Genomic DNA, 55,724 nt, shown 5'->3' with positions numbered 1-55,724 from the left:
GGGCTCAGCCAGATCCGCCCCGTCCGCAGCCCGCACCTCTGCCTCACCGAGGGTCGCGACCGCACCGGCAGGTACACCAAGGAGATAGCGGTCCAGCGGCCCTGCTCGGAGGCCACCCCACCGGACACCTCGCTGGAACCGGTGGCCGACGGAATGTTCTTCATCCACTGGGTCCACCCGGTGCTCGGGAAGGGCTGCCTCACCATCCGCGAGGAGGATCCCGGCCGGGACCTGCTCGAACCCTGGAACGAGAAGGATTGCAGCGCGGACAGGCCGAAGCAGGTGTTCCACTTCGAACCGGCCGGGGCGACGCCCGGCGCGTACCGCATCCGGCCCGACCGTAGCGAGTTGTGCGTCGGCCTGCGCGACGACGACAGCGACGTGTCCGACGCGGCGCTGGTCGAGCCGTGCACCGGCGGCTCGGATCAGGTGTTCCTCGTCAACTCGCTGCCCGGGAACTGACGTCGGCGTCGCTCAGCGCGCGGGTGGCACCTGATCCCAGCCGGCGGGCAGTGGGGGCGCCGTCCAGGCGGGGTCGGGCTGCCAGGTGGCCCACGACGGGTCCCACCAGCGCTCACCCCCGTCGAGCAGGGCGGCGATCCGGTCACCCTCGGCCTGGATGGCGTCTCCCATGCCCGGGTAGCGCCCCTCGACGAGGCGCTGGGCGAACATCTCCACGTCCTTCCAGACGTAGCGGTCAGCGTCCGCGGCCCACCACAGGTCCAGTTCGTGGTCCAGGGTGTCCACCCCGATCGGGGTGCGCCGCACCGGGTCCTGGAGGTTGAAGTACCAGCCGGCGAAGTCGCGCCCCGGCCCGGTCCAGAACACGTCGATCGAGTGCGCCTCACCGGGGCGTTGCAGCATCAGCTTGCCGTGCCCGGACCAGGAGCGGTGCCCGGCGGCCTCCCACGGGTGCCGCCCGCACGGGAAGACGCCAGTGTCCGGAAAGCCGAACTCGGCCCCCGAGGGGAGGTAGAGGGCGAGCAGGTCAGGCGAGTCCTCGACGCAGATCGTCGGGCAGCCGAACCAGACCTCACCCCGCAGCACCTCGCGCCGTACCACTGTGTCGCCAACCGCGAACCGTTCCACCACCCCGCACCCCTCCCTCGCCGCGATCTTGCACTTCCTGTTGACGATATGCGCCACGTGACCCGGGCTGTCGGGTCAGAAAGTGCAAGATCGCGGCGGGGTGAGGCGGGGACGGGGTGAAGTCAGGCGTCGACCGCCGCCATCACGTCGTCACTGACGTCGAAGTTGGCGTAGACGTTCTGGACGTCGTCGCAGTCCTCCAGGACGTCGATCAGCTTGAAGATCTTGCGCGCGCCCTCTTCGTCCAGCGGCACGTTGACGCTGGGGATCAGGGAGGACTCGGCCGACTCGTACTCGATGCCGGCGTCCTGCAACGCCGTGCGCACCGGGACCAGGTCGGTCGGCTCGGAGACCACCTCGTACGCCTCGCCGATGTCGTTGACCTCTTCGGCGCCGGCGTCCAGGACGGCCAGCATCACGTCGTCCTCGCTGGTGCCCTCCTTGGGGACGATCACCACGCCCTTGCGGGAGAACATGTACGACACCGAGCCGGCATCGGCGAGCGAGCCGCCGTTGCGGGTCAGCGCGGTCCGAACCTCGGTCGCCGCCCGGTTGCGGTTGTCGGTGAGGCACTCGATGAGCATGGCCACGCCGCTCGGGCCGTACCCCTCATACATGATCGTCTGCCAGTCGGCGCCGCCGGCCTCCAGGCCGGAGCCACGCTTGACGGCGCGATCGATGTTGTCGTTCGGCACCGAACTCTTCTTCGCCTTCTGGATGGCGTCGAAGAGCGTCGGATTGCCGGTGGGGTCGCCGCCGCCGATCCGCGCGGCCACCTCGACGTTCTTGATCAGCTTGGCGAACATCTTGCCGCGCTTGGCGTCGATGACGGCCTTCTTGTGCTTGGTCGTCGCCCACTTTGAGTGGCCGGACATCTTCTACCTCCGTTGCTACCCGCCGTCTGCATCGACCGCACCGCACACGCCCCGCTCCCGCCGGCGCACGCGGAGGTGCCGGTCAGCTCTGGTGGAAGCCGTGGCGGGCAGATGGCCCTGCCGAATCTCCGCAATCCTACCGACGTCCCCCGGGTCCCTGTCATGCACCGCGCACGGCACTACCGCCCGGCCCCGGCGGACCAGGGCAGACGGGACAAAAAACCCGGATCCGGGAAACGACAGCGGCGAGCATCATGGACAGCCCGACGCGGTCGGCCGCCATTCAGCAGGCGGCGCGGACCAGGTCCACGAAGTACGCGTGCACCCGCAGGTCACCGGTGAGCTCCGGGTGGAACGAGGTGGCCACCAGGTTGCCCTGTCGCACCGCAACGATCCGGTCGGCGGCCGGGCCGTCGGACACCACCCCGATGACCTCGACGCCGGCACCGACGCGCTCGACCCACGGCGCGCGGATGAACACCGCGTGGAACGGCTCGCCCGGCACCCCGACGACGGTCACCGGCGCCTCGAACGAGTCGACCTGCCGGCCGAACGCGTTTCGCCGGACGGTCATGTCGATGCCGGCGAAACCGCGCTGATCGGGTCGGCCGTCGAGCACCTCGGTCGCCAACATGATCATCCCGGCGCAGGAGCCGTACACCGGCATGCCGTCGGCGATCCGCTTGTCGATCGGCTCGCGCATCTCGAAGATGTCGGCGAGCTTGCTCATGGTGGTGGACTCGCCGCCAGGGATGACCAGACCGCCGACAGCGGCCAGCTCCGCCGGACGGCGGACCGGGCGAGCGTCCGCGCCAGCCGCGGCCAGCGCCGCCACGTGCTCACGAACGTCGCCCTGGAGCGCGAGCACACCGATCACGGGTGCCGTCATGATCGCACTGTTCCTCTCCGTGTCACGCCGCCGCGGCGGGGCGCGTCGACCGTCCTCGGCCCTGACGGGCCGACAGTCACCAACCGCGCTCGGCCAGGCGGTGCGGCTGCGGGATCTCGTCGACGTTGATGCCGACCATCGCCTCGCCGAGGCCCCGGGAGACCTTGGCCAGCACGTCCGGGTCGTCGTGGAACGTGGTCGCCTTGACGATCGCGGCGGCCCGCTGAGCCGGGTTGCCCGCCTTGAAGATGCCGGAACCGACGAAGACACCCTCCGCGCCGAGCTGCATCATCATCGCCGCGTCGGCCGGCGTGGCGATCCCACCCGCGGTGAACAGCACCACCGGCAGCTTGCCGCTCTCGGCGACCTCCTTGACCAGCTCGTACGGGGCCTGCAACTCCTTGGCCGCGACGTACAGCTCGTCGGCCGGCAGCGAGGACAGCCGGGCGATCTCCTGGCGGATCTTCCGCATGTGGGTGGTGGCGTTGGAGACGTCACCGGTGCCTGCCTCACCCTTGGAACGGATCATGGCCGCCCCCTCAGTGATCCGGCGCAGCGCCTCGCCCAGGTTGGTCGCGCCGCAGACGAAGGGCACCGTGAACGCCCACTTGTCGATGTGGTTCGCGTAGTCGGCCGGGGTCAGCACCTCGGACTCGTCGACGTAGTCCACGCCGAGCGACTGGAGGATCCGCGCCTCCACGAAGTGACCGATGCGGGCCTTGGCCATCACCGGGATGGAGACCGCCTCGATGATCCCGTCGATCATGTCGGGGTCGCTCATCCGGGACACCCCACCCTGCGCGCGGATGTCGGCGGGCACCCGCTCCAGGGCCATCACCGCGACGGCGCCGGCGTCCTCAGCGATCTTGGCCTGCTCGGCGTTGACCACGTCCATGATCACGCCGCCCTTGAGCATCTCGGCCATGCCGCGCTTCACGCGGGCGGTGCCGACGACGGGGGCGGTACCGGTGTTCGAGGCGGTGTTTTCGGGCACGGGTCATCGCTCCTTGAAGGGGCTCCTGGGGGTGGCAGCGGAAATGCTACGCGTGGGTCAACGCCGCACCGACAGCCAATCAGACCCCCGGTGGCCTGCCCTGTGGCGCTGGTCACCGGCTCGCCCGCGCCCATCCGGGAGCAGGAAGTCAGGCGGCGGGGACGTCCGCCGGCACGACGAGGGTCGGGTCGTCGATGTCGAAGTAGCGCGGCCAATCCCGGCCCCGCCCCATCCGCAACAGGCGCACCAGCGGCCGGCTGCGCGCCGAGCGGGCGTCCCGGACCAGATCCGTGTGCACCTGCCGGGACAACGCGAGCCGACGACTCGCGGCGATGACCGCCACGCAGTCCGGGTCGCCCGGGTCCAACTGGACGCCGCGCAACTGGCGGGTGAGGTCGTTCTCGGCCGCCTCCCGCTCGTCCGGGCTGGCGTCCAGGGCGATCCGGGCCGCCGCGTACAGCTCGACGCCGAAACGCCGCTCAGCCAGGACCGCGGCTGCCGCCGCGCGGCGCAGCAGGTGGGCGTCGAGAGCCCGCGCCGCCAGCTCCGCGCGAGCCTGTAGTCGCTCCACCCGGCCGGCGGTCCAGATGAGGTACGCCGCGACCAGCCCCACGACCACGCTCGCGGCCACCACCCACCACATGTGCGGCATCGTAGTGCTGCTCCGTTTCGTCCGATTGGGCGCGGCCGGACCGGTCCCGCCGGTCACCGCCGCACCATCCGTCACACCGGCTCAGCTCAGCCCCACCCATTCCTGGTCGATGACCCGCCCGTCGGTTGCCTCGATCGCCGCTGCGTATACCTCCAGAACGCGGCGGGCAACCACCGGCCAGTCGAAATTCGCGACCACCTGATCGCCGCAGGCACTCAGCGTGGCCCGCGCGGCCGGGTCGTCCAGCAGCTCGGCCAGCACGTCACGCAGCCCCACCGGGTCGCCAGTGGGGAACAGCCGACCCGCCCGCCCACCGTCGAGGACCCGCCGGAACGCGTCCAGGTCACTGGCGATGACAGTCGTACCCGCGGCGAGGGCCTCGGTGAGGATCATGCCGAACGACTCACCGCCGGTGTTCGGCGCGACGTAGAGGTGCACACTGCGCAGCATGCGCGCCTTGTCCGCTTCGCTGACCAGGCCGAGGAACGTGATCTGCTCGTGCAGTTCGACGGGGAACTGGTCGAACAGGTCGTCGGGGTCACCCGGGCCGGCGACGAGCAACCGCAGACCAGGCCGGGTGGCGGCCAGCGCCACGAAAGCGTCGCGCAGCACCGGGAAGCCCTTGCGCGCCTCGGTGAACCGGCCCAGGAAGCCGAGCGTGCCGCCGGTGCCGACCGCGCACTCCCCCGGCCAGCCCGGCAACGGCTCGGCGTCGGCGAACTTGGCCACCGCCACCCCGTTGGGGATCTCCACCGCACCGCCGTCCATGTGCTCGACCTGCACCTTGCGGGCCAGCGCGCTCACCGCGATCCGGGCCGTGATCCGCTCCAACACGATCTGGAGCACACCCTGCGCGGCGGCGAGGACCCGTGACCGGGTCATCGCGGTGTGGAACGTGGCCACCACCGGGCCACGGGCGGAGAGCACGGCCAGCAGCGACAGACTCAGCGTGAGCGGCTCGTGCACGTGCAGCACGTCGAAGTCGCCGTTGGTGATCCACCGCCGCACCCGGGCGGTCGACACCGGGCCGAACGCGATCCGGGCCACCGAACCGTTGTACGGCAGCGGGACGGCCCGCCCGGCGGACACCACGTACTCCGGCAGCGGCGAGTCCTCGTCGGCCGGCGCGAGCACGCTGACCTCGTGGCCCAGCGCGATCAGCGCCTCGGCGAGGTCCATGACGTGGTTCTGCACCCCACCGGGCACGTCGAAGGAGTACGGGCACACGATGCCGATCCGCATCCGTCAGCCCACCTCCTCAGGCCGGGCCGGAGGCCGACGAGGGCAGCGCCGCGCCCTCCCCCGACCTCGCCTGGTCCAGCCACATCCGCTGCAACATGTGCCAGTCTTCCGGATGGCGGGCGATACCCGCCGCCAGACCGTCGGCGATCAGCTGGGTCAGCGACCGGACCCGCTGGTCCAGCGGTCCCGCCTCGGGGCCCGGCACCGGCAACGGACCAGCCAGCGAGGCGCGGGCGGCGTCCGGTTCGTACCACAGCGAGGCCACGTAGAGCGGCGCGCCGGTGTGCAGCGCGAGCAGCGCCGGCCCGGCGGGCATCCGGGTCTTCCCGCCGAAGAAGTCCACCTCCACCCCGCGGGCGGAGAGGTCCCGGTCAGCCAGCAGCGGCACCACAGCACCGGCCCGCACCCGGTCCAGCAGCACGTCGAACGCCGGACGCGGCCCCCCGTGGGTCGGCAGGATCTCCATCCCCAGACTCGCCCGGAAGGCCAGGAAACGCTTGTAGACGCCCTCCGGCTTGAGCCGCTCCATCACAGTGGTGATCGGCCAACCGGTGGCCGCCACCCAGGCGCCCGCGGCATCCCAGTTACCGGCGTGCGGCAGGGCCACCACCGCGCCCCGACCGGCGGCCACGTCGGCGGCGAGCAACTCGGCGCCGTCGAGCCGGAAACCGGACAGGATCTGCGACCGGCTCAGGGCGGGCAGCCGGAACGCCTCCATCCAGTACCGGGCGTACGAGCGCAACCCGCGCTTGACGAGATCGTCCAACTCGGCGTCGGGCAGCTCCGGGCCGACCACCCGACGCAGGTTCGCGCGCAGTCGGGCCGTACCCCCGCCGCCGGCGCGGTGGGCGCGGTCCGCGCCCGCCTGGAACGCCGCCGCCACCAACGGCCGGGGTAGCGCGCGGACCACCCGCCACCCGGCGATGTAGCCCAGCTCGGTGAGGTTCACGCGACTTGGCCGCCGGTCGTTCGACGCCGGGTCGCCGGCACGCCACTCACGCCTGGCCGTCCGGCTGGAGCTGCTGGGCCTGGCGGTAGACGTGCGTCATCCGCTGCCCCACCGTGAAGATCGACACGGCGGCGAGCAGCCAGAGCGCGATCTCCAGGGCCGGATCGACACCGACACCGGTGAGGATCCCGCCGACCCCGACGATGAGCAGTCGCTCGGTGCGTTCGGCGATGCCCACGTTGCAGGTCATCCCGAGCCCCTCGGCACGGGCCTTGACGTAGGACACCAGGCTGCCGGCAGCCAGGCACACCAACGCGGCGGCCACGCCGGAGTAGTTGCCCTGCGTGGCCAGCCAGTACGCGACCGCGCCGAAGACGGCGCTGTCGGCGACCCGGTCCATGCTTGAGTCGAGGAACGCGCCGAACTTGGTGGAGCCGCCGCTCATCCGGGCCATCGTCCCGTCGAGCAGGTCGGTGAGCGCGAACAGGGTGACGATCAACGCGCCCGCGACCAGGTGGCCGCGGGCACCGAAGCCGAGCGCGCCGACGAGCACACCAACGGTGCCCGCGACGGTGACGGCATTGGGGGTGACGCCCGCGCGCAGCAGGGCGCGGGCAATCGGCTCGACGACGCGGGTCATCCCCGCGCGGGCCGACACTTGGAAGATCTTCGCCATGGCGGTCCCCACGATAACGGTCCGCCCAGCTCCGGCGATACGGACGGTACCGCCGACCCGCCCGGGGGAGGCTTGTGCCTACCCGGCAACGGGTGTGAGATCGAGCCGGGAGGTGAGCCAGCTCACCCGTCCGCCCGTCCCGTTCCCGCTGTGCAGCAGACCACCGGAGGATATCGCCGCGCACTCGCCCCGGGCCGCTACCCGTCGCGCGGCGGTCGCCACCACCACCGGCTGAGGGAGGTGCGCCCCATGGCGCAGAAGAGTCACGAGAAGGGTTCCACCGGCGGCACGCCGGTGGTCACCGAGCCCGAGCGGGTTCGCAACGTGGTGCTCGTCGGGCACTCCGGGGCGGGCAAGACCACACTGGTCGAGGCCCTGCTCGCCGCGACCGGCACGATCGGCCGCGCCGGCACCGTCGTCGACGGCACCACAGTGGGCGACCACGACCCCGCCGCCGTACGTCAGCAGCGCTCGGTCAGCCTGTCCTGCGCGCCGCTGCTGCACAACGGCATCAAGGTCAACCTGCTGGACACCCCCGGGTACGCCGACTTCGTCGGCGAGCTGCGCGCCGGGCTGCGAGCCGCCGACGCCGCGCTCTTCGTGGTCTCCGCCGCGGGCGGCATGGACGCGGCCACCGTGGCGCTCTGGGAGGAGTGCGCCGCCGTCGACATGCCCCGCGCGGTCGCGGTGGCCCGACTGGACCAGCCCCGCGCCGACGTCGACGAGACGGTGGCGCTCTGCCAACGCCTCTTCGGCGACAACGTGATGCCGCTCTACCTGCCGATGCTCGGCGACGACGGGGTCTCCACCGAGGGGCTGCTCGGCCTGATCACCCGTCGGGTCTTCGACTACAGCGCCGGGCTGCCCGCCGACGTCCGCGACCCGGACCCGGAGCACCAGCGGGCCATCGACGAGTCCCGCGACGAGCTGATCGAGGGGATCATCGCCGAGAGCGAGGACGAGACCCTCATGGACCGCTACCTCGACGGCGAGGAGATCGGCGACGAGGTGCTCATCGACGACCTGGAGAAGGCCGTCGCCCGGGGCCACTTCTACCCGGTGGTGCCGGTCTGCGCCCAGACCGGTGTCGGGCTGGACGTGCTGCTGGAGGTGCTGACCGCCGCGTTCCCGTCGCCGCTGGAGCACGAGCTGCCGGCGGTGACCGGCGTGGACGGCTCGCCGCGTCCGCCGCTGAGCTGCGACCCGGCCGGGCCGCTGGTCGCCGAGGTCGTCAAGACCACCATCGACCGCCACGTCGGCCGGGTCTCGCTGGTCCGCGTCTTCTCCGGCACGCTGCGCCCCGACCAGAGGGTGCACGTCTCCGGGCACGGAATGGCCGAACGCGGGCACCCCGACCACGACGCCGACGAGCGGGTCGGGCACATCTTCACCCCGCTGGGCGCCACACTGCGGGAGGTGTCGCTCTGCGTGGCCGGTGACATCTGCGCGATCACCAAGTCGGGCAGCGCCGAGACCGGCGACACCGTCTCGACCACTGACGACCCGCTGCTGATCGCCCCCTGGGAGATGCCGGAGCCGCTGCTGCCGGTGGCGATCGCCGCCCGCAGCCGCGCCGACGAGGACGCCCTGGCCCGCAACCTCGCCCGCCTGGTCGCCGGCGACCCCACGCTGCGGCTGGAGCGCAACCCGGAGACCCATCAACTGGTGCTCTGGTGCATGGGCGAGGCACACGCGGACGTGGTGCTCGACCGGCTGCGCGCCGGCGGCGTCGAGCTGGACACCGAGCCGGTCAAGGTGTCGCTGCGCGAGACGCTGACGGTGCCCGCGAAGGGGCACGGTCGCCACGTCAAGCAGTCCGGCGGCCACGGCCAGTACGCGGTCTGCGACATCGAGGTCGAGCCGCTACCCCGCGGCAGTGGCTTCGAGTTCGTCGACCGGGTGGTCGGCGGCGCGGTGCCGCACACCTACATCCCATCCGTGGAGAAGGGCGTCCGTGCCCAACTGGAGCGCGGGCTGGTCGCCGGGCACCCAGTGGTGGACCTGCGGGTGACCCTGGTCGACGGTAAGTCGCACAGTGTCGACTCCTCCGACGCGGCCTTCCAGACCGCCGGCGCGCTGGCGCTGCGTGACGCCGCCGAGCGTGGCCAGCCGGCCCTGCTGGAGCCGATCGACGAGGTCACCATCCGGGTTCCGGACGGCTCGGTGGGCACGGTGATGGGCGACCTGTCCGGCCGACGCGGCCGGGTGCTCGGCACCGAACCGGACCCGGACACCGAGGGCCGCACCCTCGTCCGCGCCGAGGTGCCGGCCACCGAGCTGCTTCGGTACGCCGTCGAGCTGCGCTCCATGACGGCCGGCACCGGCACCTTCCGCCGTCACTTCGTCCGCCACGACCCCATGCCCGCCCACCTGGCCGACCAGACCCGCAAGGAACACACCGCCTGACCCCCACGCCGTGCCGCGAACAGCATTCGGCGGAGTGCGGGCCGGGTGGGAGACAGCTCGATCGGCCGTCGCCCACCCGGCCCGCCCGGAACCTCAGCTCGGCCCGCTCAGCCGAAGAACGACCTCAGGTGCTGGATGAGCACCTGGGGCTGCTCCTCCACGAAGTAGTGCCCGGTGTTGGCGATCTGTACCAGCTGCACGTTGGTGGCCTGCTGGCTGAGCGTCGCGGCAAAGCTCGGGTAGAAGATGTCGTGGGCGATACCTAGGACCGGGACGGTCACCGGCGCGTACGTCTCGTTGTCGACGATGTCCTGGCCCAGCGCCTTGTACCAGCCGTTGCCGCCCCGGATGGCGTCCGGAGTTGAATATGCCTGGGCGTAGACGGCCCTGTCGAAATCGCTTATGGCTTGCTTGTTGACCAGGAGGTTGTCGAACATCCAGTCGACGAGGAAGCGGGACCGGCCCGTGATGAGCTGCTCCGGCAGCTGTGACACCTGATTGAAGGCGAACCACCAGGGGTGGAACGGGGCACCCGGCGCCGGCAGCATCCGGAACTCGTAGTAGTTGCTGTTCGGGTGTTCCACGTCCAGCATGGCGATCTTGTTGACGACCGTGGGGTGGTTCGCCGCCATGCTGTAGGCGACCATCGACCCCATGTCGTGACCCACGACGTTCACCTTGGTGTAGCCCAGCGCCCTGGCCAGCGCCGCGATGTCCGCGGCCAAGGTCTTCTTGTCGTACCCGGACGCCGGCTTGCTGGAGCCGCCGGCACCGCGCAGGTCCACGGCGATCACGCGGTATCGGGTGGCCAGCGCCGGCATCACCTTGTGGTACTCCCACCAGGTCTGCGGCCAGCCGTGCAGCAGGATCAAGGGCGCCCCACGCCCACCGGCGACATAGTGCAGCCGGACTCCGTTGACCTCCGCGTACCTGCTCGTGAACCCCCCCGGAAGGGTGGCTGCGAGGTCGGCGGCGGCCGGGGCGGCGGCCTGCGCACCGTCGGTGGACGGTGCGGCCTGTGCCGCGGTGCCGGTCGCCACTGCGGCGACCGCGCCGGCGCCGAGCGCGATCAGCTTCCTTCTGTTCATCGAAGACACGCATGCTCCAGTTCTCTAGATGTGACATACATCCTTGCCGATTTCAGGTAGATGCAGGATTGCGCCAAGGTCATGGATGCCCGATGGTCGATCGGGAATGACCGATGGGATCTAATTTCCTGCGCTTGCGTCCGATGGCCGGGACGGCCATCGGACCGGGCAGGCGACGACCTCAACCCGGCTGCCATCCGGCCTTCGCGGCGCCCGCAAAGCTCCGGCCCGTACAGCTCTCAGGGGTGGACGGTGGGGTGGGTCGGGCGGGGCCAGTGGGGGCGGTCGGCGTCGCGCAGGGCCGCGGTGCGGACGGCGGCGAGCTGACGCTCCACCTCGACGAACTGGTCCGCCGGCAGCGGGCCCCGGTGCAGGGCTGCGGCGTTCTCCTCGACCTGGGCGACCGTACGGCAGCCCGGGATCGGGATGGTGCGGCCGCTGCGCGCCCAGATCCAGCCCAACGCGCCCTGGGCGAGGGTGCGCCCGTCGGCGGTGAGCGCGGCACGGACCGCGCCGACCCGGCGCAGCCACTCCGGTGCCGGCCGGCCGCCCCGGAACCACTCCAACCAGCCCGGGGCCAGCCCACGTACGTCGTCGCGGGGCAGCGTCGACGCGGCCGTGTACTTGCCGGTGAGCAGCCCCATCCCGAGTGGACCGGTGTTGACGCTGGCCAGGTCGTACTTGTCGCAGACGGCGAGCAGCTCGGGGGCGTCGCGCAGCACCGACAGGGCGTGTTGCACGGCGGTGGCGCCGGCGGCGGCGTGCCCGAACGCGGCGGCCCGGTCGGGGCGGTCGGTGCTCCACCCGTACGCGCGGATGAGGCCCTCGGCCACCAGGTCCTCGCAGGTCCCGATCAGCGCCTGCGCCCTCGGCACCGACAGGTCGGCCAGGTGCAGCTGATAGAGGTCGATCCGGTCGGTGTCCAACCGACGCAGTGAGGCGGTCACGGCACTGCGCAGGTACGCGGGCGAGGCGTCCTCGCCGGTGGCCTGCCGGCCGGCCTCGTCGAAGGTGTAACCCCACTTGGTCGCGATCACGGCGTCGTCGCGGCGACCGGCGAGCGCACGACCGAGCACCCGCTCACCGTGCCCTGCCCCGTACGTGTCGGCGGTGTCGAACAACGTGATGCCCAGGTCGAGTGCCCGGCGTACCGCCCGCACCGACTCGTCGTCGTCGACCGCACCCCAGCCCAGCGGCTGGGTGCCCTCCGCCCAGGGCCCGCCGATCGCCCAGCACCCCATGCCGAGGGCGCTGACCTCGATGCCGCTGCGCCCCAACACCCGTGTCGTGACTGCCATCGGCCGATCGTGCCACCTTCGGCGGGCCGGGGCGTAGCAGATCCGCGGGCGGACACGGGGGTGCACGGAGACGGTAACGGTGCGGCATGATCAACGCCATGCGACGGCTCGGGGTGGACATCGGTGGAGTGATCATCGAGCCGGCCGACGACGACGCGGACACGTCGTTCTTCGGCGCGCACTACCTGCGTACCCCGGCCGTCGTCGGGGCGTTCGACGCGCTCGCGGCGCTCGGCCCGGCGTTCGACGAGGTACACCTGGTGTCCAAGTGCGGGGAGGCCACCGAGCGGCGTACCCGGGAGTGGCTGGCCCACCACGACTTTCCGGCCCGCACCGGCATTCAGGTCGAGCGGGTGCACTTCTGCCGCACCCGACCGGACAAGGCGCCGATCGCCGGGCGCCTCGGCCTGACCCACTTCGTGGACGACAAGCTGGAGGTGCTCGGCTATCTCGACACGGTGCCGCACCGCTTCCTGTTCCGGCCCCGCAAGGCCGAGGTCGCGGCACACGCCGCGCTGCTGCCCCGCGTACGCCGGGTGGAGAGCTGGTCGGAGCTGACCCCGCTGTTGCGCGCCGACTAGCCGGACCGGTGTGGAGGCCGCGCGACCGGCGCGGCGCGGCCGGCGGCGGTCAGGACGGCCAGGCGCGGGCGAGCAGGTCGCGGGTGTCGCCGAGCAGCTGCGGCAGGACCTTGGTGCGGCCGATCACCGGCATGAAGTTCGCGTCGCCGCCCCAGCGTGGCACCACGTGCTGGTGCAGGTGCGCGGCGATGCCGGCGCCGGCCACCCCGCCCTGGTTCATGCCCAGGTTGAAGCCGTGGGCGTTGCTGACCTTGCGGATCACCCGCATGGCGGTCTGGGTGTACGACGCCAGCTCGGTGGTCTCCGGCACGTCCAGGTCGGTGTAGTCGGCGACGTGCCGGTAGGGGCACACCAACAGGTGCCCCGGGTTGTACGGGTAGAGGTTGAGCACCACGAAGACGTGCTCGCCCCGGGCCACCACCAGGCTCTCCTCCGGGGGCAGCTTCGGCCCCCGGCAGAAGGGGCACCCGGTCGGCTTCTCGTAGCCCTCGGCCGGGCGGTCCTCACCGGAGATGTAGGTCATCCGGTGCGGCGTCCAGAGCCGCTCCAGGCCGTCCGCCATGCCGTCACTGTCCGTGTGCCGTTCCGCCCCTGTCACGAGCCGATCCTACGGAGCCCCGCGGGCACGCCGCGACACCCGCCTTCGGGAAACCCGGGACTGCAAGTTCTTGACGGATCAAAACCGAAGCGTGAAACTTCCATGCATCCACGTACTTCCATGCATTGATGGAGGGCTCCATGTTCCGACGGCTCGGCAGGTTCCTCGCGGCACTGGCGTTGACCGCCGCCACCACAGTGGCCGGCGTCACCCTCACTGCCGGCGCGGCCCAGGCGGACGGCTGCTACACCTGGGGACGCACCCTGTCCCAGGGGGCGTCCGGCGAGGATGTCCGACAACTCCAGATCCGGGTCGCCGGCTACCCCGGCTACGGCGCGGTGCTCACCCTCGACGGCGCGTACGGCCCGGCCACCCGATCGGCGGTGATCCGCTTCCAGCAGGCGTACGGGCTGCCCGCCGACGGCATCGCCGGCCCCCAGACGTTCAACCGGCTCTACGCCCTCCAGGACGACGACTGCACCCCGGCCAACTTCAGCTACCCCGAACTGAACAAGTGCAACAGCGACTGGTCCGGCGGCGCGGTCTCGGCGAGCACCGCCCGGTTCAACGCGCTCGTCTCGATGTGGAAGCTCCAGGCCATGCGGCACGCCCTCGGCGACGTGTCCATCGCGATCAGCAGCAGCTTCCGCAGCTACGCCTGCAACAGCGCCGTGGGCGGCGCGTCGAACAGCAGACACCTGTACGGCGACGGGGTGGACCTGGTCGGCTCCCCGTCCTTCTGCCGGCTGGCGCAGCAGGCCCGCAACCACGGCTTCGGGCAGATCCTCGGCCCCGGCTACCCCGACCACAACGACCACACCCACGTGGCGGCGGTCGGAGGCTGGTCAGCGCCCAACTGCGGCATCTGACACCCCGCGCGCGGGCCTCGCGGCGCCGGTCCCTCCCGCGCGGGCCTCCTGGCGAAGATCGCGCTCGAACATGGAAGTAGTGGCCTCCAGCACCGGGGAGGCCACTACTTCCTGGATCGAGCACGATCATGCGGCGAGCAGGCCGCGGCACGCGGAGCGCGGGGGGACTCCGCTACTCGGCGGCGGCGGACGGACCGATGTTGGTCCGTGAGCTGACCACGTCCAGCACGTGGGTCACCGCCTCGGCGACCGGCACCCCGTTGCGCTGGGAGCCGTCGCGGTAGCGGAAGGAGACAGTGCCGGCGGCCACGTCGTCGTCGCCGGCGATCACCATGAACGGGATCTTCTGCTGCTGCGCCGTCCGGATCTTCTTCTGCATCCGGTCGTCACCCGCGTCCACCTGCGCCCGGATGCCCTCGGCGCGCAGCGCCGCGACGAACCCGTGCAGGTAGTCGGTGTGGTCCTCGCGAATCGGGATACCCACCACCTGCACCGGCGCCAGCCAGGCCGGGAAGGCACCCGCGTAGTGCTCGGTGAGCACCCCGAAGAACCGCTCGATCGACCCGAACAACGCACGGTGGATCATCACGGGCCGCTGCCGGCTGCCGTCGGCGGCCTGGTACTCCAACGCGAACCGCTCCGGCTGGTTGAAGTCGACCTGGATGGTGGACATCTGCCAGGTCCGGCCGATGGCGTCACGGGCCTGCACGGAGATCTTCGGCCCGTAGAACGCCGCGCCGCCCGGGTCGGGCACCAGGTCCAGACCGGAGGTCGCCGCGGCGGTCCGCAGCGCTTCGGTGGCCTCGGCCCAGTCCTCCTCGGCCCCGATGAACTTGGGCGAGTCGTCCCGGGTCGACAGCTCCAGGTAGAAGTCGTCCAGGCCGTAGTCGCGCAGCAGGTCGAGCACGAAGCTGAGCAGCGTGGACAGCTCGCCGGCCATCTGCTCACGGGTGCAGTAGATGTGCGAGTCGTCCTGGGTCAGGCCGCGGACCCGGGTGAGGCCGTGCACGACCCCGGACTTCTCGTACCGGTAGACAGTGCCGAACTCGAACATCCGCAGCGGCAGCTCCCGGTACGAACGCCCGCGCGACCTGAAGATCAGGTTGTGCATCGGGCAGTTCATCGCCTTGAGGTAGTAGTCCGCGCCCTCCAGCTGCATGGGCGGGAACATGGTGTCCGCGTAGTACGGCAGGTGACCGGAGGTCTGGAACAGCTGCGCCTTGGTGATGTGCGGGGTGTTGACGAACTCGTACCCCGCCGCCTCGTGCCGCTGGCGCGAGTAGTGCTCCATCTCGCGGCGGATGATGCCGCCCTTGGGGTGGAAGACCGCCAGGCCGGAGCCGATCTCGTCGGGGAAGCTGAACAGATCGAGGTCCGCGCCGAGCTTGCGGTGGTCGCGCCGGGCGGCCTCCTCCAACAGCTTCAGGTACGCCTTGAGCTCGTCGCGGGTCGGCCACGCGGTGCCGTACACCCGCTGCAGTTGGGGGTTCTTCTCCGACCCCCGCCAGTACGCGGCGGCGGAGCGCATGAGCTTGAACGCGCCGATCAGTCGGGTGGTCGGCAGGTGCGGACCCCGGCACAGGTCCGACCAGCAGACCTTGTCCTCCTTGGCGTCGAGGTTGTCGTAGATGGTCAGCTCGCCGCCGCCCACCTCCATTACCTCGTCGGTGTCCAGGCCCTCGCCCTTGACCTCGATCAACTCCAGCTTGAACGGCTCGTCGGCCAGCTCCGAGCGCGCCTCGTCCAGGCTGCCGAAGCGGCGGCGACGGAACCGCTGCCCGGACTTGATGATCTCCTGCATGCGCTTTTCGAGCTTGCTGAGGTCATCGGGCTGGAACGGCTTCTCGACGTCGAAGTCGTAGTAGAAGCCGTTCTCGATGGGCGGACCGATGCCCAGCTTGGCCTCGGGGAAGATGTCCTGCACGGCCTGGGCGAGGACGTGCGCGGTGGAGTGGCGCAGCACGTTGAGCCCGTCGGGCGAATCCAGGCTGACCGGCTCGACAACGGTCTCCTCGGCCGGCGCCCAGTCCAGGTCGCGCAGCTGACCCTCGGGGTCGCGGACCACGACGATCGCCTTGGGGCCGTTCGCGGGCAGTCCGGCCGCGGCCACCGCGTCGGCCGCCGTGGTCCCGGCGGCGACGACGACGGGGTCGGCCACGGCGGGGGTACGGGGTGCGGACACGGTGACTCCTCCAAGTGGTACGAAACGGTGCCGATCCTCGGCTCCTGCCGATGCTATCGGTCGCCCCGCCCGCGACCGGGAAGGGCACCTCCTTACCGCCGACGTTGAACCTTTCGCGCCTCGCAGCCGAACTAGAAGGTGTGGCCGGAAACCGGTGCCGGCCGCGTCGACACGGATGGGGGCACGAGATGGCGAGCACGTACGGCGGTGGCCGTCTGCGGCGGATCGTGGCGGCGACCGCGGTGACCGCCGCTGGGCTGCTGCTCTGGCCTGGCACGGCGTACGCGGCGGACGTGACGACCACCCCGACCGAGGCCCGGCAGGGCGAGGCGGTACGGCTGGAGCTCAGCGTTCCGGAGGAACGGGCGGGCACGAAGACCAACCAGATCGAGGTCCGGCTGCCGGCCGACGCGCCGATCGCCGAGGTCTACCCCATGTCGGTGAACGGCTGGGCACCCCGAATCAGCTCCCGCACCCTGGACAAGCCGGTGGCCGGTATCCACTCCTCCGGGGTGAGCACCGTGACGACAGCGGTGACCTGGGTCCGGGTCGGTGAGAGTGACCCCGGCCCGGCTCGGCTGGCGCTCTCCATGGGGCCGATGCCGCAGGCCGAGCGGCTCACCTTCGAGGTCGTCCAGACGTACGCCGATGGCACCGTGGTCCGGTGGGCGGACGCCACCGGCCCGCACCGGGCCCCGACGCTCGCCCTGCTGCCGGCGGCGCCCGGCGCGGCGGGTCCGGCCGCACACGGCGGGCATGCCGGCCCGGCGGCCGGCGCGCCGCCCGCCGCGCAGAACGGCGTGGACGCCGCGCCGCCGGCCCGATCGGGCAGTGCCGACGAGGGCAGCGCCGACGGGATGTTGGCCGCCGGCCTGCTGGCCGGGCTCGGTGGCGGCGCGGCGATCGGCTGGCTGGTCAGCCGTTGGCGCCGACGCGACCCGGACGAGGCCAGCGCGCTCGCCGAGGTGACCGGCGGCCCGGACGAGGCCGCGACGCTGGCCGAGATAACCGGCCGCGGGAACGACACCGCGACGCCAGACCCGACGCCCAGCGACCCGCAATCCGCCGACCCGCAGGCCAGCGACCCGCAGCCCAGCGACCCGCAGCCCGCTGTTCCCGCAGCATCGCGGTGATCCACTCGGCTTTCAGGGAACCGCGGCGTCCCCGTCGCCCGGATGACCCGATTTGCGGGAAGCCGAGTCGATCATGCCCAGCGCAGGTGCAAGGCAGCCCCGACGCAGGCAGGGCAGCCCGAGGCGTCAGGGGAGCCAGGCAGCCCGAGGCGTCAGGGGAGCCAGGTAGCCAGGGGCGTCAGGGGAGCCAGGTAGGTAGCGGCTCGCGGGCGGCCAGCCACTGTTCGGGCACCCCACCCGGGGTGCCGATGCCGGTGTGCGCCGCCACCACCGCTCCGGCGATGGCGGCGGTGGTGTCCACGTCCCCGCCGGCCCGTACGCACGTCTCGATGGCCGCCGGATAGTCGTCGAGGTGGGTGGCGGCCACCCAGAGGGTGAACGCGACGGTGTCCTGGGCGGTCACCCGGGAGCCGTTGCCGAGCGCCTCCACCACCCGGGGCAACGGCCGGCCGAGCAGCCCGGCAGCCCGGTGTACGCAGCGGTGCACCTCGGTGCCCGGGTCGAGTGCGGCGGCGATCCCGGCGAGCAGCCGCTCCGGGGCCGGCCGGTGCCCGTCGAGGCGGGCCCGGGAGGCCAGCGCGGCGGCGACGGCGACGGCGATCGCGCCGGCGATCCCCTCCGGGTGCGCGTGCGTCACCTCGGCGGACGCGCGGGCCTGTGCCGCGGCGCGCGCTGTCGAGTCGGCGAAGTACGCGCCCAGCGGGCCGACCCGCATCGCCGCGCCGTTGCCGCAGGAGCCCTGCCCGTCGAAGGCGGAGGCGGCGGCCAGCGGCCACGGGGTGCCGTCACGGATCAGCCCCAGGATGAGCATCGCGCCCGCGCCGTAGCCTCTGCGCTCAGTGCGTCGCTCGGCGAAGGAGAGGGCCAGCCGGTCCCGGTCGATGCCACCGGAGTCGGCCAACTGGGCGAGGACCGAGCAGGCCATCTCGGTGTCGTCGGTCCATTCCCAGGGCGCCGGCGGCAGCGCGTCGGCGGCGAGATCCACTGGCGCCGGCCCCGGCAGGAAGTACTGCGCGCCGAGCGCGTCGCCGGTGGAGAGACCGGCGAGGCTGTCCCGGGCGAGCGCCAGGCGGGCATCGGCGAACAGGGTGAACGACATCGTCGTACCAGCTTGCCCGGTCGCCAGGCACGCCGCAACGCGATCAACTTGCCAGGCCAAGTACGGTCTTGTCGTGGCCTCCGTGCTCCTGGTCGAAGACGATCACGTCGTACGCGGCGCGATGCTGCGGTCCCTCACCGACCGGGGGCATGCCGTGCACGCCGTGGGTACGGCGTTGGACGCCCTGCGTCGGGTCGCCGCGGAGACACCCGACCTGGTGGTGCTCGACCTCGGCCTACCCGACCTGGACGGCTCGGACGCGCTGCGGATGTTGCGCGGCATCACCGACGTTCCGATCATCATCGCCACCGCCCGCGACGACGAGCAGTCGGTGGTCAAACTGCTGCGCGCCGGCGCCGACGACTACATGGTCAAGCCGTTCACCGGGGCGCACCTGGACGCCCGGATCACCACAGTGCTGCGCCGGGCCGGCCGGGCCAGTCGGTCCGTGCAACCCGCGGTGCACAGCGTCGGCGGGCTGCGGGTGGACGTGGGCGAGCGCAGCGCCCAGCTCGACGGGGAGCCGCTGGCGCTGACCCGCAAGGAATTCGACCTGTTGGCGTATCTCGCCGCACGACCTGGGCGGGTAGTGTCCCGCCGGGAACTCTTGGAGGAGGTATGGCGGCAGCCATCGGTCGGCGAGGATCAGACCATCGACGTTCACCTGTACTGGCTCCGCAGAAAGATGGGCGAGTCCGCGGCGAAGCCGCGCTACCTGCGCACCGTGCGGGGGGTCGGATTCCGGCTGGTGGCACCGGACTGAGGACGGCGCTGGCCCTGCTCACGGCCGGCATGTGCAGTCTCGTGGCGCTCGCGTTCCTGATCCCGCTCGGGCTCAGCCTGCGGGAGCAGAGCCGGGACGAGGCGATCGCCGACGCGGCGCGGCGCAGCGCGCTGGTAACCGGCGCGCTGGCGGTGAGCACCGACCCGGCGGTCGTCGAGCGTGCCGTGGTGGCCAGCGCGGAGGGCGCCCCCACCCGGCCCGTGGTCCACGGGTTGGGGCTGGACGAGTCCGCTGGTCGGGCCAGCGGCAGCGACCTGGACCGGGCCCGCTCCGAGCGCCAGTCGTTGGTCGTCGACGTCGACGGGGGTGTGGCCCGGCTCGACCCGGTCGTCCTCGGTGACCGGACGGCAGTGGTCGAGGTTTTCCTTCCGGAGTCGACGCTGGGCGAGGGCGCCGGCGGCACCTGGTTGCTGCTGTTCGCTGTCGGTGCGGCGATGGCCGGCGCGGCGGTGCTGGTGGTCGACCGGGTCGCCGCTCGCGCGGTGGACTCCACCCGCGGTCTGGTCAAGGCCGCGCTCTCCATCGGCGACGGCGACCTCGGCGTACGCGTCGAGCCGACCGGTCCGCGCGAGCTGGCCGAGGCCGGGTACGCCTTCAACCGGATGGCCGACCGCCTGGACGCCGCCCGCACCGACGAGCGGGAGCTCGTGGCCGACCTGTCGCATCGTCTGCGTACCCCGTTGACGGTGCTGCGGTTGGACGCGGAGGCGTTGGAGTCCGACGACACCAGCGTGGGTTCGTTCAGCCCGGCGGAGTTGGACAGGCTGCGCGGGATCCGGCGGATCCGGCAGGCGATCGTCACCCTGGAGGGTGAGATCGACGTGCTGATCAAGACCACCCGTAAGACGGTGGCGCTCGAGGCCGGGCCGGCGATGTGCGACGTCAGCGAGGTGGTCCGGGACCGGATGGTGTTCTGGGCGGCGTTGGCCGGCGACCAGAACCGGCCGCACCGGGTCAACGGCGCCCAGCTGCGGATCCCGGCGCCGGTGCCGCGGGCCGAACTGGCCGCCGCGCTGGACGCGGTGATCGGCAACGTCTTCCGCTACACCCCGCAGGGCACCGCGTTCGAGGTGGCGGTGTCCCGGCGCGACGGTTACGTGGCGATCCGGATCGACGACGCCGGCCCCGGCATCGCCAACCCGGACCGGGCGCTGCGCCGGGGCACCAGTGACCAGGGCTCGACCGGGCTCGGGCTGGACATCGCCAAGCGGGTCGCGTTGCAGGCCAACGGCTCGGTGAGCATCGACCGTGCCCGGCTGGGCGGCGCCAGCGTGGTGATGCTGCTCGCCGACCCGGAGGCGACGCCCCGGCAGGTCAGCCGCTTCGGTCTGGTCGGTCGGATGGCCCGCGACGCCCGCGACACGAAGGCCACCGGACGTCGCTGGCCCCGCCAGCGCCCCACCGACGACTGACCCGGCCGAACCCGGGGCTGTGCGCCGGCGCAAGTCTTCCTTAGATCGCGGTTAACGACCGCGTTGGATCGGCTGCGGGCTGACAGGATCACAGCACGAACCCACCAGTTCCACCGGCCGAGCGCACCACGCACCCACGGCCGGTGGAGCCGCGCGCGCGGCGGGAGTCACAGGTCCCCCCACACCCACGCTCCCGCCGCGCGCCCTGCTCAACCAACCGGCCAACCGGTCGCCCGAGCGGCGACCAGCCCAGCCGGCCGATCAGGTCAGCCGGCGGTGGCGAGGTACGCGTCGATCTCGGCGAGGATCCGCTGCTGGCCGGCGGCGTCCAGGAAGGACGCGGTCACGGCGTTGCGGGCCAGCCCGGCCAGCCCCTCGGCACCGACGCCGAGCAGGCGGGCGGCCACCGCGTACTCGTCGTTGAGGGTGGTGCCGAACATCGGCGGGTCGTCGGAGTTGATGGTGACCAGCAGCCCGGCCTCGACCAGCCGGGGCAGCGGGTGCTCGTCGAGGGTGGCCACCGCCCGGGTACGGACGTTGGACGTCGGGCAGACCTCCATCCCGATCTGCCGCTCGGCCAGGTACGCGAGCAACTGGGGATCCTGCGCGGCGGAGATGCCGTGCCCGATCCGCTCGGCACCCAACTCGTTCAGCGCGTCCCAAACGGTCTGCGGCCCCGTGGTCTCCCCGGCGTGCGGCACCGAGCGCAGCCCGGCGGCGCGGGCCTGGTCGAAGTACTGCCGGAACTGCGGTCGGGGTACGCCGATCTCCGGACCGCCCAGACCGAAACTGACCAGCCCGTCCGGGCGCTCGTCCAGCGCGATGCGCAGCGTCTCCTCGGCCGCCGGCAGGCCGGCCTCGCCGGGGATGTCGAAGCACCAGCGCAGCTCGATGCCGAAGTCGGCCAGGGCGCGCTTGCGGGCGTCCTCGATGGCCTCGCAGAACGCCGGCGCGGGAATGCCCCGTCGGACGTGCGAGTACGGCGTGATGGTCAGCTCCGCGTACCGGACCTGTTGGCGGGCCAGTTCGCGGGCCACCTCGTGGGTGAGGATCCAGACGTCCTCCGGGTCGCGGATGAGATCCACGACGCTCAGGTAGACCTCGATGAAGTGCGCGAAGTCGCGGAACTCGAAGTAGTTGGCGAGCGCGTCCGGGTCGGCCGGCACGGGGGTGCGCCCCTCGTGGCGGGCCGCCAACTCGGCGACGATCCGGGGCAGGGCGGAGCCGACGTGGTGCACGTGCAGCTCCACCTTGGGCAGGCCGGCGATGAAGGTGGACAGGTCGGTCACTGGTTCTCCTGGGCATGGTCGCCGGTGCGGGCGACGACGAAGACGCGGCGGAACGGGAAGTACACCTGACCCTGCCGCACCGGGTACGCCACGGTGAGCCGTACTCCCAGCTCGGAGCGGAAGGCGGACCAGCCGGCGGCGTCCAGTGCGGCCCGGACCGGGCGCAGCGCGGTGCCCTCCATCCAGGCCAGCACCGGGTGCTCGGCGGCGGGTCGAGCCGGCAGCAGGTGCACGTAGGTAGTCTCCCAGGCGTCCACCGCGCAGCCGGCGGCGGTCAGCAGCTCCGCGTAGTCGGCCGGGTCGTCGACCGGGTCCGCACGCAGCAGCGGGGCGACCTCGGCCCGCCAGGCCGGCCGGTTGGCGACCTCCCACAGGGCACGGTGCGAGTCGGCGGCGAAGTTGCCGGGGACCTGCATGGCGAGCCAGGCGCCGGCGGGCAACTCGGTGGCCCAGCGGCGCAGCAGCTGCTGGTGGCCGGGAACCCACTGCAGGGCCGCGTTGCTGACCACCACGTCCTCGTCGCCGGCCGGGCACCAGTCGCGCAGGTCGGCGACCGCGAAGTCGACCGGCGCGCCGAGGGCCTCCGCCCGCTCGATCATCTCGGGCGAGGAGTCGAGGCCGCGCACCCGGCTGGTCGGCCAGCGTTCGGCGAGCACGGCGGTGAGCTGGCCGGGGCCGCAGCCGAGGTCGACCACCGCCCGGGGTCGCTCGGCCGGGATCCGGGCGAGGAGGTCGTGAAACGGCCGGGATCGCTCGTCGCCGAAGCGCAGGTAGGTCGTCGGGTCCCACATGGTCGCCTCCAAACCGTACGTCCGTACTGCTAACCGTACGGCTCGCGTGGCAGGGTGGCAACCCGATCACTAGGCTCGGGTCATGGAACAGCGCAGCTTCAACCGGCTCGGCCGGACCGTTGGCGCGGTCGGCCTGGGCGCGTGGCAACTCGGCGCCGACTGGGGCACCGTCAGCGAGGACGACGCGATGGCGGTGCTCGCCGCCGCCGTGAACGCCGGGGTCACCTTCCTCGACACCGCCGACGTGTACGGCGACGGCCGCAGCGAGCAGCTGATCGGCCGCTTCCTGCGCACCCGACCCGACGCCGGGCTGACCGTCGCCACCAAGATGGGCCGCCGCGTCGAGCAGCGCCCGGAGGCGTACACCCTGGCCAACTTCCGGCAGTGGACCGACCGCTCCCGGGCCAACCTGGGCATGGACACCCTGGACCTGGTCCAGTTGCACTGCCCGCCCACCGAGGTCTTCTCCTCCGACGAGGTCTTCGACGGTCTGGACACCCTCGTCGCCGAGAAGGCCATCGCCGGGTACGGAGTCAGCGTCGAGACCTGCGACCAGGCCCTCACCGCGATCGCCCGACCGGGGGTGGCGAGCGTCCAGATCATCCTCAACGCGGTCCGCCACAAGCCCCTGGAGCGGGTGCTCCCGGCCGCGGCCGCAGCCGGTGTCGGCATCATCGCCCGCGTGCCGCTCGCCAGTGGCCTGCTTTCCGGTCGCTACGACGAGCACACCGAGTTCCCCGCCGACGACCACCGCAACTACAACCGGCACGGCGCGGCCTTCGACGTCGGCGAGACGTTCTCCGGAGTCGACTTCGACCGAGGTCTGGCCGCCGTACGCCGGCTGGCCCCGCTCGTCGACGCGGACCGCACGATGGCGCAGTTCGCCCTGCGCTGGGTGTTGGACCAGGCGGGCGTCACAGTGGTCATCCCCGGCGCCCGCGACGCCGACCAGGCCCGGCGCAACGCCGCCGCGGCGGCCCTGTCCCCGCTCACCGACGAGCAGTTGGCAGCCGTCCGCGAGACCTATGACGAGCTGATCCGCCCGCAGGTGCACGACCGGTGGTGACCCGCGCGCCCGAGGTGCTCGCCTCACGCCGCCCGGCCGGCGATGCTGGACGGCGGCGCGCCGCCCCGGGCGGCGGAGAGGGGACGCGATGAGGGGTTGGCTTCCGCTCACCCTCGGCCTACTGGCCGTGGTGATCGGTGCGGTGTGGACGGTCCAGGGTCTCGGCTACGTCAGCGGCAGCGTGATGACCGACGAGAAGATCTGGGCGGTGATCGGCCCGCTCGTGACAGCGGCCGGGCTGGTGGTGCTCTGGCTCGGCCTGCGCTCGCGTCGACGCTGACCCGCCCGCTGCACCGGCGAGCCTGAGGCTGACCGCTCGCCGCACCGCGAACCCGAGCAGGCGAAAGCCCCGCATCCCAACCGGGATGCGGGGCTTTACCGTGACCCTTGAGCCGGATCGTCCCACTGGCCGGCGGGGGCCGGCCGTCCTACTCAGATGGGACGGACCTGCTCAGCCTGCGGGCCCTTCTGACCCTGAGCGATCTCGAACTCCACCCGCTGGTTCTCCTCCAGCGAGCGGTAGCCGCTGGTCTGGATGGCCGAGAAGTGGACGAACACGTCAGCACCCCCACCATCGACGGTGATGAAGCCGAAGCCCTTGTCAGCGTTGAACCACTTCACGGTTCCCTGAGCCATGTGTTTCTCCCTCTAAAAACTGGCGGCCGTGCACGCCGTCCGGCCGATTGGCCGTTTTTGAGCAGCGGCGCCTGAGGCAGCCCCACGAAGGAGACTTCTCTCAACCCACGCCATCTCGCAACAGCGGGGACCAGCAAATCACGGACGTAAAAAGTCTGTCACGACCTCTCCGACGAATTTCTCCGACATGTGACCTGACGGATGCCTCAGGCGCGCTGGCCGGCGTGCGATGCCATGCGAAAGCCCCCTTCCCATCGATGCGGGAAGGGGGCTGAAGTCGCTGCTGGTCAGTCCGGCCAGCTGCCGGTCATCCGGCGGACGCCGACCGCGCCGCCCCGGTCCACGGCGGCCCGGACGACCGCGAAGATGGCGCCCTGCAACGCCGCGGCGGCCAGGATCTCGCCCCAGCCTCGATCCTCGTCGGTCGCGTTGGGCGCCTCACCGTCGCCCGCGGTCACCTTCCAGACCTGCCGGAAGATCGCCCCGGCCACCGTGCCCGCGGCGATACCCAACAACACGCCGACCGGCCGGTACGCGACCCTGCCGATGCTCTTACTCACCTACGCCTCCCCCGCACGATCATCAGCACCACCACTGTGGCCACCGCGCCGGCCGCGATGGCCGCCCACGGCACCGGGTTGCGGCGCACCAACTCGCCCTTGTCGTACGCCTGCGCGCGTACCAGCTCGCCCTTTTCGTACGCCTGCGCCCGCGCCATCCCGGCGCCACGCGCGGCCTGCCCACGGACCCGGGCGACGGTCTGCGCCGCCTGCTCCCGCATCCGCTCCTTGGCCTGCTCGGCGGACTCCTTCAGACGCGCCTTGACGTCGGCCTTGGCGGCCAACGCCTCCATCGTCTCGCCCAACTCGACCCGGGTGCGACGGATCTCCTCGCGGAGGGCCTCCGTGTCGCCGGTCCCGTTACCGGTCATTGCCGCCCCCTGTCCTTCACCGCGGCGGTGACGGTGTCCATGTCTGCCCGGAGGCTACGGACCGTGGCCGCCGGCACCGGCGGGACGGCACGGCTGACCTGTTTCTTGCCCACCAGGGCGAGGATGCCGGCCACCAGGAAACAGGCGACCGCCACGATCAGCGCCGCGGCCCAGGCGGGCAACACCAGGTCGAGCAGCAGGATCGCCGTGGCGACCAGCGCACCCAGACCGAAGAACGCGAGCGCGCCACCGCCGCCGAACAGGCCGATCCCGATGCCCGCGTGCTTACCCTTCTGGGTCAACTCCGCTCGGGCCAGCGTCAGTTCGTCCCGTACGAGGCGGGAGATCTGCTCAGTGGCCCGCTGCACCAACTCGGCGGTGGAGGGCTCGCTCCCGTTCTGGGATGTGCGGGCTTTCGCCACGTCAGCCATGCTGTCCTCCTTTCCTCATCACCGCGCTGTATGCCCGAAGTCGCCGCTCGTCAATCCTAAAGCGCGCCAAGCAGCTCACCGTCCCCGTTGTCCGGACGCCGCGCCGCCGATACGCGGCCAGCCGCCGCGATCACGCCAGAGACGTCCGGCAGCACATCCCCCACCCAAGCCCGACCAAACCTCCGCACTCGCCCTCCCCCGCCCCGGCCCCCGCCCCCGGCTCCCGGCCCCCGGCCCCCGGACCTCGGCCCCGGCTCCCGGCCGTCGGCCCCCGGCCCGCCCGCGCTCCCCGCCACCGCAGCGGTGATCATGAGGTTGGCGGGGACAATCCGGGCGAAATCACCGGTCAAGTCAATGATCGTCGGGGTCCACCGCCCGAGATCGCGCTCGATCCTGGTTGTAGTGGCCTCGACGCGGACGGAAGCCACTACAACCAGGAAGTTGCACGATCTTGCGGGGCGAGGCGGGACGGGGCGGGACGGGGCGGGACGGGACGGGGCGGGGCGGGGCGGGACGGGACGGGGCGGGACGGGGCGGGACGGGGCGGGACGGGGCGGGACGGGGCGAGGCGAGGACGGGCGAGGGCGACGCGGGGGCGGGGCCGGGCCGGGCGAGGGCTATTGGGGGCGGGTTTCTTCGGGGCCTACGAAGGCTTCGCTGCGGGCGTCGCCGTCGTCGCTGCCGCCGAAGACACGGGCGTCGTCGGGCGCCTCGGTGTCGGACGGGCGGCGGCCCGGCCGCCTCGGCTGCACCCACTGCCAGGACAGGTTGCTGCTGGAGTCGCCCAACTCGGCGCGTAGCCGGGGCATCGCGGTGGGGCGGTTGTCCCGGATCCAGGCGACCAGGTGCTCCCGGACGAGGCAGCGCAGGTCCCACAGGCTGCCCGCGTCGGCGGCGCTGACCAGCGCGCGCAACCGGACCGTCCCGCCGGTGGCGTCGGTGACCTGCAGGACGCAGACCCGCCCGTCCCACAGCTCGGTGCCCTCGACGAGGCGGCGCAGCTCCTCGCGCATGGTCTGCACGGGCACCGCCCAGTCGACGTCGAACTCGGCGGTGCCGAGCACCGCCGCCTCCGTCCGGGTCCAGTTCTGGAACGGCTTGCTGGTGAAGTACGAGGTGGGCAGGATCAGCCGGCGGTCGTCCCAGATCTGCACCACGACGTAGCTGAGGGTCAGCTCCTCGATGCGACCCCACTCCCCCTCGACGACGACGACGTCGTCGAGCCGGACGGCGTCGCTGAAGGCGAGCTGGACGCCGGCGAAGACGTTGCCGAGCAGGCTCTGCGCGGCGAGCGCGGCCACCACACCGACCACACCGGCCGAGGTCAGCACACCGGCGCCGATGCCCCGCACGCTGGGGAACGTCATCAGCATCACGCCGACGGTCAGGATGACGATCACCGCGATGGTCAGTCGGCGCAGCATCACCACCTGGGTCCGGACCCGCCGGGCGTGCCGGTTGTCGGGTACGTCGACCCGGAACCGGGCCAGCGCGGTGTCCTCCACGACGACCAGGAGGCAGGCGACCAGCCAGGCGAGGGTGGCGATGACGCCGAGGATGAGCAGGTGCAGCAGCAGCCGCCGCCAGCTCTCGCCGACCGCGTACCCGGTGGTGAAGCGGACGGCGAACTGCACGGCGAGGACCGTTCCGGCGACCTGGAACGGGCGGTGCGCGTGGTCGGTCAACTCGGTCAACAGCAGTGACCGGCGGCCGAACCGCCGGGTCATCCGGTGGACGATCTCGACCAGGAACAGGGCGACCGCCGCCGCGACGAGCGCGGCGACGGCCGTTTCGAGATAGTTCTGCACGGCTTCGGTGCTCCCCTTCGACCAGGCGTCGGGCACTTCGGGCAAAAGCCCAAGAGTGCCCGACGGCCCGGGAATCGACCAGTTCAGACCTTGCGGTACCGGGACTGGAGGAAGCAGTAGACGCCGAAGGCGGCGATGCCGAGGGCGACAAGGGTCAGCAGGAACATGCCGTAGGACTGCTCACGCAGGGTGTGCAGCGCGGCGTCCAGACCACGGGCCTTCTCCGGGTCGTAGTTCACCGCCGCCACGATGACCAGCAGACCGGCGATGCCGTACGCGACGCCCTTGGCGATGTATCCGGCCATGCCCAGCCGGCGGGCGAGCTGGCGGGTCTTCGGGCTCATCTCGCCGGTCTTGAGGTGCTTCTCGAACTTCTTGCGGGCACCGTAGATCACCAGACCGATGCCGATCGCGGCGACGACCAGCCCGGCCAGGCCGACCAGCCAGCGGCCACCGCTGGAGGTCATCAGCTTGCCGGTCAACGCCTCCTGCTGGTCGGCGCTGTTCGACCCCGCGTCCTTGAAGACCTTGAAGGCGGTCCAGGCGAAGTAGAGGTAGACGATGGTCCGGCCGGCCGAGGCGAGCCGTTCCATGACCCGCTCCTTGCCGTGCTCGGCGCGGTGCCCGACCGCTGCCTCCAGCGCCTGCCAGATCGCCATCGCGAGCAGGCCGACAGCGACGGCGATGACCAGGAACTTGCCGAGGGGCTGTGCGGAGAGGGTACGCAGCGCGCCGGACTGGTCGCCGTCGTCGGACGACGTGCCGAACGCGATCTGCAACGCCAACCAGGCGAAGAGGAGGTGGACGATGCCGTAGCCGATGAAGCCGGCCCGGGCGAGGAGTTCCAGCCACCGGCTGTCCGCCGTACGGGAGGCGGTGGCTTCGGCGCTACGGGTGAGTGACATGGCGTCACAATCTCCGATTCTGAAGATTCCCAAACGTCGGCCACCGCCGCCCGCCCAGGTCAGCTGCCCGGGTTGCGCGATACGCGAATCTTGACCTGCTGGTCGGTCACGCTGTCCAGCGTGACAGCGAAGCCCCCAGCCTCGGCGGCCTGCTGCCCGGTGGTGAGGGTGAGCTGCTCACCGGCGACCTCGACGGTCACCTGGTCACCCTCGGCGCCGACCAACTTGGCCTCGACGCCCAGGATGGTGGTCCTCGCGTCGACACCCCGCTCGAAGGTGACGGTGCAGGCGTCCACCGAACAGTCGGTGGAGGCGCCCTGGGAGCTGCACCCGGCGAGCACGGCGAGGCCGAGCGCCAGACCGGCGAAGAGACCGGCGGCGCGGCGGACGGGGGGAATGGGCATGGTGGCGGGTCGGTTCGTCACCTCGCCAAGGGTACGAGACATCTGCGAGGTAGCCCGCGAACGGTGATCACCTGGCGGCCGGGAAGGGCACGAGGAGCACCGGCTAGGGTCCGGGACATGCCGTTCGACATCGCCCGCACCCGGGCCGCGTACCCCGCTCTGACCGAGGGCTTCGTCCACTTCGACGGTGCCGGCGGCACCCAGACCGCTGCCGGCGTGATCGACGCGGTCACCGATGCCATGCGGTCGGCGGTCGGCAACCGCAGCGCCGCCTTCCTCCCGGGCCGCCGGTCGTTGGAGCTGGTCGCCGAGGCCCGCTCGGCGGTGGCCGACCTGCTCGGCGCCGACCCGGCCGGGGTGGTGCTCGGGCCGAGCGCTACCGCGCTGACGTACACCCTGGCTCGCACGCTCGGCGCGGCCTGGCGCCCGGGTGACGAGGTGGTGGTCTCCCGGCTCGACCACGACGCGAACGTGCGGCCGTGGGTGCAGGCCGCCGAGGCGGCCGGCGCGACGGTGCGCTGGGCCGAGGTCGACCGGCAGACCGGTGAGCTGCCCGCGGCCCAGTACGCGGACCTGGTGGGTGAGCGGACCCGCCTGGTCGCGGTGACCGCCGGCAGCAACGCCATCGGCACCATGCCGGACGTGTCGGCGATCGCCAAGACAGCGCACGCGGTCGGCGCCCTGGTCCACGTCGACGGGGTGCACTCGGTGCCGCACGGGCCGACCGACCTGGCCTCGCTCGGCGCCGACGTGCTGGTCACCAGCGCGTACAAGTGGTCCGGCCCGCACCTGGCGGCGATGGTGGCGGACCCGGACCGGTGGGCGGCGTTGCGCCCGGCGAAGCTGGTGCCGTCCTCCGACGCGGTGCCGGACCGGTTCGAGTACGGCACGCCGAGCTTCCCGCTGCTGGCCGGGGTGGCCGCGGCGGTGGATCACCTGGCGGGGCTGGACCCGGACGCGGTCGGGGACCGGCGGGCCCGGGTGGGGGCCGGGCTGGCCGCCGCCCAGGCGCACGAGGAGGCACTGCTGGACCGGCTGCTCGCCGGGCTGGCCCAGCGGCCGTCGATCACCGTCTACGGCTCGCCGGCGCGGCGCTGCCCGACCGTCTCGTTCCGGGTCGCCGGGATGTCCCCGGCGGCCACCCAGGAGGCGTTGGGCGCCGCCGGGTTCTGCCTCTCGGTCGGCGACTACTACGCCTACGAGTACTTCCAGCTGATGGGTCTGCGCGACAGCGGCGGCGCGGTGCGGGCCAGCATCTACCACTACAACACGGCCGACGAGGTGGATCGGTTGCTCGGCGAACTCGACGCGCTGGCCGAGCGGGCGGGGAGAATGGCCGGATGAGCACCCTGGTCGAGGACAACCCGGCGAAGCACCGCTTCGAGATCCTTGTCGACGACGCGCTGGCCGGCTTCACCGCGTACCTGCCGCGCGGGGAGGTCCTGGTCTTCACCCACACCGAGGTGGACCGGGGCTTTCAGGGCAAGGGGGTGGGCGGCACGCTGATCCGCGGCACCCTGGACCAGCTCCGGGCACGCGGCACGACACTGGTGCCGCAGTGCCCCTTCATGGCCGCGTTCATCGACAAGCACCCCGAGTACGCCGACCTGGTCGCCGACCTTCCGTAGCGCGGGCCGTCAGCGGGCGCCGGTGAGCACCTCGGCGGCGGCCTGCCCGCTGGCCCGGGTGGCGCCGTGGGTGGCCAGGTGCACCGCCCCGGTGACCAGCTCGGGCACGCCCAACTCGACCACGACGGCGTCCGGCCGGGCTGCCAACGCGCGGTGCACGGCGTCGCGCATCCAGTCGTGCCGGTGCTGGTCGCGGACGACTAGGACCAGGGGACGGCTGCCCGCCCCGGCGCCCGGGTCCGCCGGCACGTCGGGTTCGGCGTAGCGGACCGTGCTGGTGCCGGGCAGCAGCTCGGTCAGCGGTCCGCCGATGCCCCACGGGGTCTCGGCGCCGATGGCGATGTTGCGCGGCGGCTCGAACTCGACGACGTGTGCCGCGCGGGTCAGGGGCAGCGCGACGGTCGTGCCCGGGGCGGCGGTGACCCGGACGGCCCGGCGGGCGGCGACCAGGCCGACGTCGGCGGCGGCGCGCGCTCCGGCCGAGCCGGCGCTGCGGGCGGCCACCGTCCAGGCGGCGAGTTGACCGACGCGCTTGGCGGCCTCTGCGAGACGTTCCTCGGGCAGCTCACCGGAGATGACGGCGGCGACGATGGCGTCGCGCAGCTCGCGGGCGGCCTGCTCGTCGGCCCGTTCGCCACCGATGCAGATGGCGTCGGCCCCGGCGGCGAGGGCGCGGACCGTCGCCCCGGCGAAGCCGTACCGGTCGGCGACCGCGCGCATCTCCATCGCGTCGGTGACCACCACGCCGGAGAAGCCCAGCTCATCGCGGAGCAACCCGCCCAGGATTCGCTGACTCAGCGTCGCCGGCAGGTGCGGGTCGAGCGCGGGCACCAGCAGGTGACCGGTCATCACCGCCTGCACCCCGGCGGCCACGGCGGCGCGGAACGGGGCCAGTTCGCAGGCGTCCAGCCGGTCCCGGTCGGCGGTGATCCGGGGCAGGTCGTGGTGTGAGTCGACCCTGGTGTCGCCGTGCCCGGGGAAGTGTTTGGCGCAGGCCGCGACGCCGCCGGCCTGGAGCCCGCGGACCCAGGCGGCGGTGTGTCGCGCGACCAGCGCCGGGTCGGCGCCGAAGGATCGGACGCCGATCACCGGGTTCGCGGGGTTGGAGTTGACGTCGGCGTCCGGGGCGTAGTTGAGGGTGATCCCCGCCGCGGCCAGCTCGGCGCCGAGGTCCCGGGCGACGGCCTCGGTCAGCTCCGGGTCGTCGACCGCGCCGAGGGCGAAGTTGCCGGGCCGGGAGCTGCCGTGCACCGACTCCAGTCGGGTGACGTCGCCGGCCTCCTCGTCGATGGCCACTATGACGTCCGGCAGTTCCGCGCGCAGCGTCGCGGTGAGGGCGGCCACCTGCTCGGTGTCGACGACGTTGCGGGCGAAGAGCACCACCGAGCCGAGACCCTCGCCGAGCCAGCGGCACACCCATGGTGGTGGGGTGGTGCCGACGAAGCCGGGTTGCAGGACAGCGGCGGCGAGCGCCGGGAGGTGTCCGGTCGTCGGTGTCACGCCGCCCCCTCGCAGTGATCGGTGTCGATCACCGGCGACGGTGCGCCCCCGTCGATCCGCTGGTTGCGCTCGCTCATGCGGCCCCCGTACCCCATCTCTCGCGCGCCCTCGGCGCACCGCCACCGGCAGGCGGTCCTGCCATGGTCACACTGAGCGATTCAATAGTCAATAAACCTTACAGTTGCCTGGCGGCCCGCTCCCCGGGGAGAGTGCGGGGATGGATCCCGTCCTGCTGGCCGACGCGACGAGCCCGGCCGACATCCCCGGCGTACGCCTGCTCGGCCTGGTGGTCGGCGCCCTGCTGCTCCTCGCCGCGATCCGGGCGATGTTCGGTCGACGCTGAGCGAGCCCGGCCGACCCGGGCCCGACCGGCCGGGTGTGGCCGACCGTGACCGGGGTACGGCTCTCCCCATCAGCAGGTCCGCGTGCCGAAGGGGTAAGCCATGAAGATCGGATATTTCCTGTCCAGTGAGGAGTTCACGCCAGCCGAGTTGCTGGAGCAGGCGCGCGGTGCCGAACGGGCCGGCTTCGAGGCGCTGTGGATCTCCGACCACTACCACCCGTGGGTGGACGCTCAGGGCCAGAGCCCGTTCGTCTGGTCGATGATCGGCGCGCTCAGCCAGGTCTGCTCGCTGCCGGTGACCACTGCGGTGACCTGCCCCACCGTGCGGATCCACCCGGCCGTGATCGCGCAGGCGGCGGCGACCAGCGCGGTGCTGCACGGTGGGCGCTTCGTGCTCGGCGTCGGCACCGGCGAGGCGCTCAACGAGCACATCTTCGGCGACGCCTGGCCGCAGGCCGACGTCCGGCTGGAGATGCTGGAGGAGGCCGTCGAGGTGCTGCGCGCCCTGTGGGACGGCGGCTTCGTCAATCACCACGGCAAGCACTACAGAGTGGAGAACGCGCGGATCTACACGCTGCCCGACACCCCACCGTCGATCTACGTCTCCGGCTTCGGCCCGAAGGCCATCGACCTGGCCGCCCGGATCGGTGACGGCTACGTGAGCACGATGCCCGACGGCGAGATGGTCCGGCGCTTCCGCGAGAACGGCGGCGGCGACAAGCCGTGCCAGGCCGGCTTCAAGGCGGCGTACGCGGACAGCGAGGACGAGGGCATGCGCATCGCGTACGAGCGCTGGCCCAACGCGGGGGTGCCGGGTGAGCTGTCCCAGGTGCTCCCCTCGCCGCGGCACTTCGAGCAGGCCGCCGAGCTGGTCAAGCCGGAGATGCTGAAGGAGGCGTTCGTCTGCGGCAACAGCGTCGACGCGCACCTGGAGATGATCGACCAGTACGCCAAGGCCGGCTTCGACGAGGTGTACGTGGCCAACACCGGCCCGCACTACCAGGGCCTGTTCGACCTCTACCAGCGCGAGGTCCTGCCCCGCCTGCGTTGAGCCGACGATCAACGGGCCCATGATCGTCCGAATGCGTTTCGGCGGTCATGGGCTCGGGTACCTCCGGCCCTCGATGAAACTGTCCACGCACTCGATGACGTTGCGCCGCGCGGCCCGCAGCCTTTTCGGCTGGAAGGCGCTACGGCCCAACCAACTGGCCGCCATGCGGGCCGTGATGAAGCGACGCGACGCCCTGGTGGTGTTGCCCACCGGCGCCGGCAAGTCGGCGATCTACCAGATCCCGGCCAGCCTGATCCCCGGCCCCACAGTGGTGATCTCCCCGCTGCTGGCCCTCCAGCAGGACCAGATCGCCTCCCTCAACGAGCGGCAACGCCCGGAGCTGCGGGCGGTGCGGATCAGCTCGAACGAGTCGCCCACCCAGCAGGCGGAGGCGATCACCGAGATCCGCGAGGGGCGGGCGGAGTTCCTCTTCATCACCCCGGAACAGCTCAGCAACCCGGACCGGATGGCCGAGGTCGCCGCGCTGAAGCCGGCCCTGGTGGCGATCGACGAGGCGCACTGCATCTCCGCGTGGGGGCACGACTTCCGCCCCGACTACCTGGCCCTCGGGCACCTCATCGACGGCATCGGCCGACCGCCGGTGGTCGCGCTGACCGCCACCGCCTCCCCTCCGGTACGCGACGACATCGTCGCCCGGCTGCGGCTGCGCGACCCGGAGGTGGTGGTCTCCGGGCTGGACCGGCCGAACCTGTTCGTCGAGGTAGCGCACTGCCCCACCGAGGACTACCGGTGGCGGCGACTGATCGCGCTGCTGAGCGACGACGAGCGGCCTGGGATCATCTACGTGCCGACCCGTCGCGCCGCCGAGGAGTTGGCCACCCGGTTGACCGACGCCGGCTACCCGACGCAGTTCTACCACGGTGGGATGGCGGCCGGCGCACGCCACGAACTGCACGAGGCGTTCCTCGCCGACGAGGTCCCCATCATGGTGGCGACCTCGGCGTTCGGCATGGGCATCGACAAGCCGAACATCGCCTGGGTGGTGCACATGGCGCTGCCCGACTCGCCGGACAGCTACTTCCAGGAGATCGGCCGGGCCGGCCGCGACGGGCAACCGGCCCGGGTGCTGCTGCTCTGGCAGGCCGAGGACGTGGGCCTGCAACGGTTCTTCAGCGGCGGCCTGCCCGACGTCGACGAGCTGCGCGACCTCGCCGCGCTGCTGCGCCGCAAGCCGGCCACCAAGACCGAACTGCGCGAGACCACCGGCCTCGGGCCACGCAAGCTGGGCCAGTACCTCTCCCTGTTGGAGCAGGTCGGGGCGGCCGAACCGCGCGCACGACAGCGCATCGGCGCGCCCCGTTACTCCCCCACCCCGACCGACGCCGCCGCCGCGGCGCTGGCCGAGGCGGAGCGCCAGCAGACAGTGACCCGGTCGCGCACCGACATGATGCGGGCCTTCGCCGAGACCCGGGCCTGCCGGGGGCAGACCCTGCTGGCCTACTTCGGCGAGCAGATGACGCAGGTCTGCGGCCACTGCGACAACTGCCACAACGGCACCAGCGTGGCCGACCAGGGCGCTGTGGGTCCGTTCCCGGTGCACAGCCAGGTGCGGCACCCGGAGTGGGGGTCCGGCATGGTGCTCTCCTACGAGGAGGACAAGATGATGGTCCTCTTCGAGGAGGTCGGGTACAAGACGTTGTCGGTGCGCGTGGTGTCCGAACAGGGCCTGCTGACCCTGGACTAGCCTGACCCGGGCGCCGGTTTCGGGCCCGGTGGATCGACCAACCAGAGCATCGATTGACCAAGCAGAGCAGGGCGGAAGGGGCGTTGTCGTGATCGAGCAGCCGGCGTACACCGGGTTCGGTTTCTCCGACGAGGAGTGGGGGTTGCTGGTCGGCCTGCCGCAGTCGGTGCTGACCGCGGCGAGCGCCGCCGAGTCCGACGGCACCCGCCGGACCATGGCGGAGAACGCGGCCGGGCTGGAGACCATCGCCGCTGGCCGGGAGTCGGCCAGCCCGCTGGTCGCCGCCGTGGCCGGCGAGATCGTCACCCGGGTCGGTGACCCGGACACCGGCGAGGAGTTGCCGGCCATCGCGCCCGCCGACCCCGGGGCGTACATCGACGACGTGCTGCTGCGGGCCGGCGAGGCCGGCGCGTTGCTGGCCGCGCGGGTCGACGAGGGCGAGGCCGGCGCGTACAAGCACTGGCTCGTGAAGATCGCCGAGCAGGTGGTGGGCGCCGCGTCCAGCGGTGGGCTGCTGGGCATCGGCGGCGAGTCGGTCAGCGACTCCGAGCGGCGTTTCCGCGACCGGCTCGCGCACGTACTCATCGACTGACCGACGACAGCGACGTGTCGGCCGGACCGGTCGGCTCGACGGCGAGCGCCGTGGAGTCGGCCGGTCGGACGCCGCGCAGCCCGACCAGCGCGGTGACCGCGCCCAGCAGCATCACCGCCATGGCGGCGTACGCGGCGAGGTGCAGCCCGTCGGTGAACGCGACAGCGGCGGCGTGCCGCACGGCGTCGGCCAGCTCCGCCGGCAGCCCCTGGGCGACCGCGAGCGCACCGGCCAGGGTCTCCTCGGCCGCGGCTCCGGCGTCGGCGGGCAGTCCGGCCGGCAGGCCGTCGACGACCTCGCGGCGGTAGACCGCCGCGCCCACGCTGCCCAGGATCGCCATTCCCAGCGCACCGCCCAGCTCGCTGCTGGACTCGGTCAGCGCCGACGCGACACCGGCCTGCTCCGGCGGCGCCGCGCCGAGGACCAGCTCGGTGACGAGGGACATCACCATCACCAGGCCACCCGCGTAGACACTGGCGCCGACGAGCAGCAGCCACAGCGGCGTCTCCGGCGTGACCCGGGTCAGGACCACGAAGCCGACCACGGCGATCCCGAACCCCGCACCGATCAGGTACGCCCGTTCGACGCGCTGGGCGAGTGCGGCGGCGGCCGGCACGATTCCACCCACGGCGAGGGACGGCACGAGGCTCCACAGCGCCGCCCGCAGCGGGCTCAGGCCGAGCACCAACTGGAGGTGCTGGGTGGTGAAGATGGCAAAGCCGACGATGGCGAACATCGCCAGCAGGTTGACAGCGAGCGACCCGGCGAAGCCGCGACGGCGGAACAGCGCGAGGTCGACCATCGGGTACGCCCGGGTCCGCTGCCGGTGCAGGAACAGCGCCCCCACCAGCAGACCGCCGACGATGGCGAGCACCCGCACCGGGCTGAGGCCGTCGCGGGCCATCTCCTTGATGCCGTAGATCACCGGCAGCAGGGCGCCGAGCGACAGTGCGGCGCTGACCAGGTCGAACCGCCCGGTCGCCGGGTTGCGGAACTCGGGCACCAGGAGCGGGGCGAGCAGGAGCAGCATCAGCATCGCCGGGATGTTGATGAGGAAGATCGAGCCCCACCAGAAGTGCTCCAGCAGGATGCCGCTGAGCACCGGGCCGATCGCGATGCCGCCGGTGAGGGTGGCGGTCCAGATGGCGATGGCGGTGCCGCGCTGCTTGGCGTCGTGGAACATGTTGCGCACCAGGGCGAGCGTCGAGGGCATCAGGGTGGCCCCACCGACGCCGAGCACGGCACGCGCGGCGATCAGCGTCGCGGTGCTGTCGGCGTACGCGGCCAGCAGCGACGCCGCCCCGAACGCGATGGCGCCGATCAGCAGGAGCCGGCGTCGGCCGATCCGGTCACCCAGGGCGCCCATGGTGATGAGCAGCCCGGCCAGCACGAAGCCGTAGATGTCGAAGATCCACAGTTGCTCGGTGGCGGTGGGGCGCAACTCCGCGCTGATGAACGGGACGGCGAAGTAGAGCACCGACACGTCCATCGAGACCAGGAGCAGCGGCAGCATCAGCACCGTGAGCCCGATCCACTCCCGCCGGCCCGCTCGCGGTGCCGGTGTGGTGGTGATCATCATGGTCACTTCCCCTTCTGCGTATGTCGTACGCTGTTATGCGTAGACCATACGCAGAACTAGGATGGCGGGGCAAGGAGGAAATGTGGCGGCGAAGACAGACGACAGCGGGCCCGTGCTCCCGGCGTCCATCGAGAGCGCGTGGGGGCTACGGGAGCGACCACCCAAGGGCCCCCGGCCGGGAATGAGCGTGCCCACCATCGTGGACGCCGCCGTACGCGTGGCCGACGCCGACGGCTTGGCGGCCGTCTCGATGAGCCGCGTGGCCAAGGAGTTGGGCGCCGCGACCATGGCCCTCTACCGGTACGTCGGCTCGAAGGACGAACTGCTCATGCTCATGGTGGACACCGGGTACGGCCCACCCCCCGGACCGCCCGCGCCGGAGGACGACTGGCGCGCCGCCCTCACCCGGTGGGCCTGGGCCGAGCACGAGGCACTGCGGCAACGGTCCTGGCTGCTGCACGTGCCGATCAGCGGCCCACCGATCACCCCGCAGCAGCTCGGCTGGATGGAGGACGGGCTGCGCTGCCTCGACGGCACCGCGCTCGGCGAGGGCGAGAAGATGTCGGTGCTCCTGCTGATCACCGGGTACGTCCGCAACGAGGCCACCCTCACCTCGCAGGTCGCCGAGGGCAGCCGGGCGGCCGGCGTCGAGCCCAGCGAGATGATGCCGGCGTACGGCCGGCTGGTGGCCCGACTCATCGACCCGGCCCGCTTCCCCGCGCTACACCGGGTGCTGAGCGCCGGCGTACTCGCCCAGGACGACGACCCCGACGACGAGTTCACCTTCGGCCTGGACCGGATCCTCGACGGCGTCGAGGCGCTGATCCGCCGCCGGACGGGCTGAGGGAGTTCCATGCTGCCGAGAGACACCATCGACACCAGGGTCCTGCCACCGGGCGAACGGTTCGGCATGTGGCTGGACCTGGTGGCGCGCACCTCGGTGCCGCTGCGCATGCAGTCCGCGCACACCGACGACTTCGCCGCCCGCGCCGACTTCATAGCGCTCGGCCCGATCCAGTTGGTGCAGTACGAATACCCGTCCCTGGATGCCACCCGGCCCCCGAAGCTGGTCCGTCAGGCCGACCCGGAGCTGTACATTCTCGCCCTCACCACCGGCGGCATCGGCACGTCCAGCCAGGACGGCCGCCGCAGCGAGATTCTGGCCGGCAACTTCACCTTCTACGACGCGTCCCGGCCGCACGACGTCTGTCACCACGCCACCGAGCCCGACCGGGACCAGGCCAGCTCGATCGTCACGATGATCCCGCACTCCGCCCTGCCACTGCCACCACAGCGGATGGCCGCGCTCTACGGGGGCCAGATGTCCGGCAGCGAGGGGATCGGGGCGCTGCTGGCGCAGTTCCTGCTCCAGGTGACAGGGCACCCCGAGCAGTACCATGCCGCCGACGCCAGCCGGCTCGGCGCGGTGGGGCTCGACCTGGCCACCACCATGCTCGGCCGGCACCTCGTCGCCGAGGACGCCGTACCCACCGAGGTCCGCCGCCGCGCGCTGCTCACCCAGGTGCAGTCGTACATCCACCGCCACCTCGGCGACGCGACGCTCGGCCCGCAGGTCGTCGCCGACGCCCACCACATCTCGGTGCGGTCCCTGCACCGGTTGTTCGAGGCCGAGGACGCCACTGTGGCGTCGTACATCCGGGATCTGCGGCTCGCCCGGTGCCGGCGCGACCTGACCGACCCGGCGCTGCGCAATCAGCCCGTGCAGACCGTCGCGGCGCGGTGGGGGTTCCCCGACAAGGCCCACTTCAGCCGGGCATTCCGGGCCGCGTACGGCACCACCCCGCAGGAACACCGCGACGGTGGCTCGGATTTGGCGCGGATCGTCAACCGCCAGGCGTCCACTGTCAACTCGCTGCCGGCAGACTGACACCCAACGCGGCCGGCCGTCACTGGTCTGCCGCCAACGGGGGCCGTGGCGAGGCGCCCGCCGCGCGAGCGGCGGGCGGCCGCCCGGTGGCACCCCGCTGACGCCCGAGGCTCCGGCCCCGTCGCGCTTCCCCCCAGGACCGCCGACGGGGCCGGTCAGGCCCCCTCCAGCAGCTTCAGGACGACCTGTTCCGCCTCCTCGCGAGGCGTCTGCGGATCCACCGACGCCACCACCCCGTCGTGGTAGAGGTCGACCACCCGTGGGTCCACGTAGGACGCCCGCGCCACCGTCGGTGTGTTGCCCAGCAGCTCCGCCACCTCACGCATCACGGCGACCACCGCCTTACGCCGGGCGGTCACCGAGCGGGCCGGACCGGCGGTGGCCAACTCGGTGGCCGCGAGCACAGTGGCGTGCCAGGTACGGAAGTCCTTCGCGGTCATCTCCCCACCGCTGGCGTCGCGCAGGTATCCGTTGACCTCGTCGCTGCGCACGTCGCGCCACTCCCGACCGTCCCAGTAGCCGAACAGCCGGTCCGCCCATCGCCGGCGACGGCGCAGATTCACCAGCACCTGGCACAGCTCCGGGTCCTCGATCCGGCGTACCTGCTCGATGCCCCCCTTCGCGGGAAACACGAACACCACGCAGCCGCGCCGGGACCGGGCATGCTCGGGGCGCAGGGTGGACACTCCGTACGTCGGGTCGTCGCCGTTGGCGTACTGGTCACTGCCGACCCGGAACATCCCCATGTCCAGCAGGCGGGTCACCGTCGCCAGCACCCGGTCCCGGCCCAGTCCACGGCCGTCCAGGTCGCGCCCCACCCGTTCACGCAGCGCCGGCAGCCGCCGGGCCACCTCCAGCATGTGGTCGAACTTCGCCTCGTCCTGCTTCTCCCGCCACCGCGGGTGGTAGACGTACTGCTTGCGTCCGGCCGCGTCGATCCCGATCGCCTGGATGTGCCCGTTCGGGTGCGGCGCGATCCACACGTCCTGCCAGGCCGGCGGGATGACCAACTCCCGCAGCCGGGTCAGGACATCCGGATCCCGCACCGGAGCCCCGGACGGGTCGACGAAGAGCCAACCCCGTCCGCGCCGACGCCGTCCGTACCCCGGTCGACCCGGGTCGCTACGCCGCAACCGCACCGGAGACCCGCACCACCCTCTCCACCTCGGCCACGGCGGCCAGCACCTCGTCGAGGTGCAGAGCCGCCAGTGTCGGGTGGCTTCCTACCCCATCCCACCTGGGCCAATCCGCCTCGCCGGCCCAGAGCACGCGGTGTCGTGGCCGGTCCGGTGGTGGCCCCCAGTGCGCCGGTGGCACCGGCCCGAAGAGGACGACCGACGGGGTGCCGTACCCGGTGGCCAGGTGGGCGACCCCGGTGTCCCCGCTGACCACCAGCCGGGCGTCGGCCACCAGCGCGGCGAGCGCGCCGAGGTCGGTCCGGCCGGCCAGCACGGTCTCCGAACTCAGGCCCGCCGCCTCGGCCACCCGGGCCGCCAACGCCCGTTCGTCGGCCGAGCCGGTGAGCAGCACCCGGTGTCCTTTGTCGGTCAGTGCCCGGGCCAACGCGGCGAACCGCTCGGCGGGCCACCGCTTGGCCGGGATCTTGCTGCCCGGGTGCAGCACTGTGACACCACTGGGCAGCCCTGCCGAAGCGGGTCGACGCAGGCTGAGGTCGGCGCGGTCGGCCGGGATGTCGTACCAGGACAGCAGCCGGCACCACCGGTCCACCTCGTGCTCGTCGGCGGCCCAGCGCGGACCGTCGGCGCAGCCGGCGTCCGGGCTGGCGAAGGCGAGCAGCCGACCGGGCCGTGTGGCCGCGAGCAACCGGTGCGACTGCGGGCCGCGCCCGTGCAGGTTGACAGCGACCCGCGGGGCCGACCCCACCCGGAGAGGGTGATCCAGCCCTGCGGTGTCCACCAGCCGGTCGACGCCACCGACCAGGTCGACAAGCGGGGCCAGCCAGCCGGGCGCGGCGAGCGTCAGCTCCCGCGACGGGTACGCGGCCCGCAGCGCCCGCAGCGCGGGCACCGCGGTCACCAGATCGCCGACGCCGAGGGCGCGCAGCACGAGGATCACGGGTACGAGGTCTCCTGCTCGGCGCAGACCACCATCTCGCGCACCGCGCAACCGGGCGGCTGGTTGAGCGCGAACATGATCGCGGCGGCGGTGTCGGCGGGCTCGTTGAGGTTCGCGTCCGGCCCCGGCTTGTACTGCGGGTCACGTTCGTCGAAGAACGCGGTGCGCATCCCACCCGGGATGAGCAGGGTGACGCCGACCTGACCGGCCAGCTCGGCGGCGAGGGCTCGGGTGAACCCCACCACGCCGAACTTCGCCGCGCAGTACGCGGTGGCGTCGCTGACCGCCTTGACGCCCAGGGTGGAGGCGACGGTGACGATGCGGCCCCGGGAGGTCAGCAGGAACGGCAGCGCGGCCCGGATCACCGCCGCGGTGGCCAGCAGGTCGACGGCGACGATCCGGTCCCAGGTCTCCCCGGGCAGGTCGGCGAGTCGGCCCGGCACGTCGGTGCCGGCGGCGGTCACCACGGCGTCCAGACCACCGGCCTGCTCGGCGAGGTGCTGGGTGGCCACCTCGGCGGCTCGCGTGTCGGCCAGGTCGCACTCGGTCCAGGACACCCCGTCGGCCGGCGGCTGCCGGTCCAGCACGAGCGGTCGGCCACCGGAGGCGGCCACCGCGGCGACCACCGCTGCGCCGAGGCCGCTGGCGCCGCCGGTGACCAGGACGGTGGGCCCGGCGCCGGGCCGCGTGGCGGTCATCGGGTCCGCTCCGCGAGCGTGCGGACGATCAGGTCGGTGGTGGAACGACCGTCCAGATAGGGCACCACCACCGTGTTCCCACCCCAGCGGCGCAGGACCTCCGCCTCCGGCAGCGTGGCGCTCTCGTCCCCACCGCCGGTGGCGTAGTCGCCGCCCTTGACCCACACGTCGGGGCGTACCCAGGACAACGCCGTCTCCGGGGTCGGCTCGTCGAAGATGAGGACCGCGTCGACGCAGCTCAGGGCGGCCAACAGCCGGGCCCGGTCGCCTTCGGACTGCACCGGCCGATCCGGCCCCTTCAACCCGGCCACGCTGGCGTCGGAGTTCAGGCAGACGATCAGGCAGTCGCCGAGCTGCCGGGCCGCCTCCAGGGTGGCCACGTGCCCGGCGTGCAGCAGGTCGAAGCAACCGCCGGTCGCCACCACAGTGCCACCCGCGGCGCGTACCTCACCCAGGAGCGTGGCCACGGCGGCGACTCCCACCCGGTCGGCCAGCGCAGCACCTCGTGGTACCGGCTGGAGGGCTCGCGGCCCCGGCGCGCTCCTGGCCCGCACCGTAGGCGCCGACGGAGGCAGCGCCGTGGCCACTCCCCCACCGGCCACGTACGCGGACGCCTCGGCGACCGCCACCTGCACCGCCTCGGAGACCAGCGCGCCCTGGGCCAGCGCGAGGCTGGCCGCCGCAGCGAACCGGTCGCCGGCGCCGCAGGTGTCCCCCTCGGCGCTACCCGGCGTCGGCACCACCAGCGGCGTCGACCCGGCGTGGCAGAGCAGCGCGCCGTCACCGCCCAGCGTCACGGCGACAGCGCCGGCCCGCCAGCGCCGCCGTAGCCCCTGGGCGCCCCGAGACGCGGTGGCCAGTCGGGAGGCGCCGGGCAGCGCGGGGACCAGCTCGCGCACCTCGGACTCGTTCGGGGTGGCCAGGTGTACGCCGGGCACGGCCGCCGGGCCGCGCGGATGCGGGTCCCACACCACCGGCGCGCGGGTGGCGGCCAACGCCTCGCGCAGCGCGGGCTGCCGGGCCACCCCTCGGCCGTAGTCGCTGACCAGCACCGCCGACGCCGCGGCGATCACCCGGAGCACCTCGTCGGAGGGCTGACCCGGCTCCCCGGACGTGCCGCCCCGGTCGTGGCGCAGCAGCACCCGCCCCCGGGCCCGCAGCCGGATCTTCTCCGGCGTCGCGCCGGAGAGGGCCAGTGGGTACACCTGCACCCCGGCGGCGGCGAGCAGAGCGCTCAGCCGGGCCCCGCCGGCGTCGTCGGCGAGCGCGGTCACCAGCACCACCTCGGCGCCCTGCGCGGCGGCGAACACCGCCGCCAGCCCGGCGCCCCCCGGTCGGTCGGTGGCCACGGTCTCGTCGAGCACCGGCACCGGGGAGTCCGGGCAGAGCCGGTTCACCACACCTTCCACATCCCGGTCGAGCAGGGTGTCCCCGAGCACCACCACCGGTCCCCTCACGCTTGCCTCCTCATCCTCACGCGTCGACCTGCTGTCCGGCTCACGCGTCGACCTGCTGTCCGGGCCCGCCGTCGAGCACCACCTCGACCCCGGTGCGTACCGGCGCGGCAGGCAGCCGACCGGCCGGTGCGGGCTCCCCGGGCACGGGGTGGACGACCGCCGGATCGGCGACCGCCGCCAGCGCGGCGGGCAACTCCTGTTCGAGGTACTCGCAGAGCAGATGACTGGTCACCAGGTGCAGCTCCTGGACGACCTGGGTGTCCGGGGACGCGACGGCCAGCACGTCGTCGCAGGCGTCGGCGAGCGGATTGGGGGCGGCGCCGGTGAGCGCCCAGGTGGTCACCCCGACATCGCGGGCCGCCTGCGCGGCGGCGACCAGGTTGGGGCTGGTTCCGCTGGTGCTCAGCAAGAGCAGGACGTCGCCCGGGCGGCCGTGGGCGCGCACCTGGCGGGCGTACACGTCGGTGTAGCCGTAGTCGTTGGCGATGGCGGTGAGCGCGCTCGTCTCGGCGTGCAACGCGATCGCGGACAACGGCTGACGGTCGTCGTGCAGCTTGCCGACCAGCTCGGCGGTGAGGTGCTGGGCCTCGGCGGCGCTGCCGCCGTTGCCGGCCACCAGCAGGCGCCCCCCGGCCGCCAGCCGGTGGGCCAGGTCCGCCCCCCAGCGCGCCAACTGTCGCTCACACAGTCGGTACGGCACCAGCGCCGCCGCGAGATTCGTCAGGTGGGTGTCGAGCAGGCTGCCCGTCGGCATCAGGCCACCACCCGGGTCGGCCGGCGCACTGCGGCCACCTCGCTGTAGACCTCGACCAGCCGCTCGGCGGTGGCCGCCCACGAGTACCGCTCCCGGGCCCGCTCCCGCGCCGCCGTCGCGTACGCGAAACGCCTGATCCGGTCGTCGAGCAGCCCCTGGATCGCGGTGGCCAGCGCGCGCGGGTCCCGGGCCGGCACGAGGTCACCTGTCGTCCCGTCGACAACTGTGTCCCGGATGCCGCCCACGGCAGTGCCGACGACCGGCACCCCACAGGCCATCGCCTCCAGCGGGGTCAACCCGAACGGCTCGTACCAGGGCGCCGCCACCAGCAGGTCCGCCGAGCGGTACCAGCGGCCCATCTCCTCCCGGGGCACCGCGCCGACCAGGTGCACCCGGTCGGCCACCCCGCACGACTCGGCGAGGGCCCGCAGCCGGCGGGCGTACGGATCGGTCTCCAACAGCCCCTCGGGTGGGCCGCCGACGACCAGGCACTCGGCGTCCGGGACCAGCGCCATCGCGCGGATCACGGTCTGGAAGCCCTTGCGCTCGACCAGCCGACCCACTGTGAGGATGCGGGGCCGTCCCGGTTCCCGGTCGGCTGCCGGCCCGAGCGGGGCGAAGGTGGCGAGGTTGACCCCCGAGGGCACCACTGTCATCCGGGACCGGGGCACACCCATCCGGACCAGCTCGCCCACCTCGTCGCGGCACTGCGCGACGATCCGGTCCACCGAGCGGCCCAGCTCCCGCTCGTAGGAGACCCGTCGGGCCGGGCTGGTGTCCTGTACCCCCTGGTAGCGGCGCTTCACAGTGCCCAGCGCGTGGTACGTCTGCACCACCGGCACCCCGGCCTGCCGGCCGGCGGTCAGCCCGGCCAGACCGCTCATCCAGAAGTGCGCGTGGATCACCTCGGGCACCCAGTCGCCGCCGCGCCAGCGCTCGATCAGCCAGGTGCTGAACTCCCGCATGTGCGGCAGCAGCGCGTCCTTGGCCACCGGCTCGGCCGGGCCGGCCGGCACGTGCACCACGTCGTACCCGTCCGGGCTGCGAACGGTCACCGGCAGGTCGGGCGCGTCGCGGCGGGTGTAGACCCGCACCTCGTGCCCGGCGGCGGCGAGCGCGGCGGACAGCTCCGCGACGTGCGTGTTCTGGCCGCCGGCATCCTCCCCTCCGAGGACGGCGAGCGGGCTGGCGTGCTCCGAGATCATCGCGATCCGCATACTTCCTCCTCCAGCAGCCGGTCCCAGTCAGCGAGGAAACGGTCGAGGCCGTACCTGTCGCGCGCGGCGGTTCGCGCCGCCGCTCCGGCCTGCCGCGCGGTGGCCGGTTCGGCGATGAACCGGCGGGCGGCGTCGAGCAGGGTGTCGGTCCGGGTGGCGAGCGCCCCCGCCTCCGGGGGCACCGCCGTCACCGCCTCGGTGGTGGCGAGCGCGACGACCGGCATGCCGATCGACATCGCCTCGATGAGGCTCAGCCCGAGGGAGGTCCACCGGCACAGGTGCAGGTACGCCCGCCGACGGGCCAGTTCGGCGTGCATCCGCTCCTGGGGCACGTCGTCGTGGCTGGTCAGCCGGTCGGCGGGCAGTCCGAGGTGGTCGGCCAGGCCGGCGACACCCATGCCGAACACGTCCAGCGGCGCGATCTCGGCGAACTGGGGCAGCAGGTCGGTGCCGGTGACCCGACCTCGCCGTACCGGCTCGTTGATCACCACGGCGAGTCGGTCCAGCTCGCCGGTGTAGGACGCGGAGGGGGCGACGATGCCGTGGTCGACCACTGTGGTGCGGGTGGCGCCGGTGTCCCAGAAGATCTGGTTGAACCCGGTGACGTGGGCGATGAGCAGGTCGTCGCGGTCGGCCATCGGGTGGCGGGTGTTCGGCACGTCGCCCTTGGGAGTGTTGTGCTCAACGTAGATCGCGGGAAGGTCGCGGCCGGGGCGGCGGCGAAGCCACTGCTCGGCCCGGTCGATCTCCTCGGGGCGTTGCAGGATGACCATGTCGACGTCAGCGCTGGGCAGTTCCTCCGGGCTGACCTCGACCGCGCTGTCCGGCCACGGGTAGGTGCGGGCCCGGCCGAGGCCGTACGGGCCACGGTCGGGTGTGGTGGGAATCAGGTAGCGATGGCCGCCGTGCACGAACGACGTGGTCCAGGAGCCGTGCACGTGCCAGAGCAGGATGTTCATCGGCCGCCACCACCACTGACGGCGAGGGTCCGGAGCGCGTCGACCACGTCGCCCGGGTCGACGCCGCTGAGGCAGGGGTGCCCGGGGACCGGGCAACTGGCCGCCCGGGTGTCCCGGCACGGAGCGGCGGCGTCGCCGAGCCGGACTGTGGGCACCCGGTAGGGCCCCCACTGGCCGAACGGGACGGTCGGCGCGAAGAGACTCACCACCGGCACACCGGCGGCGGCCGCCAGGTGCGCGGGCCCGGTGTTGCCGACCACTACCGCGCTGGCGTCCGCGACGATCGCGGCCAGCCCGGCCAGGTCGGTGCGGCCGCCCAGGTCGGTGCCGCCGGCCGCGGCGACCCGCGCGGTGACCGCGCGTTCGTGCGGGCCGCCGGTGACCAGCACCCGGTGCCCGGCGTCGGCCAGCGCCCCGACGATCCGGGTGGCCACCTCCGGCGGGCAGGCGCGGCTCGACGCGGCCGACCCGGGGTGCAGCACCACGTACCCCGGATCGCCGAGGTCGGCCGGGCGCGGCGGCACGGCGTCCCGGCGGAGCCGCAGGACCGGTTCGTCGCCGTCGGGCAGCCGGTGGCCCGCGGCAGCGGCCAGGGAGAGGGCACGTTCGGGTTCGGGCACGCCCACCGGCACCCGGTGCCGAATGTCCAGCAGCGAGCCCGGATAGTCGTCGCTGATCGCCGCGATCCGGTCGATCCCCGCCATCCGCAACAGCAGCGCCAGCGGCAGGGCGGACTGGTGGAACGAGGTGAACACCACCGCCTGGTCCGCGCCGACCGCGCCCAGCCGCGCGGACAGGCTCCGCATCGCCTCCGGGTCGACCGGCCCCGGGTCGGGGTCGATCCACGGCAGCGGATGCTCGATGATCTCGTCGACGCCGGGCAACAGGTTGGCGGCGGCCCGACCGCGCGGCCCGCACAGCAGCACCACCCGCTCCGCTCCGGCCGCGACGGCGCGGATCGCCGGGCCGGTGACCAGCACGTCACCGGCCGAGTCCGAGCGGACCACGAGTGCCGTCCGCACCGGTTCGGTGGGCGGGTTCGAGGGCTGCACGGCCTGTTGGCGGCGCAGGATCTCCGCCACCGCCGCCGGCAGATCGGTGGCCACCCATCCGGCGGCGGCGACCTCCTCCGGCCGGGTCACCGGGGTGGGCACCAGCACCCCGGCGGCCCCGGCGGCCATGGCGGCGCCGACGTCCCGGCCGATGTCGCCCACGAGTACGCAACGGGACGGCGTCGTCCCCAGCTCGCGGGCGGCGGCGTACACCAGGCCCGGCGCCGGCTTGCGGCAGCCACAGCCGTCGGCGTCGTCGTGTGGGCAGACCAGCCACGCGTCGAACCGCCCCAGCAGCTCCTCGACGCGGGCGTGCACCGCCCGCATCTGCTCACCGGTGAAGTAACCGCGGGCCAGGCCCGACTGGTTCGTGACGACCGCCAGCCGCAGCCCCGCCGCGCGCAGCCGGTCCAGCGCCGCCCGCGCGCCCGGCACCGGCCGCACCTTCTCCGGGTCGCCGTTGTACGGCACGTCCTCGATCAGGGTGCCGTCGCGGTCCAGCAGCACCGCGTCGTAGAGCACCGCTCGCGGGCTTGCGACAGACCCGGAACCGGCGCGGTCAGCAGCGGCGTACACCTGGGCTGACCTGCGCTGATACGGATCCTCCTGGTCCTGTCGCACAGCCGGCGGGTTCCCTGCGCCCCGAGGAGTAAACGTCGTCGTCGAGGGGGTGGGCCAGCGCCGCCAGCGATGCCCCGGGTCGGCCTTACCCGCCGTCTGAGAGAAGCTAACCCGGTCAGCTGTTAGCCCGTGCCGTGCTCCGGGTATGGGATCCCGGTGGCGATTGTGGAGAAAGTGATCGACGCTTCCCCCCAGCAGGTGTTCGACGTGCTCGCGGACGGATGGACGTACAGCGACTGGGTGGTCGGCACGGCGCACATGCGGGACGTGGACGACGCCTGGCCCCGGGTGGGCAGCCAACTGCACCACCGTGCCGGGCCGTGGCCGCTCTCCTTGCAGGACGCCTCGACGGTGCTGGTCTGCGAGCCGCCGCACCGGCTCGTGCTCAAGGCCGGGCTCTGGCCGGCGGGCGAGGCGATAGTGGCCTTCACCCTGGAGCCGGTCGGCGACGGCGCCACCCGGGTGCGCCTCGGGGAGGACTTCGCGGCTGGCCCGCTGCGGTGGGTCCACAACAAGATCAACGACCTGGTGCTGCACCTCCGGAACCGGGAGACGCTGGACCGGCTCGCCGACATCGCCACCCGACAGAAGGGGGCCCCGTGACCCGGACCGTCGTGGTGACCGGCGCGAGCGCCGGCGTGGGCCGGGCCGTCGCCCACGCGTACGCGGCACGCGGCGCCCGGTTGGCGCTGCTGGCTCGGGGCGAGGCGGGTCTGGCCGCCGCCGAGCGGGAGTGCCGGCTGCGCGGCGCGACCGACGTTCGGGTGTACCGGGTGGACGTGGCCGACGCGGGCGCGGTGCAGCAGGCCGCCGACGACGTGGTGCACCGCTGGGGCGGCATCGACGTGTGGATCAACAACGCGATGGCGTCGGTGTTCGCGCCGGCCTGGGAGATTCCGGCGAGGGAGTTCCGTCGGGTCACCGAGGTCACCTACCTGGGCACCGTGCACGGCACCCTCGCCGCGCTGCGGCACATGCGGGCGCACGGGCGGGGCACGATCGTGCAGGTGGGCTCGGCGTTGGCCTACCGGGGAATCCCGCTCCAGTCGGCGTACTGCGCCAGCAAGCACGCCGTCCAGGGGTTCAACGACTCGCTGCGTGCCGAGCTGCTGCACGACTGCCCGGCGGTGAAGTTGTCGATGGTGCAGCTACCCGCCGTCAACACGCCGCAGTTCTCCTGGGTCCGCACCCGGCTGCCCCGGCATCCGCAGCCGGTGCCGCCGATCTTCACGCCGGAACTGGCCGCTCGGGCCATCCTCTGGGCCGCCGACCGTGGCACCAGGGAGCTGAACGTCGGTGGCCCGACCTGGCAGGCCCGGGTGGGCGACGCCCTGTTCCCCGGCCTGCTGGACCGCAAGCTGGCCCGCGACGGTTACGACAGCCAGCAGACCGGCCAGAAGATCGATCCAGCGACCTGGCGGGACAATCTGGATCACCCCGGCGACGCGGACACGGACCGGGGCACGGCGGGTGTTTTCCGCGAACAGGCGCGTGACCATTCTGCGGCGCTCTGGGTCGGCACGCACAAACCGGCGCTCTCCGGTGTCGCGCTCGCCGTCGCGGCGCTCGCCCTCAGCGCTGTCGCTCGCCGACGGCGCTGACCAGCACAAGCCCTTGACCAGGGCCTAGACACCCGCGCCCGGTAGGCGGCGAGGGTCCGCAACGCCCGAAAGGGGTGCCTCCCTCGGACCGAATCCGGGAACTAGATACCCTTTCCATGACCCTTGTCCGCAAACCGAGGATGACCGACATGATCAAGCCGGTGCAGTTGCCGTCGCCGTGGCGGGACGCACGCCTGACCGTCGTCGTGCCCACGTACAACGAGGCGGGCAACCTCCCGACGCTGGTCGAGCGACTGCTCGCACTGCCGCTGCCGGGGCTGCGCATCCTCGTCGCCGACGACAACTCCCCTGACGGCACCGGGGAGGTGGCCGACAAGCTGGCCATCGAGCACCCCGACCGGATCGAGGTCGTGCACCGCGCCGGCAAGGAGGGCCTCGGCCGGGCGTACGTGGACGGGATGACCCGGGCGATCGAGGGCGGCGCCGAGTACGTGGCGCAGATGGACGCCGACCTCTCGCACCCGCCCGAGGCGCTGCCGGGGATGCTCGGCGCGCTGCTCTCCACCCAGGCCAGCGTGGTGATCGGTTCCCGGTACGTGCCCGGCGGCGAGCTGGACGAGAACTGGCCGCTCTACCGCCGGGCGCTCAGTGGCTGGGCCAACCTCTACGTACACACCCTGCTGCGGGTACGCATCCGGGACCTCACCGCCGGCTTCAAGATCTGGCAGGCCGAGGCCCTGCGCGACATCGACCTGGAGCGCGTGCAGTCCAACGGCTACAGCTTTCAGGTGGAGATGCACTACCTCGCCACCAAGCTGGGGCACACCATCCTGGAGGTGCCGATCCGCTTCGAGGAGCGGCGCGACGGTGTCTCCAAGATGACCACCGCGACCAAGGTCGAGAGCGCGCTCATGCCCTTCCGCCTCCGCAGCAAACACCGCAACATCACCCGCTAACCCCAAACCCCACCCCACCCCCCTCCCCCTCCCCTCCCCACCCGGGTGATCAAGAGGTTTGCGTCGTCAGCGCCGGCAGATCTGACGCAAATCTCTTGATCACCGAGAGCCAGGCGGGGGCGGGGCGGTGGGTTGGTCGGGGTAGATGGCGCGGTGGGCGGTGGAAATGGCAGCGGCGTAGGCGCGGCCGGTGAGCGCGCGGTCGCGGGCCAGCGCGGCGCGGGCCGCGTTCGCGCCCGGCGCGCCGTGCACACCGCCGCCGGGGTGCGCCGACGCGCTGGCCAGGAAGAGCCGGTCCACCGGAGTGTCCGCCCGGCCCAGGCCAGGGATCGGGCGCAGGAAGAGCTGCTGGTACGCGGCGGCGGTCCCGCCGCCGAGCGTGCCACCGACCAGGCTCGGGTTGCCCTTCTCCAGGTCGGCCGGTCCGGCCACGTGTCGGCCCACGATCAGGCTTCGGAAACCCGGGGCCGCCGCCTCCAGCACGTCCTCCATCCGCTGCACGTGCCCGGCTACCTCCTCGGCCCGCCAGTTTCGCCGGAACGGCAGATGGGTGTACGACCAGAGTGACTCGGTACCCGGCGGGGAGTGGCTCGGGTCCGCCACCGACATCTGCCCCACCAGCAGGAACGGGTCGCGGGGCAGCTCGCCACGGGCCAACTCGCTGGCGTAGTGGGTGAGTCCGTTCAGGTCCGCGCCGAGGTGCACGGTGCCGGCGCCGGCCAACTGCCGGTTCGTCCAGGGCACCGGCGCGGAGAGCGCCCAGTCCACCTTCAGCGTGGAGCCGTCCCACCGGAAGTGCGCCAGGTCCTCCACCAGCCGGGACGGCAGTGCCGCCGCGCCGACCAGGTCGAGGTAGAGCGCCGGCGCCGGCACGTCGGCGAGCACTGCCCGCCTGGCCCGCCACAGCGCGCCGCCGACGGTCCGGACCCCCATCGCCCGGCCCCGGGCGGTGAGCACCCGATCGGCCCGGGCACCGTAGATGATCGTCCCGCCGCGCGCCTGTAGCCGATCCACCAGCGCGTTGGTGATCCGCTGGGCGCCGCCGTCTGGGACCGGCCAGCCGACCTGCTGGCCGAGCATGGCCAGCAGCCAGCCGTACACCCCGGAGCCGGCCTCCTCCGGGGAGAGGTCGGTGTGCAGGGCACAGCCGGCCAGCAGGGCCGGCCCGCCGGGACCGTCGAAGAGTTCGTCGCCGAGCTTGCGGACCGGTACGACCAGGCGCCGCGCGAGTCGCAGCGCGCCGGCGACGCGCAACCGACGCAGGAGACCCAGCCCGCCGCGTACCGGCGGGAACGGCGAGGTGATCGCCTCCAGCATCGGCTCGGCCACGTCGAGCCAGTCGGTGTACGCGTTGAGCCAGCGCTTACCGTCCCCGGGGGCGAACTGCTCCAGCGACGCGGCCGTGACGTCCGGATCCCGGTTGACCACCGCGGCTCGACCGTCCGGCAGCAGGTGCGCCAGCACGTCCGGCGAGTGCCGCCAGGACAGCCCGTGTCGACCCAGGTCCAGGCCGCCCAGCACCGGTGAGGCGTACCCGAGGGGGTAGAACGAGCTGTAGAGGTCGCTGAGGTAGCCGGGCGCGGTGACCTCGGCGGAGCGGACCGCGCCGCCGGGCACCGCTGTCGCCTCCAGCACCACCACGTCCCAGCCGGCGTCGGCCAGCAGGTTCGCCGCCACCAGGCCGTTGTGCCCGGCGCCGACGATGACGGCGTCCGCGCTCTGCGCGGTGGTGGTTGTCATCGGATCCGCCTACCCGGCGCGCAACCGGGCGAAACGCGTTTGCCTCGTCGGGGCCGGGGCATCCAGCGCCGCATGTACACGGTTGCGCAGCTGGTGGGCGGGGTGTGGGGTGCGGGCGGCGACGGCGGCGAACTGGTCGTGCGTGATCCGGCGGACGACGCGCCGGTGAGCACGGTGCCGGTGGCCACTGCCGACGAGGTGGGCAAGGCGACCCAGGCGGCCCGCAACGCGGCGTCCCAGTGGGCGGCGACCGCCCCGGCGGAACGGGCGGCGGCGCTGCACCGGGCCGCGGACGCGGTGGAGGCGGTGATCGAGGAGTTGGCGGCTGCGGTCACCGCGGAGATGGGCAAGCCGTTGGCGGACGCCCGCGGCGGCGTCGAGGCGGGGATCGGCACCCTGCGACAGTATGCGGAACTGGCGCCGCTGCGCGGCGGGCGCACGCTGAACGGCGACACCGACGCGCTGGACTTCCTCACCCCACAGCCACGCGGCGTGGTCGCGGCGATCACCCCCTGGAACGACCCGGTGGCGGTCTCCTGTGGACTGCTCGGCGCTGCCCTGGTGACCGGGAACGTGGTGCTCTACAAGCCGAGCGAACGGACACCGGCGACGGGTTGGCTGTTGGCCCGGGCGCTGGACCAGGCACTGCCGGCCGGGGTGTTGTCACTGCTCACCGGCGGCCCGGAGGTGGGTGCGGCGCTGGCGGCGCAGGACGTCGACGTGGTGGCCCACGTGGGTTCCACAGCGACCGGGCGGGCGATCGCCGCCGCGGCGGCCCGGACCGGCGCGAAGGTGCTCCTGGAGAACGGCGGCAGCGACCCGTTGATCGTGGACGCGGGCGTCGACCCGGAGTGGGCGGCGGAGCAGGTCGCGCTCGGCGCGTTCGCCAACGCCGGGCAGATCTGCGTGGCGGTGGAGCGGCTCTACGTGCACCGGGAGGTGGCCGACGACTTCGTGGCCGCGCTGGTCCGACGCGCCGCGGCGCTGCGGGTCGGGCCGGGCCGGGCTCCGGACACCGAGCTGGGCCCGCTGGTCGACCGGCGGCACCGGGACCACGTGCACGGGCAGGTGGCGGCCGCGCTGGCGGACGGCGCACGGGTGCTGGTGGGCGGTGAGGTCCCGGACGGGCCGGGGGCGTTCTACCCGGCCACCGTCGTCACCGACTGCCGCCACGACATGCCGCTGGTCCGGGAGGAAACCTTCGGGCCGGTCGCCCCGGTGGTGGTCGTCGACTCGTTCGACGAGGCGCTGCGCTGCGCGGCGGACTCCCCGTACGGACTGGCCGCCACTGTGTTGACCCCGTCGATGAGTCACGCGCAGCGGGCCTGGCGGGAGCTGCCGGTGGGCACGGTCAAGGTCAACGCGGTGTTCGGGGGTGCGCCGGGGGGTGCCGCGCACCCGCGCCGGGCCAGCGGACAGGGCTTCGGGTACGGCCCGGAACTGCTGGACGAGTTCACCGCCACGAAGGCGGTGCACATCGAGGCGCCGGGGGGCGGGCACTGGTGAACGGCGCGGGCGGACGCAGGGGTGGCGCGTCCGCCCGTACCGCGTCGGTTGTGCTCCGGTGCGGCGGCGATCAGTCGCCGCGGGCCTTGCGGGTCGCGCGGTCGTTGGCCTTCTCGATGGCCGTGACCAGCTCCGGTTTGGTCATGCTCGACCGACCGGGCACGTCGAGTTTGCGGGCCACCGACATCAGGTGGTCCTTGGTGGCGTTGGCGTCCACGCCACCGGCGGTGGGCGCCCGTCGTTCCGGCCCGCCGCCGGCGGCCTGCTGGTCGCTGGGGCCCTTGCGGCCCTTCGGCTCCCAGTGGTCGCCCACCTTCTCGAACTGATGCTTCACGGCGGCGAAGGCGGTGCGGTGCGACCGCTCCCCCTCGCCGTAGGTCTCGACCGCCGAGTCGTGCGTCTTTTCCCAGGTGCGCTGCGCCTTCTCCGGGGAGCGCCGCAGCGTGCTGGGCAGGTCTTCGCGCCCGGGCATCTCGTCCTCCTCCGTGTCGACAGGGTCACTGTGACCGTTCCCCGGTGACCGGGCGGCAAACCATAGCGGCGGCGGTCGGGTACCGGGTGGGTTTGTCGATTTCACCATCCGGGTACCGCCGGGCCAGGCCAGACCGGACGACCGGTCATCCGGCGGCCGGGGCGCAGGGAGCGGGCATGACGACCACGGAGCCCGGTACGACGCTCGACGGCACACCGGGCACCCGGGGGGTGCCCCGACGGATGCGGCAGTTGAGCTGGCGGACCTGGCGCGGGGTGCTGGTCCGCAGCGTCCAGAACTTCGTCAACGACAACTGCTCCGACTGGGCCGCGGCGCTGACCTACTACGGGGTGCTGGCGCTCTTTCCGTCCGCCATCGTGGTGGTGGCGCTGGTCGGTCTGGTCTCTGACGGGGAGCGGACCCTGGACACTGTGGTCGACCTTGCCAACCAGGTGGGCGCCGGTTCGGTGCTGACCAACGACGAGGGCGGCGTGGTCGGCGTGCTCCAGACCGTGGTGCTCGACCAGAGCAACCCCAAGCTGCTGCTGAGCTTCGGCCTGCTCGGCGCGCTCTGGTCCGCGTCGGGTTTCATCGGCGCCTTCACCCGCGCCTCCAATGCCGTCTACGGGGTGACCGAGGGCCGCCCGGTGTGGAAGCTTCGGCCGCTACAGATCGGTCTGGCGGCGGTCACGCTGGTGCTGCTCGCGGTCGTCGCCCTGGGCCTGATCGTCAGTGGGCCGGTCACCGATGCGGTCGGCGACCTGGTCAATGCCGGCGGCCTGGCCCGCACGACGTGGAGCGTGGCGAAGTGGCCGGTCCTCGCCATGATCATGATGGCGCTGCTGTCCCTGCTGTTCTGGATCGCGCCGAACGTGCGCCAGCCCCGGTTTCGCTGGCTCACCCCCGGCGGCGCGGTGGCCCTGATCTCCTGGGCGGCGGCCTCCTTCGGCTTCGGCCTCTACGTGGCCAACTTCAGCTCGTACAACACCACCTACGGCAGCCTCGGGGCGGCCATCGCGTTCCTGGTCTGGCTCTACCTGTCCAACTCGGCGCTGATGCTGGGCGTGCAGATCAACGCCGAGGTGCAGCGCGGGCGGCAGTTGCAGGCCGGCGACCCGGACCCGGACGAGCCGGTGCTGCCGCCCCGCAAGCCCGCCGACGAGTAGGCCTCCGTTCGGCGGCGGTGTCCGGTTCGCCGCCGAACCGAGGGCCGGTTCGTGGCCCGGTGCCGGTTTATCGGGTGAGGTGCCGGGTAGCGCAGAAGGCATGGAGCGTGGCAACAGCAAGCACG

Annotated in this window: 57 protein-coding genes (2 of these 57 running past the window's edge); 23 read left to right on the top strand and 34 right to left on the bottom strand. The window is 72.7% G+C overall.

The window, feature by feature from the left end; all coding sequences use genetic code 11:
* Positions 1-462: the 3' end of a helix-turn-helix domain-containing protein gene (locus OHB44_RS12500; RefSeq protein ID WP_238682966.1), read on the top strand. Its footprint begins 516 nt before the window's first position; only the last 462 of its 978 coding nucleotides appear in the window; the start codon falls outside the window, past its left edge; the stop codon is at positions 460-462.
* A 12-nt stretch (positions 463-474) separates the two neighbouring features.
* Here OHB44_RS12500 and OHB44_RS12495 read toward each other — a convergent pair whose 3' ends face one another.
* The 8 genes from OHB44_RS12495 to pgsA form a co-directional block, all read right to left on the bottom strand.
* Complete coding sequence (locus OHB44_RS12495; protein WP_266303040.1) at positions 475-1,089, bottom strand: DUF402 domain-containing protein; 615 nt, start codon at positions 1,087-1,089, stop codon at positions 475-477.
* A 122-nt stretch (positions 1,090-1,211) separates the two neighbouring features.
* A complete protein-coding gene (locus OHB44_RS12490) occupies positions 1,212-1,964 on the bottom strand; it encodes a YebC/PmpR family DNA-binding transcriptional regulator (protein ID WP_238682964.1) in 753 nt (250 codons plus the stop codon).
* A 283-nt stretch (positions 1,965-2,247) separates the two neighbouring features.
* Complete coding sequence (gene pdxT, locus OHB44_RS12485) at positions 2,248-2,853, bottom strand: pyridoxal 5'-phosphate synthase glutaminase subunit PdxT (RefSeq protein ID WP_238682963.1); 606 nt, start codon at positions 2,851-2,853, stop codon at positions 2,248-2,250.
* A gap of 76 nt (positions 2,854-2,929) precedes the next feature.
* A complete protein-coding gene (pdxS, locus tag OHB44_RS12480; protein WP_266303041.1) occupies positions 2,930-3,847 on the bottom strand; it encodes a pyridoxal 5'-phosphate synthase lyase subunit PdxS in 918 nt (305 codons plus the stop codon).
* A 148-nt stretch (positions 3,848-3,995) separates the two neighbouring features.
* Positions 3,996-4,499, bottom strand: coding sequence for a hypothetical protein (locus tag OHB44_RS12475; RefSeq protein WP_238682962.1), 504 nt, complete (start codon positions 4,497-4,499; stop codon positions 3,996-3,998).
* Between the two features lie 81 nt (positions 4,500-4,580).
* Complete coding sequence (locus tag OHB44_RS12470) at positions 4,581-5,741, bottom strand: glycosyltransferase family 4 protein (protein WP_330440844.1); 1,161 nt, start codon at positions 5,739-5,741, stop codon at positions 4,581-4,583.
* A 16-nt stretch (positions 5,742-5,757) separates the two neighbouring features.
* Complete coding sequence (locus OHB44_RS12465) at positions 5,758-6,690, bottom strand: phosphatidylinositol mannoside acyltransferase (RefSeq protein ID WP_238682960.1); 933 nt, start codon at positions 6,688-6,690, stop codon at positions 5,758-5,760.
* Positions 6,691-6,736: 46 nt separating this feature from the next.
* Complete coding sequence (pgsA, locus tag OHB44_RS12460; protein ID WP_330440843.1) at positions 6,737-7,366, bottom strand: phosphatidylinositol phosphate synthase; 630 nt, start codon at positions 7,364-7,366, stop codon at positions 6,737-6,739.
* Positions 7,367-7,615: 249 nt separating this feature from the next.
* On the opposite strand from pgsA, the gene OHB44_RS12455 reads away from it, so the two are divergent.
* Entirely contained in the window at positions 7,616-9,772 is a 2,157-nt protein-coding gene (locus OHB44_RS12455) for an elongation factor G-like protein EF-G2 (RefSeq protein ID WP_238682958.1), read from the top strand.
* A 107-nt stretch (positions 9,773-9,879) separates the two neighbouring features.
* On the opposite strand, the gene OHB44_RS12450 is transcribed toward OHB44_RS12455, so the two are convergent.
* Together OHB44_RS12450 and OHB44_RS12445 are read right to left on the bottom strand one after the other, a co-directional pair.
* Entirely contained in the window at positions 9,880-10,860 is a 981-nt protein-coding gene (locus OHB44_RS12450; RefSeq protein WP_238682957.1) for an alpha/beta fold hydrolase, read from the bottom strand.
* A gap of 239 nt (positions 10,861-11,099) precedes the next feature.
* Positions 11,100-12,158, bottom strand: coding sequence for an aldo/keto reductase (locus tag OHB44_RS12445; RefSeq protein WP_266303044.1), 1,059 nt, complete (start codon positions 12,156-12,158; stop codon positions 11,100-11,102).
* Between the two features lie 86 nt (positions 12,159-12,244).
* Here OHB44_RS12445 and OHB44_RS12440 point away from each other — a divergent pair, with 86 nt between their 5' ends.
* A complete protein-coding gene (locus tag OHB44_RS12440; RefSeq protein ID WP_330440842.1) occupies positions 12,245-12,739 on the top strand; it encodes a hypothetical protein in 495 nt (164 codons plus the stop codon).
* A 49-nt stretch (positions 12,740-12,788) separates the two neighbouring features.
* Here the strand turns inward: OHB44_RS12440 and OHB44_RS12435 are convergent, their stop codons facing one another.
* On the bottom strand, positions 12,789-13,301 hold the full coding sequence (locus tag OHB44_RS12435) for an HIT family protein (protein ID WP_196930193.1): 513 nt from the start codon (positions 13,299-13,301) through the stop codon (positions 12,789-12,791).
* A 176-nt stretch (positions 13,302-13,477) separates the two neighbouring features.
* Between OHB44_RS12435 and OHB44_RS12430 the strand changes: the two genes are divergently transcribed.
* Positions 13,478-14,206, top strand: a complete 729-nt coding sequence (locus OHB44_RS12430; protein ID WP_238682954.1) for a D-Ala-D-Ala carboxypeptidase family metallohydrolase — start codon at positions 13,478-13,480, stop codon at positions 14,204-14,206.
* A gap of 172 nt (positions 14,207-14,378) precedes the next feature.
* Here OHB44_RS12430 and thrS read toward each other — a convergent pair whose 3' ends face one another.
* Positions 14,379-16,388: a threonine--tRNA ligase gene (thrS, locus tag OHB44_RS12425; protein WP_238682953.1), complete on the bottom strand. Its 2,010-nt coding sequence runs from the start codon at positions 16,386-16,388 to the stop codon at positions 14,379-14,381.
* A gap of 188 nt (positions 16,389-16,576) precedes the next feature.
* Between thrS and OHB44_RS12420 the strand changes: the two genes are divergently transcribed.
* Entirely contained in the window at positions 16,577-17,521 is a 945-nt protein-coding gene (locus OHB44_RS12420) for a DUF1775 domain-containing protein (RefSeq protein ID WP_330440841.1), read from the top strand.
* A gap of 178 nt (positions 17,522-17,699) precedes the next feature.
* On the opposite strand, the gene OHB44_RS12415 is transcribed toward OHB44_RS12420, so the two are convergent.
* Positions 17,700-18,620 (bottom strand): ADP-ribosylglycohydrolase family protein, encoded by a 921-nt coding sequence (locus OHB44_RS12415; RefSeq protein WP_266303047.1) that lies wholly within the window; start codon positions 18,618-18,620, stop codon positions 17,700-17,702.
* Positions 18,621-18,693: 73 nt separating this feature from the next.
* On the opposite strand from OHB44_RS12415, the gene OHB44_RS12410 reads away from it, so the two are divergent.
* The gene (locus OHB44_RS12410) at positions 18,694-19,383 is read left to right on the top strand and encodes a response regulator transcription factor (RefSeq protein ID WP_091401712.1); all 690 of its coding nucleotides are present in this window, start codon (positions 18,694-18,696) and stop codon (positions 19,381-19,383) included.
* A 29-nt stretch (positions 19,384-19,412) separates the two neighbouring features.
* Positions 19,413-20,816 carry a HAMP domain-containing sensor histidine kinase gene (locus OHB44_RS12405; RefSeq protein ID WP_238682950.1) on the top strand — a complete coding sequence of 468 codons (1,404 nt, stop codon included), beginning with the start codon at positions 19,413-19,415 and terminating at the stop codon, positions 20,814-20,816.
* Between the two features lie 266 nt (positions 20,817-21,082).
* On the opposite strand, the gene OHB44_RS12400 is transcribed toward OHB44_RS12405, so the two are convergent.
* The gene (locus tag OHB44_RS12400) at positions 21,083-22,105 is read right to left on the bottom strand and encodes an adenosine deaminase (protein ID WP_238682949.1); all 1,023 of its coding nucleotides are present in this window, start codon (positions 22,103-22,105) and stop codon (positions 21,083-21,085) included.
* On the bottom strand, positions 22,102-22,896 hold the full coding sequence (locus OHB44_RS12395) for a trans-aconitate 2-methyltransferase (protein WP_330440840.1): 795 nt from the start codon (positions 22,894-22,896) through the stop codon (positions 22,102-22,104). The genes OHB44_RS12400 and OHB44_RS12395 overlap by 4 nt, the downstream gene beginning before the upstream one ends.
* Positions 22,897-22,978: 82 nt before the next feature.
* Between OHB44_RS12395 and OHB44_RS12390 the strand changes: the two genes are divergently transcribed.
* Both OHB44_RS12390 and OHB44_RS12385 read left to right on the top strand, forming a co-directional pair.
* Positions 22,979-23,962, top strand: a complete 984-nt coding sequence (locus OHB44_RS12390) for an aldo/keto reductase (protein WP_330440839.1) — start codon at positions 22,979-22,981, stop codon at positions 23,960-23,962.
* An 88-nt stretch (positions 23,963-24,050) separates the two neighbouring features.
* A complete protein-coding gene (locus OHB44_RS12385; protein ID WP_238671989.1) occupies positions 24,051-24,242 on the top strand; it encodes a hypothetical protein in 192 nt (63 codons plus the stop codon).
* Positions 24,243-24,394: 152 nt separating this feature from the next.
* Here the strand turns inward: OHB44_RS12385 and OHB44_RS12380 are convergent, their stop codons facing one another.
* The 7 genes from OHB44_RS12380 to OHB44_RS12350 all read right to left on the bottom strand — a co-directional run bounded on the left by OHB44_RS12380 (position 24,395) and on the right by OHB44_RS12350 (position 29,098).
* Complete coding sequence (locus tag OHB44_RS12380) at positions 24,395-24,598, bottom strand: cold-shock protein (RefSeq protein ID WP_030338233.1); 204 nt, start codon at positions 24,596-24,598, stop codon at positions 24,395-24,397.
* 287 nt (positions 24,599-24,885) lie between these two features.
* Complete coding sequence (locus OHB44_RS12375; protein ID WP_130400249.1) at positions 24,886-25,158, bottom strand: DUF4235 domain-containing protein; 273 nt, start codon at positions 25,156-25,158, stop codon at positions 24,886-24,888.
* Positions 25,155-25,529, bottom strand: coding sequence for a DUF3618 domain-containing protein (locus OHB44_RS12370; protein WP_196927356.1), 375 nt, complete (start codon positions 25,527-25,529; stop codon positions 25,155-25,157). Before OHB44_RS12370 ends, OHB44_RS12375 begins: the two co-directional genes overlap by 4 nt.
* Entirely contained in the window at positions 25,526-25,960 is a 435-nt protein-coding gene (locus tag OHB44_RS12365; RefSeq protein WP_030338239.1) for a phage holin family protein, read from the bottom strand. Before OHB44_RS12365 ends, OHB44_RS12370 begins: the two co-directional genes overlap by 4 nt.
* Before the next feature lie 617 nt (positions 25,961-26,577).
* Positions 26,578-27,768, bottom strand: a complete 1,191-nt coding sequence (locus tag OHB44_RS12360; protein ID WP_238683029.1) for a mechanosensitive ion channel family protein — start codon at positions 27,766-27,768, stop codon at positions 26,578-26,580.
* 83 nt (positions 27,769-27,851) lie between these two features.
* A complete protein-coding gene (locus tag OHB44_RS12355) occupies positions 27,852-28,673 on the bottom strand; it encodes a DUF1206 domain-containing protein (protein WP_330440838.1) in 822 nt (273 codons plus the stop codon).
* 59 nt (positions 28,674-28,732) lie between these two features.
* Positions 28,733-29,098: a hypothetical protein gene (locus OHB44_RS12350; protein WP_330440837.1), complete on the bottom strand. Its 366-nt coding sequence runs from the start codon at positions 29,096-29,098 to the stop codon at positions 28,733-28,735.
* A 96-nt stretch (positions 29,099-29,194) separates the two neighbouring features.
* Between OHB44_RS12350 and OHB44_RS12345 the strand changes: the two genes are divergently transcribed.
* Together OHB44_RS12345 and OHB44_RS12340 are read left to right on the top strand one after the other, a co-directional pair.
* Positions 29,195-30,421: a cysteine desulfurase-like protein gene (locus OHB44_RS12345; protein WP_330440836.1), complete on the top strand. Its 1,227-nt coding sequence runs from the start codon at positions 29,195-29,197 to the stop codon at positions 30,419-30,421.
* On the top strand, positions 30,418-30,705 hold the full coding sequence (locus OHB44_RS12340) for a GNAT family N-acetyltransferase (RefSeq protein WP_238682943.1): 288 nt from the start codon (positions 30,418-30,420) through the stop codon (positions 30,703-30,705). The genes OHB44_RS12345 and OHB44_RS12340 overlap by 4 nt, the downstream gene beginning before the upstream one ends.
* Before the next feature lie 9 nt (positions 30,706-30,714).
* Here OHB44_RS12340 and OHB44_RS12335 read toward each other — a convergent pair whose 3' ends face one another.
* Positions 30,715-32,205 carry a glycoside hydrolase family 3 protein gene (locus OHB44_RS12335; protein ID WP_330440835.1) on the bottom strand — a complete coding sequence of 497 codons (1,491 nt, stop codon included), beginning with the start codon at positions 32,203-32,205 and terminating at the stop codon, positions 30,715-30,717.
* Positions 32,206-32,422: 217 nt separating this feature from the next.
* Between OHB44_RS12335 and OHB44_RS12330 the strand changes: the two genes are divergently transcribed.
* From OHB44_RS12330 to OHB44_RS12315, 4 genes are all read left to right on the top strand, one after another.
* Entirely contained in the window at positions 32,423-32,548 is a 126-nt protein-coding gene (locus OHB44_RS12330; RefSeq protein ID WP_255750123.1) for a hypothetical protein, read from the top strand.
* Between the two features lie 100 nt (positions 32,549-32,648).
* Complete coding sequence (locus tag OHB44_RS12325) at positions 32,649-33,599, top strand: TIGR03557 family F420-dependent LLM class oxidoreductase (RefSeq protein ID WP_330440834.1); 951 nt, start codon at positions 32,649-32,651, stop codon at positions 33,597-33,599.
* 73 nt (positions 33,600-33,672) lie between these two features.
* Positions 33,673-35,304: a RecQ family ATP-dependent DNA helicase gene (locus tag OHB44_RS12320; RefSeq protein ID WP_330440833.1), complete on the top strand. Its 1,632-nt coding sequence runs from the start codon at positions 33,673-33,675 to the stop codon at positions 35,302-35,304.
* 88 nt (positions 35,305-35,392) lie between these two features.
* The gene (locus OHB44_RS12315) at positions 35,393-35,896 is read left to right on the top strand and encodes a hypothetical protein (RefSeq protein WP_238677252.1); all 504 of its coding nucleotides are present in this window, start codon (positions 35,393-35,395) and stop codon (positions 35,894-35,896) included.
* Here OHB44_RS12315 and OHB44_RS12310 read toward each other — a convergent pair.
* Positions 35,886-37,475, bottom strand: coding sequence for an MFS transporter (locus tag OHB44_RS12310; protein ID WP_330441223.1), 1,590 nt, complete (start codon positions 37,473-37,475; stop codon positions 35,886-35,888). The genes OHB44_RS12315 and OHB44_RS12310 overlap by 11 nt on opposite strands.
* A gap of 82 nt (positions 37,476-37,557) precedes the next feature.
* On the opposite strand from OHB44_RS12310, the gene OHB44_RS12305 reads away from it, so the two are divergent.
* Positions 37,558-38,319 carry a TetR/AcrR family transcriptional regulator gene (locus OHB44_RS12305; RefSeq protein ID WP_238682939.1) on the top strand — a complete coding sequence of 254 codons (762 nt, stop codon included), beginning with the start codon at positions 37,558-37,560 and terminating at the stop codon, positions 38,317-38,319.
* Positions 38,320-38,328: 9 nt separating this feature from the next.
* Positions 38,329-39,363 carry a helix-turn-helix domain-containing protein gene (locus tag OHB44_RS12300; RefSeq protein WP_330440832.1) on the top strand — a complete coding sequence of 345 codons (1,035 nt, stop codon included), beginning with the start codon at positions 38,329-38,331 and terminating at the stop codon, positions 39,361-39,363.
* A gap of 155 nt (positions 39,364-39,518) precedes the next feature.
* Here OHB44_RS12300 and OHB44_RS12295 read toward each other — a convergent pair whose 3' ends face one another.
* Genes OHB44_RS12295 through OHB44_RS12260 form a run of 8 tightly spaced genes read right to left on the bottom strand, consistent with a single transcriptional unit; the run spans position 39,519 to position 48,197 of the window.
* Positions 39,519-40,502 (bottom strand): DNA topoisomerase IB, encoded by a 984-nt coding sequence (locus tag OHB44_RS12295; RefSeq protein WP_330440831.1) that lies wholly within the window; start codon positions 40,500-40,502, stop codon positions 39,519-39,521.
* On the bottom strand, positions 40,486-41,439 hold the full coding sequence (locus OHB44_RS12290; RefSeq protein ID WP_330440830.1) for a glycosyltransferase family 9 protein: 954 nt from the start codon (positions 41,437-41,439) through the stop codon (positions 40,486-40,488). Before OHB44_RS12290 ends, OHB44_RS12295 begins: the two co-directional genes overlap by 17 nt.
* Complete coding sequence (locus OHB44_RS12285) at positions 41,436-42,137, bottom strand: SDR family oxidoreductase (RefSeq protein ID WP_210785226.1); 702 nt, start codon at positions 42,135-42,137, stop codon at positions 41,436-41,438. The genes OHB44_RS12290 and OHB44_RS12285 overlap by 4 nt, the downstream gene beginning before the upstream one ends.
* Positions 42,134-43,579, bottom strand: coding sequence for a PfkB family carbohydrate kinase (locus tag OHB44_RS12280; protein ID WP_372488275.1), 1,446 nt, complete (start codon positions 43,577-43,579; stop codon positions 42,134-42,136). Before OHB44_RS12280 ends, OHB44_RS12285 begins: the two co-directional genes overlap by 4 nt.
* Before the next feature lie 55 nt (positions 43,580-43,634).
* A complete protein-coding gene (locus OHB44_RS12275) occupies positions 43,635-44,348 on the bottom strand; it encodes a D-sedoheptulose-7-phosphate isomerase (RefSeq protein WP_372488272.1) in 714 nt (237 codons plus the stop codon).
* Entirely contained in the window at positions 44,348-45,565 is a 1,218-nt protein-coding gene (locus OHB44_RS12270) for a glycosyltransferase (RefSeq protein ID WP_238682934.1), read from the bottom strand. The genes OHB44_RS12275 and OHB44_RS12270 overlap by 1 nt, the downstream gene beginning before the upstream one ends.
* The gene (locus tag OHB44_RS12265) at positions 45,550-46,524 is read right to left on the bottom strand and encodes a glycosyltransferase (protein WP_330440829.1); all 975 of its coding nucleotides are present in this window, start codon (positions 46,522-46,524) and stop codon (positions 45,550-45,552) included. The genes OHB44_RS12270 and OHB44_RS12265 overlap by 16 nt, the downstream gene beginning before the upstream one ends.
* Positions 46,521-48,197, bottom strand: coding sequence for an HAD-IIIA family hydrolase (locus OHB44_RS12260; RefSeq protein WP_238682932.1), 1,677 nt, complete (start codon positions 48,195-48,197; stop codon positions 46,521-46,523). The genes OHB44_RS12265 and OHB44_RS12260 overlap by 4 nt, the downstream gene beginning before the upstream one ends.
* A gap of 174 nt (positions 48,198-48,371) precedes the next feature.
* On the opposite strand from OHB44_RS12260, the gene OHB44_RS12255 reads away from it, so the two are divergent.
* The 3 genes from OHB44_RS12255 (at position 48,372) to OHB44_RS12245 (ending at position 50,715) form a co-directional block, all read left to right on the top strand.
* Positions 48,372-48,800: an SRPBCC family protein gene (locus tag OHB44_RS12255; protein ID WP_330440828.1), complete on the top strand. Its 429-nt coding sequence runs from the start codon at positions 48,372-48,374 to the stop codon at positions 48,798-48,800.
* Positions 48,797-49,798, top strand: a complete 1,002-nt coding sequence (locus OHB44_RS12250) for an SDR family oxidoreductase (protein ID WP_330440827.1) — start codon at positions 48,797-48,799, stop codon at positions 49,796-49,798. Before OHB44_RS12255 ends, OHB44_RS12250 begins: the two co-directional genes overlap by 4 nt.
* A 149-nt stretch (positions 49,799-49,947) precedes the next feature.
* On the top strand, positions 49,948-50,715 hold the full coding sequence (locus tag OHB44_RS12245) for a polyprenol monophosphomannose synthase (protein WP_238682929.1): 768 nt from the start codon (positions 49,948-49,950) through the stop codon (positions 50,713-50,715).
* Between the two features lie 99 nt (positions 50,716-50,814).
* On the opposite strand, the gene OHB44_RS12240 is transcribed toward OHB44_RS12245, so the two are convergent.
* Positions 50,815-52,455, bottom strand: a complete 1,641-nt coding sequence (locus tag OHB44_RS12240; protein ID WP_330440826.1) for a phytoene desaturase family protein — start codon at positions 52,453-52,455, stop codon at positions 50,815-50,817.
* Positions 52,456-52,527: 72 nt separating this feature from the next.
* Here OHB44_RS12240 and OHB44_RS12235 point away from each other — a divergent pair, with 72 nt between their 5' ends.
* Positions 52,528-53,961, top strand: a complete 1,434-nt coding sequence (locus tag OHB44_RS12235; RefSeq protein ID WP_330440825.1) for an aldehyde dehydrogenase family protein — start codon at positions 52,528-52,530, stop codon at positions 53,959-53,961.
* A gap of 70 nt (positions 53,962-54,031) precedes the next feature.
* Here the strand turns inward: OHB44_RS12235 and OHB44_RS12230 are convergent, their stop codons facing one another.
* Positions 54,032-54,433, bottom strand: a complete 402-nt coding sequence (locus OHB44_RS12230; RefSeq protein WP_210785235.1) for a ChaB family protein — start codon at positions 54,431-54,433, stop codon at positions 54,032-54,034.
* Between the two features lie 176 nt (positions 54,434-54,609).
* Here OHB44_RS12230 and OHB44_RS12225 point away from each other — a divergent pair, with 176 nt between their 5' ends.
* Both OHB44_RS12225 and OHB44_RS12220 read left to right on the top strand, forming a co-directional pair.
* Entirely contained in the window at positions 54,610-55,599 is a 990-nt protein-coding gene (locus OHB44_RS12225) for a YihY/virulence factor BrkB family protein (protein WP_238682926.1), read from the top strand.
* 100 nt (positions 55,600-55,699) lie between these two features.
* On the top strand, positions 55,700-55,724 hold the 5' portion of the coding sequence (locus OHB44_RS12220) for a DUF2795 domain-containing protein (protein ID WP_238682925.1). Its footprint extends 392 nt past the window's final position; 25 of the gene's 417 nt are visible here — the first part of the coding sequence; the start codon lies at positions 55,700-55,702; the stop codon falls past the right edge of the window.

It is taken from the genome of Micromonospora sp. NBC_00821, assembly GCF_036347035.1.
Classification (GTDB): domain Bacteria; phylum Actinomycetota; class Actinomycetes; order Mycobacteriales; family Micromonosporaceae; genus Micromonospora; species Micromonospora hortensis.
The sequence above is the reverse complement of the archived record's forward strand: the minus strand, read 5'-3'. Positions and strand labels throughout refer to the sequence as shown.

Bases quoted from the DNA above. Each gene is read 5' to 3' on its own strand.
- OHB44_RS12455 (WP_238682958.1), top strand. From the start codon at position 7,616: ATGGCGCAGAAGAGTCACGAGAAGGGTTCCACCGGCGGCACGCCGGTG.
- OHB44_RS12490 (WP_238682964.1), bottom strand. From the start codon at position 1,964: ATGTCCGGCCACTCAAAGTGGGCGACGACCAAGCACAAGAAGGCCGTC.
- OHB44_RS12470 (WP_330440844.1), bottom strand. From the start codon at position 5,741: ATGCGGATCGGCATCGTGTGCCCGTACTCCTTCGACGTGCCCGGTGGG.
- OHB44_RS12430 (WP_238682954.1), top strand. From the start codon at position 13,478: ATGTTCCGACGGCTCGGCAGGTTCCTCGCGGCACTGGCGTTGACCGCC.
- OHB44_RS12300 (WP_330440832.1), top strand. From the start codon at position 38,329: ATGCTGCCGAGAGACACCATCGACACCAGGGTCCTGCCACCGGGCGAA.
- OHB44_RS12275 (WP_372488272.1), bottom strand. From the start codon at position 44,348: ATGCCGACGGGCAGCCTGCTCGACACCCACCTGACGAATCTCGCGGCG.
- OHB44_RS12440 (WP_330440842.1), top strand. From the start codon at position 12,245: ATGATCAACGCCATGCGACGGCTCGGGGTGGACATCGGTGGAGTGATC.
- OHB44_RS12225 (WP_238682926.1), top strand. From the start codon at position 54,610: ATGACGACCACGGAGCCCGGTACGACGCTCGACGGCACACCGGGCACC.
- OHB44_RS12405 (WP_238682950.1), top strand. From the start codon at position 19,413: ATGTGCAGTCTCGTGGCGCTCGCGTTCCTGATCCCGCTCGGGCTCAGC.
- OHB44_RS12245 (WP_238682929.1), top strand. From the start codon at position 49,948: ATGATCAAGCCGGTGCAGTTGCCGTCGCCGTGGCGGGACGCACGCCTG.
- OHB44_RS12345 (WP_330440836.1), top strand. From the start codon at position 29,195: ATGCCGTTCGACATCGCCCGCACCCGGGCCGCGTACCCCGCTCTGACC.
- OHB44_RS12365 (WP_030338239.1), bottom strand. From the start codon at position 25,960: ATGGCTGACGTGGCGAAAGCCCGCACATCCCAGAACGGGAGCGAGCCC.
- pgsA (WP_330440843.1), bottom strand. From the start codon at position 7,366: ATGGCGAAGATCTTCCAAGTGTCGGCCCGCGCGGGGATGACCCGCGTC.
- pdxT (WP_238682963.1), bottom strand. From the start codon at position 2,853: ATGACGGCACCCGTGATCGGTGTGCTCGCGCTCCAGGGCGACGTTCGT.
- OHB44_RS12415 (WP_266303047.1), bottom strand. From the start codon at position 18,620: ATGTCGTTCACCCTGTTCGCCGATGCCCGCCTGGCGCTCGCCCGGGAC.
- OHB44_RS12390 (WP_330440839.1), top strand. From the start codon at position 22,979: ATGGAACAGCGCAGCTTCAACCGGCTCGGCCGGACCGTTGGCGCGGTC.
- OHB44_RS12370 (WP_196927356.1), bottom strand. From the start codon at position 25,529: ATGACCGGTAACGGGACCGGCGACACGGAGGCCCTCCGCGAGGAGATC.
- OHB44_RS12330 (WP_255750123.1), top strand. From the start codon at position 32,423: ATGGATCCCGTCCTGCTGGCCGACGCGACGAGCCCGGCCGACATCCCC.
- OHB44_RS12270 (WP_238682934.1), bottom strand. From the start codon at position 45,565: ATGCGGATCGCGATGATCTCGGAGCACGCCAGCCCGCTCGCCGTCCTC.
- OHB44_RS12285 (WP_210785226.1), bottom strand. From the start codon at position 42,137: ATGACCGCCACGCGGCCCGGCGCCGGGCCCACCGTCCTGGTCACCGGC.
- OHB44_RS12325 (WP_330440834.1), top strand. From the start codon at position 32,649: ATGAAGATCGGATATTTCCTGTCCAGTGAGGAGTTCACGCCAGCCGAG.
- OHB44_RS12230 (WP_210785235.1), bottom strand. From the start codon at position 54,433: ATGCCCGGGCGCGAAGACCTGCCCAGCACGCTGCGGCGCTCCCCGGAG.
- OHB44_RS12385 (WP_238671989.1), top strand. From the start codon at position 24,051: ATGAGGGGTTGGCTTCCGCTCACCCTCGGCCTACTGGCCGTGGTGATC.
- OHB44_RS12310 (WP_330441223.1), bottom strand. From the start codon at position 37,475: ATGATGATCACCACCACACCGGCACCGCGAGCGGGCCGGCGGGAGTGG.
- OHB44_RS12475 (WP_238682962.1), bottom strand. From the start codon at position 4,499: ATGCCGCACATGTGGTGGGTGGTGGCCGCGAGCGTGGTCGTGGGGCTG.
- OHB44_RS12340 (WP_238682943.1), top strand. From the start codon at position 30,418: ATGAGCACCCTGGTCGAGGACAACCCGGCGAAGCACCGCTTCGAGATC.
- OHB44_RS12435 (WP_196930193.1), bottom strand. From the start codon at position 13,301: ATGGCGGACGGCCTGGAGCGGCTCTGGACGCCGCACCGGATGACCTAC.
- OHB44_RS12355 (WP_330440838.1), bottom strand. From the start codon at position 28,673: ATGTCACTCACCCGTAGCGCCGAAGCCACCGCCTCCCGTACGGCGGAC.
- OHB44_RS12445 (WP_266303044.1), bottom strand. From the start codon at position 12,158: ATGGCAGTCACGACACGGGTGTTGGGGCGCAGCGGCATCGAGGTCAGC.
- OHB44_RS12240 (WP_330440826.1), bottom strand. From the start codon at position 52,455: ATGACAACCACCACCGCGCAGAGCGCGGACGCCGTCATCGTCGGCGCC.
- OHB44_RS12450 (WP_238682957.1), bottom strand. From the start codon at position 10,860: ATGAACAGAAGGAAGCTGATCGCGCTCGGCGCCGGCGCGGTCGCCGCA.
- OHB44_RS12320 (WP_330440833.1), top strand. From the start codon at position 33,673: ATGAAACTGTCCACGCACTCGATGACGTTGCGCCGCGCGGCCCGCAGC.
- OHB44_RS12380 (WP_030338233.1), bottom strand. From the start codon at position 24,598: ATGGCTCAGGGAACCGTGAAGTGGTTCAACGCTGACAAGGGCTTCGGC.
- OHB44_RS12235 (WP_330440825.1), top strand. From the start codon at position 52,528: ATGTACACGGTTGCGCAGCTGGTGGGCGGGGTGTGGGGTGCGGGCGGC.
- OHB44_RS12265 (WP_330440829.1), bottom strand. From the start codon at position 46,524: ATGAACATCCTGCTCTGGCACGTGCACGGCTCCTGGACCACGTCGTTC.
- OHB44_RS12420 (WP_330440841.1), top strand. From the start codon at position 16,577: ATGGCGAGCACGTACGGCGGTGGCCGTCTGCGGCGGATCGTGGCGGCG.
- OHB44_RS12395 (WP_330440840.1), bottom strand. From the start codon at position 22,896: ATGTGGGACCCGACGACCTACCTGCGCTTCGGCGACGAGCGATCCCGG.